Below are 55023 nucleotides of genomic sequence, written 5' to 3'. Positions count from 1 at the left end.
ACCTGCCCGGCTTCCTCGACCTCGCCCGCCGCCGCGGCGACATGGTCTATGCCCATCCCGGCATCGGCTATATCGGCCACTTGGCGCAGGAGCTGCTGCTCCGCCGCACCGGCCTGACCATGACGCCGGTGCCCTACCGCAGCGGCGCCGAGGTCGCCCGCAGCCTGCTCGCGGGCGAGACCAGCAGCAGCATCATCACCGTTTCGACCAGCCTGCCCTTCATCCGCGAGGGCAAGCTGCGGCCGCTCGCGGTCGCGGGGCGCCAGCGCCACCCCTTCCTCCCCGATGTGCCGACCATCGCGGAGGCCGGCGGCCCCGCACTCGCCGGCTTCGAGGCCCAGGGTTGGCACGGCATCATGGCGCCCGCCGGCCTGCCCGAGCCCCTGGTCGAGGCCGCCAACCGCATCTTCAACGCCGCCCTCCGCCAGCCCGAGGTCGCCCGGGTGATCGAGCAGACCCAGGCCTCGCAGATCGTCGGCGGCAGCCCCGCCGATTTCGCCGCGTTCCTCCAGGCCGAGCATGCCCGCTGGGCGCCGCTGATCCAGGCCGCCGGCATCCGCACGGAGTAACCCGCGTGTCAGACCCCGTCCCCCCGCGTCCCGCCGCCACCGTCCTGCTGCTGCGCGACGGCGCCTCCGGCCCCGAACTCTTCATGGTCGTCCGCCACCGCGAGATCGAGTTCGCCGCCGGCGCCCTGGTCTTCCCCGGCGGCCGTGTCGAGGCGGCGGATGCCGAACTCGCCGCCGCCCTCGGCAGCACCGACCCGCTCGCCGCCTACCGCGTCGCCGCCATCCGCGAGGCCTTCGAGGAAAGCGGCCTGCTGCTCGCCCGCACCGAATCAGGCACGGCGCTGGACCCCGCCCAGGGCGCCGCCATCGCCCTCGCCCACCGCGACGCGCTGAACGCCGGCAGCCGCGGCTTCGCCGCCCTGCTCCAGGCCGAGGGCCTCCGCCCCGACATCGAGTGCCTCGTCCCCTTCGCCCACTGGGTGACGCCCGCCGACCTTTCCAAGCGCTTCGACACCCATTTTTTCCTCGCCCCCGCCCCAAGCGGCCATGAGGCGACGCATGACGGTCACGAGGCCGTGGACAGCATCTGGATCTCCCCCGCCCAGGCGCTGGCCGAGGCCGAGGCGGGCGAGCGCACCCTGCTTTTCCCGACCCGGCTCAACCTCCTGCGCCTCGCCGAGGCGGCCAGCCTTGGCGATGCCCTCTCGCGCGCCGCGGCCCGCCCCGTGGTGACGGTGCAGCCGGTGATGGAGGTCGATGCCGAGGGCCGCAAGATGCTCCGCATTCCGGTCGAGGCCGGCTATGGCGGCCCGCTCTTCCCGGCTGGGATACGGGCGATGGTGCCACAGGTGCGCCCGCCCGGATGATCCCGGCGGAACCTTCCTGCTCCGTCCCGGTTACCTCGGCGTGACATGACGGTAAGGAGAGGTCCATGACAGGCAGGTTGGTGGGAATGGTGGCGCTGGCCCTGGCGCTCGGCGCCTGCTCCAATTCCGGTCCCGGCGGCCGCACGCCGGGCGAGCCGATGGCGCCGAGCGCCAGGTCGCCCACCGGCTCGGTGAACAGCACGGCGACCGGCGGCGGCGTGCCCACGCCTTTGCAGCCGGGCGGCGCCGGTGGCGTCGGCAGCGGCAACCAGCCCGGCCGCGCCGGCACCCGCTGACGCCGCTTCCCTCGCGTCATGGCCGGGCTTGACCCGGCCATCCGTCGGCCCCGCGCCGACGGGCTCTGCACCACATCCACGAAGGGCGCCGGCGCCTCCTCCCGGAGCGCGGCGGCGACCGCCCGCAACGCCCACCGCCCTGGGCTTCCGCTGTCCGAATGGCTGCGAAGGGCGTTACCCGCGGAGCATACGGGCAGGGGGGACCGCTAACCCACTCAGCGACCTCCGCCTGGAACCTTGCGCATCGACCTCGGAACGATATAGGATGCGAATCCTATCAACTCCGGAGCCATGCCCATCGCCCACGCCCCTCCGCGCCACCCCCGAACCCCGCCCGGGAGCGCCGCAGGGGAGTTTGTCCGAAACCTGCCGATCCGGTCAGACGCCCAGCCGGTGCGCCAGATCCTGGAAATCCCGCGCCACCACGTCCCAGGCCTCGCTCGGGGCCAAGTCGCCCGTCTGCCCCGGCCCATGCTCGGTTGGCCGCGGCACGAAGGCGGTGGCGAGCCCCGCCGCCCGCGCCGCCTTGAGATCGCCGTTATGCGCCGCGACCAGGCACAGTTCCGCGGGCCGGATGCCGAGCACCTCGGCCGTCCGCAGATAGGCCAGCGGGTCCGGCTTGTAGGCCTGCGCCACCTCCGCCCCGAGGATCGCATCCCAGGGGATGCCCGCCCGCTTCGCCATGTTGGTCATCAGCGCGATGTTGCCGTTCGACAGCGGCGCGATGATGAAGCGCCGCTTCAGCCGCGTGAGCCCCGCCACCGCCTCCGGCCAGGGGTCGAGCCGGTGCCAGGCATGGTTCAGCTCGTCGAGCGCCGCCTCGCCCACCGCCGCCGGGTCGATGTCATGCGCCCGCAGCACCTGCTCCAGGTTCTCCCGGTGCAGCACGTCGAGCCGGGTGAAGCCCCGCCGCCCGCTGCGGATTTCCTCCATCGCCGGCTGGTAGCGCGCCCGCCAGGCATCGGCGAAGCCATGCGCGTCGATGTCCTGGCGCCCGAGCCGTGCGAGGAAGGGCCCCGCCTCCCGCGCGATGCCCTCGCGCCAATCGACCACCGTGCCGAAGACGTCGAAGACGAGGGCCTTCACATGCTCGAACATCACTTCGCCTCCAGTTGGGCCCATTTGCGGTCGAACTCCCACACCTCGGGGAAGCCCATCAGCTCGCAGATGCGGCCGAAGCCGTAGCTCTCGGAAGCGGGGAGGGCATTGCTGTCGCCCTGCTCCTTCAGGTGGCCATAGACCCGCTCCAGCGCCGCCGCGACGGCGAGGAAGCCGACCGCCGGATAGATCGCCATCGCATAGCCGATCTCGGCGAGGCGCTTCGCCGGCAGGATCGGCGTCCGTCCGCCCTCGACCATGTTGGCGAGCAGCGGCTTCTTGATCGCCCGACCGATCGCCTGCATCTCCGCCTCGGTCTCCGGGCTCTCGATGAAGATCACATCGGCCCCGGCCTCGGCATAGACCTGCCCGCGCCGGATCGCCTCATCGAGGCCAAGGGTCGTCCGCGCATCCGTCCGCGCGACGATCAGCATGTTCGGGTCCCGCCGCGCCTCGGCCGCGACCTTGATCTTGAGCGCCATCTCCTCGGCGGGGATGACGCGGCGGCCAGGGGTGTGGCCGCATTTCTTCGGCATCTCCTGGTCTTCCAGCTGGATGCCGGTGACGCCCGCCGCCTCGTAGCCCATCACCGTGTGGCGGACATTGAGCAAGCCGCCATACCCCGTGTCGGCATCGGCCACGACCGGCGTGCGGCAGCCGCGGGCGAAGGCGCCGACGCGCCCGACCATGTCGGTATAGGTGGCGATGCCCGCATCGGCGACGCCGAGATGGCTGGCAACGGTGCCGAAGCCGGTGGCGTAGAGGCTGGTGAAGCCCATGCCATCCGCGACCCTGGCCGAGATCATGTCGAAGATGCCGGGCGCGACGACGAAGCGCCCCGCCTCGAAGGCGGCTTTCAGGCTTGGATGGGCCATGGCGGTGGATGCTCCTCCTCGGTTAGGCTTCCCGGATCGAGGAGGAGCATCCCATGCCGGACGCAGGCGGAAAACCCATGGCGGCCAGTGCCGTCGCCGAAATCGAGGCGGTGATCCAGACCTATTTCGACGGCCTCTACGAGGGCAGCGTCGAGAAGCTCGCCGCCGCCTTCCACCCCGTCTCGCACCTTTATTGGGCCAAGGATGGCGGCGTGGAGGACATGCCGCGCGAGGCCTGGTTCGAGATGGTGCGCAGCCGCCCCTCGGCCGCGAGCCGCGGCCTGGCGCGCGACGACCGGATCCTGATGATGGACATCAGTGGCCCGGAGACCGCCATGGTGAAGGTCGCCTGCCAGCTCCCGCCGCGCTACTTCACCGACTACCTCGTGCTGAACCGGACCAGCGAGGGCTGGCGCATCGTCAGCAAGGTCTACCGCTTCGAAACGCGGGAAGGCTGACGGCACCGGTTGAAACTGGCGCCTGCCGGTGTCCTTTCACGGCTTGGCCGTGGAAGGCTCTGCGGGGCTTCGGACGCTGGGCGACCATCCGGGGCCCCCGCAACGCCGCGCAGCGGTTTCGTGGGGATGCCTAAGGCTCCAGCCACAGGCCGAGCGATGCCGCCGCCACCTGGTTCCATACCTGGGCGCAATCGGCGCCGCAGCGGGCGACCCAGCGCGGCAGCAGCACATCGCGCAGCAGGCGGCGGCGTTCGGCCTCGTCCCAGCGCTCGTCGAGGACGGTCATCCGCGCCCGCTGGCCGCCGGCGCAGCGCGGCAGGCCGGCATTGCAGGCGAAGCCGTCCTCGATGGCCGCCTCGGCACCGTCGATCACCCGCTGCTCGAGCCGGGCGCCGCCGGAGTGCAGGGCCTGCCGCTCCGCCTCCGGCAAGCTGCGCCAAGCCGCGCCGTTCACCACCAGGGCGGAGACGAACCAGCTCAGCGGCAGGCGCGAGACATGGGTGGCGACCTCGCCGAGGCCGATGCGGTTGCCCGGCATCGGCCCGGTGACGGCGCAGTCGAGCGTCCGGCTCCGCATCGCCGCGGGCACGGCGTTGAGCGGCATGGCCAGGGCGATGCCGCCCAACGCCTCGATCAGCTCGCCCTGGCTGACCGAGCCCACCCGAACCCGCCGCCCGGCGACGTCGCCGAGCCGGGCGAAGGCCTCGCGGCAGAAGACCACCTGCGTGGTCGGCACCAGCAGGCCGAGCAGATGGATGTCGTAGCGCTCCTCCAGCACCGCGGTCAGATGGGGGCGCCACTGCGCCAGGCTCCGCCGCAGCGCCGGCAGGTCAGCGTTCAGGCCGGGCAGGTCGACGACGCTGAGTTCCGGATCGTCGCCTGCGGCAAGGGCCAGCGGCACCGTCGCCCCCTGCACCACGCCGAGTCGTAGAAAGGAGAGCAGCTCCGACTCGCGGATGCCGGCGCGGTCCAACGGCGTGGTGCTCGGCAGCAGCCGGCCTCCGGTCAGGGCCGGCACCTCGCGGATCCAGAAGGGCTCCTCGAAATCGGCGAAGAGGCCGGTATGGGTGTAGAAGCCGAGGACTTTCAGCCGGTGCGGCACCTCTTGCGCCCGGGCCAGGCAGAGGGGCAGCAGCAGGGCCAGTCCAATCAGTCCTCGGCGCAGCATCGTCCGCCATCCACCTGTCGGTTATTCATCGGTAGGTATAGCAGAGGTGGGGCTCCGACGGGTTGCGCGCCGGTGGCGGGCGGCGGAGGCTCCCCCCATGCGAATCCTTGTCATCGGCGCCGGCATCGTCGGCCTCTGCACTGCCTGGCACCTGGCCCGCGACGGCGCCGCCGTGACGGTGCTGGATGGCGGCCCGCCGGGCGGCGGCGCCTCCTCCGGCAACGCGGGGGCGATCAGTGCCGGCTCGGTCGCGCCGCTTGCCATGCCGGGCGTGCTTCGCCAGGTGCCCGGTATGCTGCTCGATCGGGAAGGCGCGCTGCACATCCCCGCCCGCTATGCGCTGCGGGCGGCGCCCTGGCTCGCGCGCTTCGTCGCCAGCGCCCGGCCGGCCCGCGTCGCCGGCATCGCCGAGGCGCTGTCGGGCCTGCTCTTCAATGCGATGGAGCAGCACCGGCGCATCCTCGCGGAGGAAGGCGCGCTCGACCTGATCCAGGAGACCGGGCAGCTCTACCTCTACCGGGACCGCGGCCACTACGCGAAGGACGCGGCCGGCTGGGCGCTGCGGCAGCAGCACGGGATGCGGCTGGAATTCCTCGACGGCGCCGAGGCGATCCGCGAACTGGAGCCCGACATGCAGGGTGACTACGCGCTCGGCGTCCTCATCCCGGAGCAGGGCAGCAGCATCAACCCGCGCCGCCAGGCGGAGGTGGTGGCGCGCGGCGTGGAGCGGCTGGGCGGCACCATCCGCCAGGAGGCGGTGCAGGCCGTCACGACGGGAGAGGGGCGGGTGACCGGCGTCGCCACCGCCTCCGGCCCCATCGAGGCCGATGCGGTGGTGCTGGCCGCCGGCGCCTGGTCGGCGCGGCTACTGGCGCCGCTCGGCATCCGCGTGCCCTTGGAGAGCCAGCGCGGCTACCACGTCATGCTGCAGGATGCGGGGATCAGCCTGCGGCGGCCGGTGGTGCCGGCCGACCGCAAGGCCTTCATTTCGCCGATGGAGGAGGGGCTGCGCATCGCAGGCACGGTGGAGTTCGGCGGCCTCGACCACCCGCCGACGCCGCGCCGGGCGGAGCTGCTGCTGCGCGACCTGCGCATGGCCTTCCCCCAGGCCCGCACCGAGGGCGCCGAGGGCTTCTGGATGGGCCACCGCCCCTGCCTGCCGGACAGCCTGCCGGTGCTCGGCCCGGTGCGGCGCTGGCCGGGGCTGTGGTGCGCCTTCGGCCATGGGCATCTCGGGCTCACCGGCTCGGCGCCGACCGGTGCGGTGCTTGCCCAGGCGATGCTGGGGCCAGCGCCCAACCTCGACCTCGCGCCCTTCGCGGTAGAGCGCTTCGGCTAGAAAGGCCTCAGTAGCGCAGCCTCTCCGCGGGCGTCGTCATGTAGCCCTGGCGGCGGACATAGACGCTGCCCTCGCTGGTGACGGCGCCGGTCGCCATGTTCCGCTCGGTGTTGCCGATCACCGTGTCGGGCTGGCCGGAATACTCGCCGCCCGCCTGGAGCCCGCCAGGGCCGCAGGCGGCGAGGGGAAGGAGCAGGGCAGCGAGCAGGAGCGGTTTCATGACCTGCAAATGGCCCGCCGCCCGTGCCGCCGCAAGCTACTGCGCCGCCGCCAGCGCGGGCGCCGGGGCCGCTGGAGTGAGATGGGCGACGCGCGGCAGCACCTCCTCCTGCAGCAGCCGCAGCGAGTTGCGCCAGGCGGCCGGGTTTTCCATGTAGTCGAAGCCGAAGACCAGGAGCTGGCCGAAGCCGCCGACCTCCTCGTAGATCTGCTCCAGCCGCTCGGCGACCGTCTTCGGCGAGCCGACCAGCCAGTTGCGCCGCGCGCAGTATTCCACGGTGACGTCGCTGTCCGGCACCTCGGGGCTGTGCTTCAGGTATTCCTTGAAGCCGAAATTCGAGAGCAGCGGCAGGAAGTACTCGCCCATCATCCGCCCCATCATGGAGCCGACCGAGAGCCGCCAAGCTTCCTCGTCCGTGTCGGCGACGAAGACCTCGCGCACCAGCCGCCAGTCGCGCCGGTTCGCGGTGCGGCCGGACTTGCGGGCGCCGGCCTCCACGCTGTCCCAATGGCTCGTCACATAGCCCGGGTTGAGGTTGAGGCTCATCGGCAGGAAGCCGTGCTCGCCCGCCATCTTCAACGTGTCGGAATTCTTCGACAGGCCGGCGACGCCGATCGGCGGGTGCGGCGCCTGCAACGGCTTGATGTGCGGCTTGAGGAAGCCGAACATCGTGTCGGGCTTGTCGACCTTCCAGTACTTGCCCTCGTAGTGGAAGGGCTCCTCCGCGCTCCAAAGCTTCAGGATGATGTCGAGCCCCTCGCGCGTCATCTCGCGGTTGGTGCCGGACATGCCGTCGACGTTGAACATCGCCCAGTCGCTCGGCAGGCCGCTCGCCGCGATGCCGAAATTCAGCCGCCCCTCCGAAAGGTGGTCCAGCATGGCAACGCGGTTCGCCAGCTCCGCCGGGTGGTGGTAGGGCAGCAGGAAGCCGCCCGGCCCCATGCGCAGCCGCGTCGTCTCCCGGAGCGCCTGGGCGATCAACAGGTCCGGCGACGGATGCGGCTCCCAGGGCGCGGTGTGGTGCTCGCCGACCCAGGCCTCGGAGAAGCCCAGTTCGTCGAGCCAGCGCAGTACCTGGAGATCGAAGTCATGCCCTTCCTTCAGCCCGCGCTCCGGCGGGTGAGACGGCATCATGAAATAGCCGAATTCCATGGCGTCCTCCTGTCCGGCTTGGCGCCGGTTGCGGAGGATGCTGGCGCCGCCCGCGGGCGCGGCGCAAGCCCGAAGCACACAACGAAACGTGAGCGGCTACACCATGAGGCGCAGAATCGCCTCCACATCGGCCGCGCCTTCCACCTTGCGCGGGTTGGTGGCAATGGGCGGCCCGCCATCCCATTTCGCCGCGAGCGCCGGAATCTCCTCGGGCCCGATGCCGACCTCGGCCAGCGTCGTCGGCAGGCCGAGCCCGCGGATGAAGCGGCGAAGCGCCTCATGCCCCTCGCCGCCGCCGAGGATGTCGGCCACGACCCGCTGCTGCGCCGCGTTCACCGGGGCGTTCCACTGCATCACCGCCGGCAGGCCGAGGCAGGAAGTGATGCCGTGCGGCACGCCCTTGGCGCCGCCGAGGATGTAGCCGATGCCATGGCTCGCCCCGACCGGCACGCCGGCCCAACCGCCCATGACCGAGAGCCACATCGCCTGCTGCGCCACGCCGCGCGCCTCGATGTCGTCGCCCTGGCGGTGGATGGCCGGCAGCGCCACCGCCAGCATCTCGAGCGCCTGGCGCGAGACGGCATCGGAGAAGGGCGCGCGCGTCGTCGCGCAGAGCCTTTCCGCCGCATGGTCCACGGCGCGGATGCCGGAGGAGAGCAGCAGTTCGCCCGGCGTCTCCAGCGTCGCCTCCGGGTCGAGCACCACGGCGATCGGCACCTGCATCGCGTGCTGGGCGCGGTGCTTGCGCCCGGCGGCGAGGTCGGTGAAGCCGGCATTGGGCGCGAATTCCGCGGCCGAGAGCGTGGTCGGCACGGCGACGATGCGCGGCGTGAGCGCCGGCTCGACCCAATAGGCCGCATCGGTCCCGCGCGAGACGGCGCTGCCGAGCAGCGCCGCGGCATCCGTATAGCCGCGCCAGACCGCGTGGCAGGCGGCCTTCGAGCCATCGATCACGCTGCCGCCGCCGAGGGCGACGACGCGGTCGGCCCGCGCCTCGCGCAGCAGTGCCGCCAGCGCCAAGACGTCCTCGACCGGCGAATGTGCGCGCATCGCCGAGAACTCGCCGGCGAGCCGCGCCCCGATGGCGCCGCGCGTCGCCTCGGCGATGCGGCTGCGGGCAAGCGAGCGGGTGGTGACGAGCACCACACGCCCGCAATCCTCGATCTCCGGCGGCAGGGCCCGGGCAACGGGTTCGCCATGGCGGACGCGCTGTTGGGCAGGCCAGGCATGCAGGCTCATCTCGGTCATCCCCCTTTGGGCCTTGCCGGCCGCGTTGCGGGCGGCGATGCACTCCCGCGCCGCGGCCCATTCGGCATCACCATAGGCGAAGAGGTCACGGAAGCCGCCCCCGTTAAGCACCCGAGCTCCCGCATTTCCTGCGCGCCGTTGCCCTGCCGGCCACATTCGTCCCCAGCCTGGCCGGCCGATGACTTGAGCTGAAGGCCTGTGGGCGGCAGGCTGGGGAGATGAGCACATCCCTCCCTTCCACCCGTCCCGTCCTCCTGGTCACCGGCGGCGGGCGCGGCATCGGCGCTGCCGTGGCGCGGCTCGGCGCCGCGCAGGGCTACGACATCCTCCTCACCTACCGCAGCGACGCCGGCAGGGCCGAGGCAACGGCCGCGGCGGCGCGGGCCGCGGGCGCCACCGTGCTGGCGCTCCAGGCCGATGTGGCCGAGGCCGAGGGCCGGGCCCGCTGCTTCGCGGAGCTCGATGCCCGCTTCGGCCGGCTGGACGCGCTGGTGAACAATGCCGGCATCACCGGCCCGACCGGGCGGCTCGACGAGACCTCCGACGCGGTCTGGGAGGAGGTGCTGCGCACCAATGTCCTCGGCCTCGTCGCCTGCAGCCGCGAGGCGATCCGGCGCATGTCGACGCGCCATGGGGGCAGGGGAGGGGCGATGGTCAACATCTCCTCCCGCGCCTCCGGCCTCGGCGGCGGCGGGGAGTGGGTGCATTACGCCGCCAGCAAGGGCGCGGTGGACACGCTGACCCTCGGCCTCGCCAAGGAGCTGGCCGGCGAGGGCATCCGGGTGAATGCCGTAAATCCCGGCCTGATCGACACCGAGATCCACGCCGCCGCCGGCATGCCGGACCGGGTCACCCGCATGGCCGGGGGCGTGCCCATGGGCCGCGGCGGCAGCGCGGAGGAGGTGGCGGAGGCGGTGCTCTGGCTGCTCTCCCCCGCCTCCGGCTATGTCACGGGCGCATTGCTGCCGGTCAGCGGCGGCCGCTGAGGACCGATTGCCGCTATGCCCCGGCCGCACTAGCGTCCGCGGCCGATGAGCTTCGTCCTTTCCGATGCCCGCCTCCTTGCCATGCTCGAGGAGGACGTGCCCTATGGCGACATCACCACCGCCGGCCTTGGCATCGGCGAGGCGCGCGGCCGCGCCACCTTCCGTGCCCGCGCCACCATGACCCTCGCCTGCATCGAGGAGGCGGAACGGCTGATGCAGCTCGCCGGCTGCCCGGCGACGCATCGCCTCGCCTCCTCCGGCGCTCAGGTGGAGGCGGGGGCGGAGCTGTTGCGGGCCGAAGGCGAGGCAGCGGCGCTGCATCGCAGCTTCAAGCTGGCGCAGAGCCTGATGGAGATCGCCTCCGGCATTGCGACGCGGGCTCGGGTGGTGCTCTGCGCCGCGCGCAGCGGCAGGCCCGGCATCGCCGTCGCCTGCACCCGCAAGCACCTGCCCGGCGCGAAGGATGTGATGCTGCGCGCCATCACCGCCGGAGGCTGCCTGCCGCACCGGCTCGGGCTTTCGGACAGCGTGCTGGTCTTCCCGCAGCACCGGGGCTTCCTCGGGCGGCAGCCGCCGCACCTCTGGGTGGCCCGCCTCCGCATGGCGCAGCCGGAGCGGAAGATCGCCGTGGAGGCGGACAGCGTCGATGCCGCGCTGCAATTCGCCCATGCCGGCGTCGACACGCTGCAACTCGACAAGCTGCCGCCGGAGGATGTGGCGGCCGTGATGCGGGCGCTGGCCAACATGCCGCGCCGCCCGCTCGTCGCCGCGACCGGCGGCATCACCGAAGCGAATGCCGGACGCTATGCCGCGGCCGGTGCCGACCTGCTGGTCACCTCCGCACCTTATGCGGCGCTGCCGGCCGACATCGGCGTAGCCCTGTCGCCCCTGGGCGGATAGCGCCGCCCCGGCCTGTCACTCGCCCAGGTCGTCGTGGTATCCCGAGAAGGAAGCCCACCGAAACCGGCCTTGCCCAACCCCCCACGGCTCTGCCGTGGGGGGTTGGGCAAGGTTTCAGGTGATGAGCAACCAATCGGGGCCTCAGCAGGGCCGTGAAGCGGCTCCCGCGGGGGCCTAGACCGCAGGCCGCAGGTCGTTCGGGAAAGCCTGCTCCGCCGGCGCCAGCGCCGCGGCCGCCACCTGTGGCTCGCCGGCGACATGGCGGACGCCGGCGATGGTGCAGGGCGCATCTGCTGCCTCGATCGGCGGGTTGAAGGACAAGCCCGCCATCAGCCCGCGCAGCACGATGCGCGCCTTGGCGAATTCCTGCTCCTGGCAAAGCCGCAGCGCCAGCGTCACCTGGCGGCGCATCAGCCGTGCCACCGAACGGGAGCCCTCGAAACGACGCTTCATGTAGACGTCGTTGCGGATGCGGTGGAAGTGGTAGCCGATGCGCGCCGGGTTGCGCTCCGTCCGGATGTCGAGCACGCCGGCAAGCTGGCGCACATGCAGCGCCCGGCTGGCGCCCACAATGTAGCCCGGCCGTTCCCGCGTGACACGCAGGGTAAACTCCGAGTCCTCGCCCCAGATGAACATCCCGGCGATGGGCAGGCCGTGCTGCGTCAGCGTCGCGCGCGGGATGAGGTTGGAGACGAGCGCCGCCCGCGTCACCGGCACCAGCCCGTGGTTCAGCAGATCCGGCCAGTTCTCATAGGCGAGGGCGTTGAGGCGACGGTCCATCTCCGGCACGTTGGTCACCGCGCCGCCCGGTGCGCGAGCCACGGAGGTGAGGAAGGCGGGGGTGATGCCGCGCCCGTCCAGCGTCTCCGCCGCGGCGAGCAGTGCGGCCAGCGCATCCGGCTCCGGCATGACGTCATCGTCCATCACCCAGACATGGTCGGCGCCGGTCTGGTAGGCGAGGCGCATGCCGAGATTGTAGCCGCCAGCCGCGCCGATATTCTTGGTCAGCACATGCAGGTCGGTGCGGCCGGCCCAGCGCTCCTTCACCATCTCCGCCGTGCCGTCGGTGCTGGCATTGTCGATGACAACGATGTGGTCGCAGGGGTAGGTCTGCGCCGTTATGGCCTGCAGGCATTCATCCAGCAACTCTCGCCGGTTGTAGGTGATGACGACGGCACAAACCTTGGACATTGGGAGCGGCCTCCGCCTGCTTTTCAAAAGATAACGACCCGCGGGATGGGGACGGCAAAACGACCGCCCCACTCGCGGATGATGGACATCTGCTCGGCAACCTCCTCGCGGAGGTTCCAGGCCAGGATCAGCACGTAATCCGGTCGTGCCTCGATGATCGCTTCCGGCGCGCGGATCGGGATGCGCGTGCCGGGCAGCAGCAGGCCCTGCTTATGAGGGCTGCGGTCAACGGTGAAGGGCAGCAACTCCGGCCCGACGCCGCAATAGTTCAGCAGCGTGTTGCCCTTGGCCGGCGCGCCATAGCCGACGACGCGCTTGCCGGCGCGGCGGGCCTGCAACAGGAAATCCAGCAGCGCGGCCTTGGTTTCGACCACCTGCTCGGCGAAGCCGCGATAGGCGTCCGGCCCGTCCAGCCCAGCTTGCCGCTCCAGCACCCGCATCGCCTCGACCGCCGGCGTCACCGCCTTCGCCGCATCCTCGGCATGGCGGACGAAGAGGCGGAGCGAGCCGCCATGCGTCGGCAGCTCCTCCAGGTCGAAGATGGTGAGCCCATGCTGGGCGAAGATGCGCTCCGCCACGAACAACGAGATGTAGGAGAAGTGCTCATGGTAGATCGTGTCGAATTCCGCGTGCTGCATCAGCCGCAGCAGATGCGGGAACTCGAAGGTGGCGACGCCGCCCGGGGCGAGCAGGATGCGGAAGCCCTCGACGAAGCCGTGCAGGTCCGGCACATGGGCGAGCACGTTGTTGGCCACCATCAGCATCGGCTGCGGATGCGCCGCCCGCAGGCGTATCGCCGTCGCCGCATTGAAGAAGGCGACCTCGGTCGGAATGCCCCGGGCCATGGCGAATCGGGCCACATTCGCCGCCGGGTCGATGCCGAGCACGGGGATGCCACGCCGGGCGAAATATTGCAGCAGGTAGCCGTCATTGCTGGCGACCTCGACCACCGGCGTCCCGCCGTCGAGGCCGAAGCGCGCCACCATGCGTTCCACATAGGTCTCGGCATGGCGCAGCCAGGCTTCGGAGACGGAGGAGAAGTAGCGGTATTCCGAGAAAATCGCCTGTGGGCTTTCGAATTCCGCGAGCTGCACCAACCGGCAATCGGAGCAGACCAGGGCATGCAGCGGATAGAAGGGCTCCATCCGCGCCGCATCGGCCGGGGCGACGTAGGAATTCGCTAGCGGCGTCAGGCCGAGTTCTGCAAAGGTCTCGCGCAGCGGCGCGCCGCAGCAGCGGCAGGCAGGGGCGGTGGAGCTGGTTCGAAGCGCGATATCCATCGGCGCTGTGATGGTGCCATCCATATGTATCAAGCCTCCATCCAGCCAAATTGCCTGGCGCTTGTCGTTTGTGCGCTCACGAGCCTCTGCCTCCCCGACCGGCCGATGATCCCGCAGCGGCCAACCTGATCTGCATTTAACATTACAGACACGGGCAGGAACATGTTCTCCCAACGCCGTGCGCTCACTTCACCTTGAAAAAAGTTGCTCTTGCGAACGTACTTTACGGAAAGTTCACTCCTTGCAGTGCCGCCATGATGCGAAAGAGGCCTGGGCGCAACGAAGTGGGCGGAAGGCACCATGGCGATGGGGAGAGAAGCAGCCGAGGTCATGATGGCCAGGGGCGAAGTGCTGCATGCGCATTGCGCGGCACTTTTTCCCATCTGCCGCAGCATCACCGGACCTGGCCTGCGCGAGACGCTTCGCTATATCGGGGCGAGTATCCCGCTTGAGATTCACGAAGTGCCGAGCGGCACGCCGGTGCTCGACTGGACCGTGCCTCGCGAATGGGTGCCGCGCAGTGCCTGGATCCGCCGCCTCGATGGCACGACCGTGGTCGACTTCGCCGAGCACAATTTGCACCTCCTGCAATACAGCCACGCCGTGGATGCCGTGGTGCCGCTCAGCGAGCTGCAACGCCATCTCCATAGCATCCCGGAGCAGCCCGAGCTGGTTCCCTACCGTACCGCCTATTACAGCGACGGCTGGGGCTTCTGCCTGCCGCACAGGTTGCGCGAAAGCCTGAGCGATGACGCCTATCGCGTGCATATCGACGCGGAGCTGAAGCACGGCTCGCTTTCCTATGGCGAATGCCTGCTGCCGGGCGAGAGCGAGGCGGAGGTCCTGGTTTCCATCCACAGCTGCCACCCCTCGCTCGCCAACGACAACCTCTCCGGCATCGCGCTCGGGCTGGAACTCGCACGCGCCCTTTCGGGCCGGCGGCGGCGGCTGAGCTGGCGCTTCCTCTTCCTTCCAGGGACCATCGGCTCGCTTGCCTGGCTGGCGCGGAACCGTGGCGGCGTTGGCCGGATCGCGCATGGTCTGGTGCTGACCTGCCTCGGCGATGGGGGGCCGATCACCTACAAGGCCTCGCGCCGCGGCGATGCGATGATCGACCGCATCGCCGCGCATGTGCTGCGCCACGAATCGCCGGAGAACCGGCTGCTGCCTTTCTCGCCCTATGGCTATGACGAGCGGCAATACTGCTCGCCCGGCTTCGACCTGCCGGTTGGCTGCCTGATGCGCTCGCCGAACGGCACCTTCCCCGAATACCACAGCTCGGCCGACAATCTCGATTTCGTCCGGCCCGAGCATCTCGCACGCTCCTTCGCCGCGTTGGCCGCCATCGCCGAAGTGATCGAGGAAGACCGCCTGCTGGCATCGACCTCGCCCCATGGCGAGCCGCAACTCGGCCGGCGCGGCCTCTACGCGCCGATCGGCGGCACCGGGCCCGCGGCGGCGGGGCGCGGCTACGGCCAGATGGCGCTGCTCTGGGTGCTGAACCTCGCCGATGGACGGCACAGCCTGCTCGACATGGCGGAACGCGCCGGCCTGCCCTTCGCCGAGATTCGTGCCGCCGCCGCGGCCGCGGAGGCGGCGGGGCTGCTTGTCACGGCAAGTCCAATTGCCGAGGGCGCCACGGTTCAGGATAGTTCTGCAACATCAGGGAAGGCACGGCCATGAGCACCGTTCACTACGACGCCCGTTGCAGCGACGAGGCGCGCCGCGAGGCGCTGTATCACGGTGACATCTTCATCTACTCGCCGATGCCGGCGACGCGGGCGCTGGCCGAACTGGCGCGCGGCATGATCGCCGAAGCCTTCGCGCCGCACGACCCGCGCCGCATCGACCAGGTGCTGTCGATGGAGGAATGCGCCGCGGTGCTGGCCAGGCTGAAGCCGGCCTTCATTCACCACCCCGAATGCAAGCGCCTGCTGCCCGAGATCATCAAGGATGTCGGCGGCGACCTCGACGACACCTATTTCGACGTGCCGCGGATGCGCTCGGCCTATCCGGCGCATTACCTCACCTCCGGCATCGCCTATGCTTTCCACGCGCATCGCGACACCTGGTACTCTGCGCCGCCCTGCCAGATCAATTGGTGGCTGCCGGTCTTCGAGATCGAGGCGCGCAACTGCCTCGCCTTCTATCCGGAGTATTTCGGCAGGCCGGTTGGCAACACCTCCGAGATCTACAACTACTACGAATGGAACACCAAGAACCGGGCCAGCGCCGCGCAGCACGTCAAGCAGGACACGCGCGAGCAGCCGAAGCTGACCGAGCGGATCTCGGAGCGCGACCTGCGCCTGCTGGTGCCCCCGGGCGGCGTCGTCCTCTTCTCCGCCGCGCAGCTGCATGAGACGGTGCCGAACACCAGCGGCCTGGCGCGCTACAGCATCGATTTCCGCACGGTGAGCCGCGACGACGCGGCGGCGCGGCGTGGCGCGGCCAATGTGGATTCCCGCTGCACCGGCACGACGATGCGCGACTACCTGCGCGCCTCCGACCTTTCCCACCTGCCGGAGGAGGTGGTGACGCTCTACGACGACGGCACGGCCATCGAAGGCCGGACCTTGGTCTTCACACCCGACCTGGCGATGGCCCGGTGAAAAGCCAAGTCGCCGCCAGGGTCCTGGCGGCGACCTGAAACCGCCGCGGCGCGGCAGGCGCACCCCGTGCCAGAATTGAGGCCGGGTTCCGCTGGCCTCGGCCTGCGGAACCCGCCCTGGCTGATGGTCGAAGCGATCCGCCATCCCCGGCCGGGTGGACCACCCGGCCGGTGCTTGGCTCAGTCCCAGACCTTCCAGGGTGCGTCGGTTGCCCAGCGGGCTTCCAGCGTCTGCTTGTCGCGGAGCGAGTCCATGCTCTGCCAGTAGCCGTCATGCTGGTAGCTGCCGAGCTTGCCGAGCTCGGTCAGGCGCCGCATCGGGCCTTCCTCGAAGACGGTGCTGTCGCCCTCGATGAGGTCGAGCATCTGCGGCTCGCAAACGAAGAAGCCGCCATTGATGAGGCCGCCGTCCCGCGCATCCTTCTCGCGGAAGCCGGTGACATGCCCGTCCTCCGAAAGCCGCAGCGCGCCGTAGCGGCCGGGCTGGGAGACGGCGGTGAGGGTGCACCAGGCCCCGGTCGCCTCATGAGCCGCGATGACGCGGCGGATGTTCACGTCGCTGACGCCGTCGCCATAGGTGAGGCAGAAGCGCTCGTCGCCGATATGCTTCCGCGCACGGAGGATACGGCCGCCGGTCATCGTCTCGGCGCCGGTATCCAGCACGGTGACGCGCCAGTTCTCGCTCACCGCCTCGAGCCACTGCACCTTGCCGTTGCCGAGCTCGATGGAGAAGTCGCAGTTCTCGTCGCGGTAGCGGAGGAAGTAGTCGCGGATGTAGCGCACCTTGTAGCCGCCGAGGACGACGAAGTCCCGCAGGCCGTAATGCGCGTAGATCTTCATGATGTGCCACATGATCGGCCGCCCGCCGATCTCGACCATGGGCTTCGGGCGGATGGAGGTTTCCTCCCCGAGGCGGGTGCCCAACCCGCCAGCCAGCAGCACGACCTTCATGGTACGGTCTCCTCGGCGCCCTGGCGCCAGACAAGGTCATCGGTGAGGCGGCCCGCCTCGCGGTGCTGCTGCAGCACCTGCAGGCGGATGAAGGGGGAGTGGCGGAACTCCGCGTCGGCGAAGCGCATCCCCCGCATGCCCTCGACCAGCCGGTTGATGGAGCCCTCCAGGGTCACCTGCGGCTGGTGCTCCGGCGCCAACTCGGCGAAGCGGCTGAAGTCGACGCGGTAGGAGCGGCTGTCGACCGGCGCCGAGGTGTTGATCGAGACCTTCGTCCCCGGCAGCGCCGCGGCGACGGCATGGGCGAGGTCGCGGACCTGATGGTTGCGCTCGTCGGAGCCGGCATTGACGGTGAGGAAGCGCCCGCCGCGCTCCGCCGGCCGCGTCGCCGCCCATTCGATGGCCCGCGCCATGTCGGCGACATCGATCAGCGGCCGCCAGGGGGTGCCGTCGCTGAGCACGGTGATCTCGCCGCGGCTGAGCGCGCCGGCGACGAAGTCGTTCAGCACCAGGTCCAGCCGCAGCCGGTCGGACATGCCGCAGGCGGTGGCGAAGCGGAGGCAGGTGACGGTCATGTCGCCATTGAGGCCGGCCAGGGCCCGCTCCGTGCCGATCTTCGAGGCGGCATAGGCGGTGACCGGGTTCAGCTCATCATCCTCGCGCCGCGGCGGGCCGGCAGCGACACCATAGACGCTGCAGCTCGACAGGAAGACGAAGTTGCGGACGCCGGCAGCCTGCGCCTGCTGGGCGATTTGTACCGAGGCTTCCTGGTTGATCTCAGCGGTGACGCGGGCGAAGCGGTCGCCCATCGGGTCGTTGGAGATCGCTGCCATATGCACCACGGCATCGACGCCATGGAACAGGCCGGGATCGATGCTGCGCACATCGCCGAACACCTGCCGCGTAAGCGACGCTTCGGGCAGCGTCGGGGCGCCGGTGAGGCAGTGGGCGAAATAGGCGTTGTCGAAGCCGATCAGCTCCGCATCCGGAAAGCGCCGGCGCAGGTGGCGGACCAGCACGGGGCCAACATAGCCCATATTACCGGTGATGAGGACCTTCATGCTTTCGCTCGCATCAGTGACGGGCGGCCAGGGGCCGGCGCGAGCAGATAATCAGAGAGTTATGCGCCGCTCATGTAACAAGGACGCCAGACTTCAACCTGAGACTTCATAATATTTTGCCCTCAGGGCACCGCCGATGTCGCATTTGTGCCCTTGCAACGATCGAAAACATCCTCCGGTTGATGATGTGGTCATCGTCCCCACGATGCCGCCTGCGCTGCCGTCGCGCGCATGTCGCCGCCCTGGGCTGGCGTGACGCCAATGCACGATGCTCACGCCGAGGGCGGCGATTGGATGGCCGTTGCGCCGTCGTGGTGCTGCCCATGTGCCGAAGCCCAGCCCCCTCCCTCATCGGCATGCGCCCCGCCTGTCGAACCATCCGTTTCTTTGCCGGTGCTGCGCCAGGGTCGGCGATGCTCCCGGGCGCCGGCGGGGGTGTTCCAGCGCTTCCCGCTCTGGGCTAAGCCTTGCGGATGCAGCCCGTCCGCCAGGCGTTCCCCTCATGATGGATCACCACCGCCCATGACCGCGCCCGGCGCCCCCGGCATCCGCCCGAGCTGGACCAGCAGCGCGAAGGACATCGCAGGCACCGCCATCGGCGCCTCGCGCCTCTGGTTCACCCTCGGCTACGGCATCGTGAACGAGGTCTACCACCCGCGCGTCGACCTGCCGCAGATCCGCGACCTCGGCTTCATCGTCGCCGATGGCGAGGGTTTCTGGACCGAGGTGAAGCGCAACGCCGACTACACCCTCGCCACCGCCGGCCCCGGCATCCCGGCGGTGCAGGTGGTCCACCGGCATCCGCGCTTCGAGCTGGCGCTGCGCATCGCGCCCGAGCGCGACCGCGACGTGCTGCTGATCGAGGCGGTGCTGACCGGCGATCCCGGCCTCCGCCTCTATGTCCTGCTCGCCCCGCACCTGGGCGGCACGGGGGAGGGGAACCGCGCCTCCGTCTGCCGCGACCGCGACCGCCTGCTGCTCTGCGCCGAGCAGGGCGGCCATGCCCTCGCCCTCGCCGCGGCGGAGCCGGCGACGCAGGGCGAGGCCTGGGCGCGCGCCAGCGCCGGCTTCGTCGGCGCCAGCGACGGCTGGCAGGACTTCGCCGCGCATGGCGCCATGCGCTGGGAGTATGCCGAGGCCGGCCCAGGCAACGTCGCCCTGCTCGGCGAGCTGCGCGGCACCTCCGCCGTGCTCGCCCTCAGCTTCGCCAGCGAGCGGGACTCGGCGGCGACCCTCGCCTTCTCCGCCCTGCTGCAGCCCTTCGACGCCGCCTGGCACCGCCATGTGGAGGCCTGGGAGGTCTGGCAGGCGAAGAATGTCGATCCCGGCGCCTGCCAGGACGAATTCCGTGAGGCCGCGCATGTCTCGGCGATGGTGCTGCGGGTGCACCAGGACAAGACCTTCCTCGGCGCCATGGTGGCGAGCCTCAGCATCCCCTGGGGCAGCAGCACGGACGATCCCGGCGGCTATCACCTCGTCTGGCCGCGCGACCTGGTCGAGAGCGCCGGCGCACTGCTCGCCCTCGGCGGCTGGGAGGAGGCGCGGAACATCCTCCGCTATCTTATCGCCACCCAGCTTGGCGACGGTCGCTGGGCACAGAACCAGTGGCTGGGCGGCAAGGCGCACTGGACCGGCATCCAGCTCGACGAGGCGGCCTTCCCCGTCCTGCTCGCCTCGGCCCTCGCCGAGGCGGATGCGCTGGGCGGCATCCAGGCCGGCGACATGGTGGCGAAGGCGCTGCGCTTCATCGCCTTGCACGGCCCGGCGACCGACCAGGACCGCTGGGAGGAGACGCCCGGCGTCAACACCTTCACCCTCGCCGCCGCCATCGCCGCGCTGGTCTGCGGCGCGGAGCTGCTCGCGCCGAGCGAGCGGCGCGACCTGCTTCTGCTGGCCGATGACTGGAACAGCCGCATCGAGGACTGGTGCCTCGGCGCCGATCCTGCCCTCGTCGCGGAGCACGGCGCATCGGCCTATTACGTCCGCGCCGCCTCGCCCGCGGTCTTCGCCGGCCGCGACGGCATCCGCGACCGCGTCCCCGTGCGCAACCATGACGGCGAATGCCTGGTGCCGGCCGACACGCTCATCAGCACCGACCCGCTGCAGCTCGTCCGCTTCGGCCTGCGCCGCGCCGACGATCCGGCCATCCTCGGCACCATCCGCCTGATCGACGCCTTGCTCCGCGTCGAGACCCCCTCCGGCCCGAGCTGGTACCGCTACAACGGAGACGGCTATGGCGAGCACGAGGACGGCCGCCCCTTCGACGGCACCGGCCGCGGCCGCCCCTGGCCGCTGCTGACCGGCGAGCGCGGCCAGTACGAGCTTGCGGCGGGGCGAGGGGAGGAGGCGCGCACCCTGCTCCGGGCAATGACGCGGATGGGCAGCCGCCTCGGCCTGCTGCCCGAGCAGGTCTGGGAGGCGGAAGCGATCCCGGAGCACTTCCTCCACCCCGGCCGCCCCTCCGGCTCCGCCATGCCGCTGGTCTGGGCCCATGCCGAGTTCATGAAGCTGGCGGCCAGTCTCCGCCTCGGCCGTCCGATCGACCGGCCGGAACCGGTCTGGCTCCGCTATGGCGGCGAACGGCCACGGGTAAAGCGGGCGCATTGGACCCGGCGGATGCCCATCGGCTGGATTCGCGCCGGCCAGGGTCTCCGCCTGCTGCTGGAGGAGCCCGCGTCGATCCGCTGGCAGGGCGGCGAGGCGCGCACCGCCGCTGGCGCGCTCGGCCTCCACCATGCCGACCTGCCGACCGAGGCGCTGGCCCCGGGCGATCGCTTCACCTTCGCCATCGGCGACGAGGCGGAATGCACGATCCGCATCGAAGCGGGCGAGGGCTGACCGTTACGCTCCTCGACGCATCCTTGCCCGGCCTCCCCGGCCAGTTCCCAATCCGCTGCCGCTTCCCCATCTGGCGCGCGTGACAGAGGGCTCTCGACGCATGGACATGGACCCCCGCCTTTGCCCTGACCCGGCCGTGCTGGCACGCGCCGCGCCGGCCCCGGCCTCCACCCTGGTGATCTTCGGGGCGAATGGCGACCTCACCAAGCGCCTGCTGATGCCCTCGCTCTACAACCTCACCGGTGCCGGGCTGCTGGCGGATGGCGTCCACGTCATCGGCCTCGACCACAACGAGCGTAGCGATGAGGCCTATCGCGAACAGCTGACCGAGGCGATGCAGTCCTTCGCCGCCGACAAGGGCGGCGAGTTCTCGGCCGACGGCATCGACGGGCGCGCCTGGGGCTGGGTGCGCGAGCGCCTTTCCTACCTTACCGGCGAGTTCGAAGAGGCCGCGACCTATGAGCGCCTCGCCGCCCGGCTGGAGGAGATCCGCCGCGAGGCCGGGCACGGCAACTGCGTCTTCTACCTCGCCACCGCACCGCGCTTCTTCGGCACCATCGTCGAGCGCCTGGCCGCGGCCGGGCTGATGCGCCAGGAGGGCGGCGACTTCCGCCGCGTCGTCGTCGAGAAGCCCTTCGGCACCGACCTCGCCTCCGCCCAGGCGCTGAACGCGCAGATCCTCGGCCTCGTCGAAGAGAGCCAGGTCTTCCGCATTGACCACTTCCTCGGCAAGGAGACGGTGCAGAACATCCTGGCGCTGCGCTTCGCCAACGGCATCTTCGAGCCGCTTTGGCACCGCGACCATATCGACCATGTGCAGATCACCGCCGCCGAGACGGTCGGCGTCGAGGGGCGCGGCCGCTTCTACGAGGCGACAGGCGCGTTGCGCGACATGGTGCCGAACCACATGATGCAGCTGCTGGCGATGACGGCGATGGAGCCGCCCAACAGCTTCGACGCCGATGCGGTGCGGGCCGAGAAGGCGAAGGTCGTGCAGGCCATCCGCCCGCTTGGGCGCACGGAGCTCGCCCGCGACGTGGTGCGCGGCCAGTACGCTGCCGGCACGCTGAAGGGCCAGCCGGTGGTCGGCTACCGCGACGAGCCCAACGTCGCCCCCGACAGCGCCACCGAGACCTATGTTGCCATGAAGCTGGCGATCGACAATTGGCGCTGGGCCGGCGTGCCCTTCTACATCCGCACCGGCAAGCGGATGGCGCTGCGCCGCACGGAGATCGCCATCCAGTTCAAGCAGGCGCCCTTCGCCATGTTCCGCGACACGCCGGTCGAGCGGCTGACGCCGAATTTCATGGTGATCCACATCCAGCCGAGCGAGGGCATCTCGCTCCATCTCAGCGCCAAGGAGCCAGGGCCGACGCTCAAGCTCTCCGGCGTGCAGATGGATTTCCGCTACAGCGACTGGTTCAGGACGGCGCCAAGCACGGGCTACGAGACGCTGCTCTACGACGTGCTCGTCGGCGACGCCACGCTGTTCCAGCGCGCCGACAATGTCGAGGCCGGTTGGTCCGCCGTGCAGCCCATCCTCGACGCCGCGTTGACGGTCGAGCCCTACGCCGCCGGCAGCGGGGGCCCGGCGGCGGCCGATGCGCTGCTCGCCCGCGACGGCCGGCACTGGCTGAAGCTCGCATGACCGCGCCGGTCCGGCTGCTCGTCTCCGATGTGGACGGCACCCTGGTGACGACCGACAAGCGCCTCACCCCCGCTGCCATCGAGGCCGCCGCGCTTTTGCGCCAGGCCGGGGTGATTCTCGCCCTGGTCAGCAGCCGGCCGCCGCGCGGCATCGCCCCGCTCGCCGCGCAGCTCGGCCTCGACACACCCGTCGCCGGCTTCAACGGCGGCGTCATCCTCGACCGCGAGGGCCGCAGCCTCGCCGAGCGGCCGGTGCCGGAGGCGGCGGCCCGCGCCGCCCTCGCTGCCTTCGCTCAGCGCGGCATCGACGCCTGGGTCTTCGCCAATGGCGAATGGCTGCTGCAGAACCCGCATGGCCATTACGTCCCGCTCGAGCAGCGCACCATCGGCTTCGCCCCGCGTCGGGTGGACAGCTTCGAGCCTGTCATCGCCCGTGCCGGCAAGCTGGTCGGCGCCTCGGCCGATGCCGCGCTGCTCGCCGAATGCGAGGCGAGCCTCCAGGCGGAGCTCGGCGCGCAGGCCAGCATCCACCGCTCCCAGGCCTATTACCTCGACGTGACCCATCCGGAGGCTGACAAGGGCCATGCGCTGCTGGCCCTCGCCCGCCTTTGCGGCGTTACCCCCGAGGAGACCGCCTGCATCGGCGACATGGCGAACGACCTGCCCATGTTCGGCGTTGCGGGCCTCGCCATCGCCATGGGCAATGCCCCACCCGCGGTGCAGGCCCGCGCCGCGGCGGTCACGTTGGCCAATGACGCGGATGGCTTCGCCGCCGCGGTGCGCGACATCATCCTCCCCCGTGCGGGAGGCGAAAGGAGGCCGGGATGATGCATCGCATGGAGGTGGCGGCGGATGCCGAGGCCCTGGCCGAGCAGGCCGCCACCTGGGTGCTGGAGCATGTCATGGCGCGGAAGGGTGCCGTCTCCATCGGCCTGTCCGGCGGCTCGACCCCGAAGCGGCTCTACGAGCGCTTGGCCTCACCGGAATGGCGCGACCGGGTGCCCTGGGCGCGCATCCATCTCTTCTGGGGCGATGAGCGCTTCGTCCCGCCCGATCACCCGGATAGCAACCAGGGCATGGTGCGGCAGGCGATGCTCAGCCAGGTACCGATCCCGCCCGGCAACATCCATCCGGTTCCGACCGACGGTACTCCGGAGGCTGCCGCCGCTCACTACGAGGCAATGCTGCGCCGCTTCGCCGAAACCCGGCCGGGTGAGCCGCTCTTCGACATCCAGCTCCTCGGCCTCGGGCCTGATGGGCATACCGCGTCGCTCTTCCCCGGTAACCCGGCCCTGCTGGAGCGCCAGGCCTGGGTGCTGGCCGTCATCGGCGCCAAGCCGGAGGCACGCATCACCCTGACCTATCCGGCACTGAACAGCAGCCGCGCCTCGGCCTTCCTTGTCGCCGGCGCGGAGAAGCGCGAGGTGCTCGCCCGCCTCCGCGCCGGCGACCGGGCGCTGCCCGCGGCCGGGCTCGGCCCCGCCGGCCCGGTCACCATCCTCGCCGACCGGGCGGCGGCCGGGGCGTGACGGGGCAGGACCAGCAGAAGCGCCGGGTGGCCGAAGCCGCCGCCGCGCTGGTGGAGTCGGGCATGCTGCTCGGCCTCGGCTCCGGTTCCACCGCCGAGATGGTGGTGGAGATGCTGGCGGCGCGGCAGGCGGCGGGCCTCCGCATCGCCGGCGGCGTGCCGACCTCGGAGCGTACGGCGGCGCTCGCTCGCCGCCTCGGCCTGCCCCTGGCGGAGCTGGACGAGCGGCCGCTCGACCTCGCCATCGATGGGGCGGATGAGGTGGAGCAGGGGTCCTTCGCCCTGCTGAAGGGCCGCGGCGGCGCCCTGCTGCGGGAGAAGGTGGTCGCCACCGCCAGCCGCCGCCTGCTGATTGTCGTTGACGAGGGCAAGCTGGTCCCGTGCCTCGGTCGCGGCGTGCTGCCGGTGGAGCTGGTCGAGTTCGGCCGGCGCGCAACCCTCGCCCGTCTCGCCGCTCTCGGCCTGACCCCAACGCTGCGCCAGGGGGCGGACGGTACGCCCTTCCGCAGCGATGGCGGACACCTGATCGCCGATTGCGCGACCGGCCCGATCGCCGATGCCATGGCGCTCGACCGCGCGCTGCATGCCATCCCGGGCGTGGTGGAGACCGGCCTCTTCCTTGGCCTCGCGCCGCAGGTGCTGGTCGGCACTGCGGATGGCCAGGTGCTTACCCTCGACAGCTGAAGGCTGGCGGCCCGCGCCGCGCTGCCCCTACACTCCCTGCAACGATAAGGCCAGGGAGGACCGGATATGGCGCGGATCACGCGGCGTGCGGGGTTGGGGCTGGCAGCGGCGGCGCTCGCAGCGCCCGCCCTTGGGCAACAGCAATGGCCGCCGGGGCCGATCCGCTTCATCGGCATCTTCCCCCCGGGCGGGGGGACGGACATCCTTTCCCGCCTCTGGTGCCAGAAGATGTCGGAGATCACCGGCGAGCAGTTCATCGTCGAGAACCGCAGCGGCTCGGCCGGCAATATCGGCACCGAGGCCATCGCCCGCAGCGCGCCGGACGGCCGCACCATCGGCCTCGGCAGCGTCGCGCCCTTGGCCATCGGCCCGACCCTCTACCGGCGGCTGCCCTTCGATCCGACCAGGGACTTCACCTATATCGGCGGCCTCTGGCAGTTGCCGAACCTGCTCGTCGTCAACCCGGAGGTGCCGGCGCGCACGGTGCCGGAGCTGATCGCCCTGGTGAAGGCGAACCCGGGCAAATACACCTACGCTTCCTCCGGCTCCGGCACGACGGTGCATCTCTCGGGCGCGATGTTTGCGGCGCAGGCCGGGCTCGAGCTGATCCACGTCCCCTATCGCGGCGGAGCGCCGGCGCATATCGACCTGATCGCCGGGCGCGTCCACATGATCTTCGACAACATCCCCCAGGCCCTGCAGGAGGCGAAGGAGGGGAAGGTGAGGGCGCTTGCCGTCACCGGCGCGAAGCGCAGCCCGCAGGCGCCTGACATCCCCGCCATGGCGGAATTCCTCCCCGGGTTCGAGATCACTTCCTGGGGCTCCGCCGTCGCCCCTGCCGGGCTGCCCACGCCGATGGTGCTGCGCATGGCCGCGCTGACCCGCCAGGCGCTGGAGAGCCGCGACCTTGCCGCCCGCTTCGCCGAGAACGGCGCGACGCCCTGGATCGCCGGGCCCGAGGAGCTGGCCGCCTTCCGCGCCGCCAACGAGGCCGGCTTCGCCCCCGTCATCCGCGCCGCCGGCGCCCAGGTGGATTGAGCGCCATGATCCTGTCCCGCCGTGCCGTCCTCGGCCTGCTCCCCGCCCTCGCGGCGCCGGCCCTCGCCCAGTCCGGCGACTGGCCGAACCGCACCGTTCGCTACATCAACCCCTATCCGCCGGGCGGGCCGACCGACACGCTCTCGCGCCTCTACTGCGCCCGGATGACGGAGCTCACTGGCCATCAATTCGTCGTCGAGAACCGCAGCGGCTCCGGCGGCAATGTCGGCGCCGATGCCATCGCCAAGTCGGCGCCGGACGGCTACACGATCGGCCTCGGCGGCGTCGCCTCGCACGCCATCGCGCCGACACTCTACCGCAGCCTGCCCTTCGACCCGGAGCGGGACTTCACCCTCGTCTCCGGCCTCTGGCAGCTGCCGAACCTGCTCGCCGTCCATCTCGGCGTCGCGGCCCGCAGCGTGCCCGAGCTGATCGCCCTGCTGAAATCGGCGCCCGGCGAGTACAGCTTCGGCTCGGCGGGCTCCGGCACGACGCTTCATCTGGCCGGGGAGATGTTCAAGCAGCTTGCCGGCGTCGAGATGGTCCACGTCCCCTATCGCGGCAGCGCCCCGGCGCAGCTCGACCTCGTCGCCGGGCGCATCTCGATGATGTTCGACAACATCCCCGGCACGCTTTCCCTTTCGCGCCAGGGCCAGGTGCGGCCGCTCGCCGTCACCTCGCTGAACCGCAGCGCGGTGGCACCGGAGATCCCGGCGATCAGCGAGGTCCTCCCCGGCTTCGACGTCGTCTCCTGGACCTGCGTCTGCGGCCCGGCCGGGCTGCCAGCCGCCGTCATCCAGCGCATGTCCACGCTGACGAAACAGGCGCTGGAGAGCCCAGGCGTGATCCGCGCCTATCAGGAACTGGGCGCCAGCGCCTGGTGGACCGGCATCGAGGAGATCGCCAGCTACCGCACGGCACAGAAAGAGCGGCTGGCCCCGCTGATCCGCGCCTCCGGGGCCAGGGTGGATTAGCCGGGTCGGGCGGTGCATGATCCGCCCCTGACAAGCAAGGACCATTGCATGACCGACCAGAAGCTCGGCACCGGCGCCACCGCCACGGCCGGCCACACCGTCGAGGTGCACTACACCGGCTGGCTCTTCGACCCCTCCGCGCCCGACAACAAGGGCCGCAAATTCGACAGCTCCCGCGACCGGGGCGAGCCCTTCCGCTTCGAGCTCGGCGCCGGCCACGTCATCGCCGGCTGGGACCAGGGCGTCGAGGGCATGAAGGTTGGCGGCCAGCGGACGCTGACCATTCCGCCCGAGCTCGGCTACGGCGCCCGCGGCGCCGGCGGCGTCATTCCGCCAAACGCAACCCTGGTCTTCGACGTCGAGCTGCTCGGGGTGGGCTGACCGCCGCGCCGCCGTCTGGTAAGCAGCGGCGGTGGCCGGGTTAGCACAGGGGTAGTGCAGCTGATTTGTAATCAGAAGGTCGGGGGTTCAAATCCCTCACCCGGCACCAGCCTTTCTGACGGCACGATGAAAGGTTGAGCGAACTTTCGGGTTTGCATCGAATTTTCGGACCCGAAGGCGCCTGCGTGAACCACCGGCCTTTGAGGCTGCGGGTCGAGCGGGAGCCTAGGGAGGTGCTGGCCAGTGCCGCGATGCAGCTAGCTATGCACCAAGCGCAAACGCCCTGTCGCGGACAGCAACAGCTTCCTAGCCGCCTGGCAGTCCAAATGCGCCATTCGCCGCCCCGGGAAAATGTCGCCTTGGCTGCTTATCGTAGCGCGACTTTGGCCATGTTGCTGATCTGCTAGGCCGGGGCGACTGCCCAAAGGATAGTGCCGCGCCTGCCGGCCGCTTGGCTCTGGCGATCCTATGCTCCGCTCTTCCAGCAACGGAGTTGGCGCAATGCCGAAATGCTGCTGGGTCGGGGCACTCCCAGTGCCGGGCCGGCGCTGATGCTGGCAGGCGTCTCGATGATGAGCACCAACCCGCATCTCTACCGCGGCCTGCCATATGCCCGATGCGCGACTTCACCTGTGTCGCGCCGGTGGTCGACACGCCCTTCGTTTTTGGTGGCAAGCCGCCGGAGCGGCATCGCCAGCCTCGGCCAGCTCATGCAGGCCGGCGGGTATCAACCGCCTCGTCGACACGGACGCCGACAGCCAAGCGTCGGCCAGACGCAAGCGCCCTGGAGCAGCCTCCGGGCCAGGTTACCGGCGGACCACTTCTGCGGGGTCAGATCAAGGTGCGGCAGCGGCTACCTCTGCAACTGCCTCCTTGCGAGGTGTCAAGCGATTCCAAGCATCGAGGGCGGCGATTTTGTAGGCTTCGGCAAGCGTTGGGTAGTTGAAGGTGTTCTCGATGAAGTAGTCCAAGGTGCCGCCGAGGTTTAAGACCGCTTGCCCGATATGCACCAGCTCGGTCGCGCCCTCGCCCACAATGTGCACGCCAAGGATTCGGCGTGTCTCGATCGAGACGATCATTTTCAGCAAGCCGCCGTTCAGCCCCATGATGTGGCCGCGGGAAGTTTCCCGAAGGCGCGCGATGCCGCACTCGTAGGGCGTACCCGCCTTGCGTACCTCCTCCTCGCTCAGGCCAACCGTGGAGATCTCGGGTACCGAGTAGATGCCATAGGGGAAGAACGCCGGCGCTGGGGGCAAGGGCTCACCGCAGGCGTGGCAGGCCGCTATGCGCCCCTGCTCCAGCGAGGTGGATGCCAAGCTGGGAAAGCCGATCACGTCGCCAGTGGCGTAGATATGCGGCACCGCCGTTTGAAATGTTTGCGGGTCCACCGTCAGGCGGCCGCGCGCGTCAGCGGTCAAGCCACAAGCCGGGAGGTCCAGTGTGTCAGTCGCGCCGACGCGGCCGGCGGTGAACAGCAGCATCTCGGAACGAACGCGCCGGCCACCCTCAAGCATCGCCACCGGCTGGCCATTCTCGAACTCGATGGAGTTCACCTTCGAGCCCAAACGGAAGCCCAGCCCGCGGTCCCGCAGCTGGTGGACGAAGTCATCCACCAATTCTCGGTCGATAAACTCAAGAAAGCTGTTGCGGGGTTCCACCAGTGTCACGCGCACGTCCAGCGCGGAAAAGATGGTCGCGTATTCCACCCCGATCACACCGGCGCCGACAACGGTCATCGACCGCGGCAGGGTCGTGAGTTCGACAAGCTCGTCGCTGTCTATCACGGTAGTGCCATTGAACGGGATGTGGGGAGGGCGCAGAGGGCGGGTACCAACGGCGATGACAACGCGTGCGGCCTCTACCGTCCGGCTCTCGCCGGCCTCGACCTGGACTTCGATCCGATGCGGGTTAACGAAGCTGGCCAACCCCCGCAGCATGTGGACCCGGTTGCGTGAGAATTGATGCTCCAGGGTCTCGACCTCATGCTCCAGCGTCTTGTGCAGGCGGGTCATCAAGTCGCCGGCCTCGATGTCCTGCTTCACCCGGTACGCCAAGCCATAGAAGCCACGCTCACGCCAGCCTGTCAGGTTCAGCACGGTTTCGCGTAGCGTCTTGGACGGGATGGTACCGGTATGCACCGAGACGCCACCAACGCGGCTGCCCTTCTCGATCACCAGTACCGAACGCCCCAGCTTGGCGGCCTGCACCGCGGCCCTGCGTCCGGACGGCCCGCTGCCAATGACGACCAGATCGTATGACTGCATGCAGCTATTCCTGTCCTGACCGAGCTGCGTGTAGGCAGGCCAGCAGGGTTGGGTTGTCAAGCAGCCAGATGTCTCGCCGCTCGCCTGAGGCCGGAACTCCGGTCAGTAACCCCGCTGTCATGTCGATCTATCGGTCTCGGGCCATAAGAAGACCGGCCCCCACAATCCTTGCTGTCGACGCGAATGATCGGGCATGAGGGGAGGGCACCATAGGCCTTGTTGCCGGCCAGCCGGACAAATCCGACATGCCCGGCATCTCCGGAAGGAGCGACCAACCGCGCCGGGCCGGGAACCAGGGCAAACTCCGCTGGGGTGGAATCACCTCCGGACACGACCCGCTCGGCCTCGGAACCTTGGCGCTACCCTTGCGCGGATTGCTCCTCCTTCTCGTCGATGCTCGCCGCGCCCTCGCCATCGTGCAGGTTTCCGAAACATTCGACGAGCATATCGATGAGGACCCTGACCTTTCGAGCGGGATGCTGGCTGGAAGGCCTCACGACGAAGACGCCGGCTGGCGGGACGGGATGGCGGGTCATGATTGGCACGAGTGCCCGAACAAATATGATCCGCGACGAGCCGTTCTGGTAGATAGGCGACCCCGATCCCATCCAGAGCGGCCGCGACCAGGGATACTCCGTTATCAGCCTTGAAGCGCCCCTGAGGCCGCACCGTGACGATCTTGTCGCCATCCATGAACTGCCACGTCTCGGTGCCCTGCATGATGGCTTGGTGATTCACAATTTCGTCCGGTGTTTCGGGAGCGCCGTGAGCCTCGATATAGGCAGGACTCGCAACCAGCTTGCCGAAGATCGGCCCGACACGTCTTGCGATCAGGGTCGAATCTTGAAGGTGGCCGATCCGGATGGCGCAGTCGTAGCCCTCCTCGACGAGATCCACGAAGCGATCGCTGTAGCAGGTGTGAATCTGGAGATCGGGGTGGCGCCGCGCCATCTGCGCGAGAACCGCGGCGAAATGCGTCGGACCGAAAGAGAGCGGCGCAGAGATACGTAACCGACCGCGAAGATCTCCCGACGGCGAGATGGTTTCACGCGCAGCATCAATCTCGCTGCAGGCTCTTGCCGCGTAATCACGAAACGTCTCACCGGCTTCGGTGAGGGCCGCGCCGTGCGTGGTTCGGGCGAGCAATTGAACGCCCAGATCCTGCTCAAGCCGGGCAAGCCGCCGGCTGACGATCGATTTGGAAACGCCAAGCCGGCGCGCCGCCGGCGTGACGCCGCGGGCGTCAGCCACCTCCACGAAGGTGCGTAGTTCTTCGATGTCCATCCGCTGTTCCCGATTCTGCGACACGGTGTGTCATGTGTGAGGCCTACCGCAATAAAGATTGCAATGACACTATTCTCGCAGACATTGGCGCAAACGCGCATGTCTTTCGACAACTCGATCTTTAACAACGCATGAGAGGAAAGCTATGACATTTCGTAACGGTCTTAACTCGCTTCTTCGTCCTGATGATTCAGTCCTTGTTTTAATCGATCATCAAGCGTTTCAACTTGCAAACGTGAACAGCCACGACCCTCAGGCTGTGGTCAACAACGTGACCGCGTTGGCGAAGCTAGCAAAAGCTTTCAAGGTTCCGACTATCCTCACGAGCGTGCTTGCGGCTCGTGGTGGCCTTCTCTTCAAACAGATCACTGACGTCTTCCCGGATCAGGACGTGATCGACCGGACCTGGGTGAACACCTGGGAGGACAAGAAGGTAGTGGACCTGGTCAAGGCGACCGACCGCAAGCAATTGATCATCGCAGGCCTGTGGACCGAAGTCTGCGTCGCCATGCCTGTCATCCAGGCCCTCGGCGAAGGCTGGGACGTGACCGTTATCACCGACGCGTCGGGCGGGGTTTCGACCGAGGCTCACGAGGTCGCCATCCAGCGGATGATCTCGGCTGGCGCGAACGTCATGACCTGGATGGCGCTGGCTGGCGAGTGGCAGCGGGACTGGGCCCGCACCGAGCATGTCGAAGAGCTGATCGATGTGCTGGTTTCGCACCTCGGCGGTACCGGCATCGCCTATCTGTGGGAGCAGCAGCTCCTCAGGACCCCCGTCGACAACAACGCGGGCTGATCAGGGTGGATGGCGAGTATTTCCAAAGGCGTTGCGGCAAACCGATAGCATGTCGGTGCTCGCCATCCTTCTTCATCGCATCAGGAATGCGCCGAGGTTTCTGCCGCTTGGCGACACAACATCCTTCGGCTGGCAAGTGCTGGACCAGATGTCCGTCTTGGGCGGAGGGCGGCCCGCCTCGGACTGTGCGGGAATGACGAGGGTTGTGCCGGATGAACCGGTGTCCTGCCTCGGCATAAGAGACGGCCCTGGGTGGGACTATCACCGTTGTCGAGCCCGACGTGCACCAGGGTGACGACCACCGTTTGTGGTGCGGAGGTCGGTCGGGAGGGCGAGGTCCTCTCTATGCTGAGGCGCCTGGATTTGGTGTCCAGGTTCAGCATTGGCCTTCGGCCAGCCATGTGGCCTCGTCCTGGCAACCCACCGGCCTGCTCCAACCGGCTGGATGAGCCGTCTGGCAGGAGCTTTGACGAAGCCCCTCGAACAGCCGCCGGTAAAGGTAATGGTCTATTTCCGGCACGACCCACGGACCTCGAACCCAGCCTTCCCTGTTGCGCGTCGCGGTTCCGTGTAAGCCACCTGCTGCTTCGGCAGGCCCAACTTGAGCACCACCGGCGGCCCCTGCCTGCGGCCCTTCATGGGAACATCTTTCGGTTGCGCTTGCGAACTAGGCCTGTCAGCCGGTAGGGGGAACCGGATGTGCAGACTTCCTCCCCGCAACTGCGCTGCCGCACTGCTGGCAGCCGTGCACTTCACGTCCGCCGCGCCCGCAATGGCGGCGGTGGAAGAGCCGATTGAGCTTGCCGACGATCCGTTCCAGATCACCGACCCCATCGCGGCCAAACCCGGCGCAGCCGAGGCTGCTTTCGTCGGTGCTTACGAGAGAGCGCGGCAAGGTTCGGTGCGCAACACCGGCGCCGCCGAGACCCAGCTATCAATGGGTGTCGTGCCAGGCTTGGAGCTTCGCATCGGTCAGGTTGGCGCCTATGGCAATCTCGAGACCCGCCGAAAGCTGGGCACTGTCAGCGACGATCTCGGCTCGTCAGACAACGGTGGGCAGGCAGCATGGGGAGGCTCGACCCGCATTGGGGCGCTCTACGAGTTCAGCGATGGACGCGGTGGGTATCCCGCTATTGCGGGCCTGATGCGGATACGGACCCTCTACGGGCGTGGCAAACCCGCTTATGAAACCGAAGCCGTGGCGCTGATAGGCAGGACGTTTCCTTTCGGGCAGCAGGCCATCGGCACCCATCTCAACATTGGCTGGGTGGCTCGCCTGGAGCCACAGTCTGGTGAGCGGCCGAACCGCTACCTGCTGAATGCCTCCGTCGGTCAGGCAATCTCCCCTGCCACCGCACTCGTTCTGACTTATGCCAGGGAGCAGCAGGAGCGGGGCGACCGCGATTACAGCCTCATCCAGGCGGGACTTCGCCACCGGCTCCCCGGGGGCCGGGTCGTGCTGGGCATCGCTGCCGGGTTTGGGACGACCCGTGACACACCGCGGTATCAGCTTGCGGTCGCCCTGCAGTGGCAACTCAGCGGCGGCTGGTAGAATGAAACGAGAAGGTGCTGCGCTGGACGAAACAGATCGGTCGGTGTCATCCGACAAGGTGAAGCCACGCCAGTCTACAGTCGTGCCGGCGATGGCCTGGGTTGGCTCTCCATGGTGATGATCGATAGGCTCTCCGGCCAAGTTTCCTGCGCCGTCATGAGCTTCGGCGGCATCCTGGGAGTGGTGAACGCTATCGCGCCTCGTCCTGGCAGATTTTGACGCACGACGGCTTGGCTTGCCCTGGCATCACTATGCAGGCACAGCCTCCCGGCAGAACCGCAACGGCACTGGATGGTGACATCACTACGAGGTTGCGGTCCAAGCTGGCACGCATCGTGCGCTTGGCAGCATCTGCATGATGCCAGCCGGGACCGATCAGCGCATCATGGCCCATGCTTTGAAAGCCGCGACTATTGCGGCAATTTTGCTGCCGTCGCTGGTCAGGACCTCCTGCAGGCTGTTGAAGTCTCCGCGGACGGCAGCCGCCTGATGACCGTCGACGACAGCAAAGGCCGATCGATCGTGCACGGATGGCAAACCGCCCGTCCGTGCCACCGTGTTGCATGGACTTGTCACCTCGTTCGATGGGCGCGAGCCCTAACCTCACGGCCCCGGATCAGGCGCGAGCGCTGGCAGAACCCTGGACAGCAAGCGTTGCTCGCAGCCCTCTTGCCTGCGAAAGCTCGGACGTGACCTGCCTCCGCCAGCGCTCATCGCATGAGGTCTTTGATAGAACCCTGTGGCCAGCCCTCGGCGAGGCGGGTGGGATCTCCAGCGAGGCGGCGCCGGGGATCGGAGCTGTTGAGCATCCAAGTCTCGATGCTGAGGCGAGGGCGGCCCCGGCCTCAGCGCCACCCGAGTGCCGGGGCGACGTGCTTCAGGATGCCCTCGATGACGTGAGCACAGTATTCGACGCCGAGCTGGTTCGGAACGGTCAGCAGGAGTGTGTCCGCCTCGGCGACCGCCTCATCCGCGCGGAGTTGCGCGACCAGCGCCTCGGGCTCGGCGGCGTAGCCGCGGCCGAAGATGGCGCGGGTTTTCTCGTCGATAAAGCCGACCTGATCGCTTTCCTTGCCGCCCCGGCCGAAATAGGCACGGTCGCGGTCATCCAGCAGCGGGAAGATGCTGCGGCTTACCGAGATACGTGGCGTGCGGGCATGGCCGGCTTCCGCCCAGGCAGCGCGATAGGCCTGGATCTGCTTCGCCTGCTGGATGTGGAAGGGCTCGCCCGTCTCGTCGTCCTTGAGGGTAGAGCTTTGCAGGTTCATCCCCTGCCGCGCCGCCCATATGGCGGTGGCGTTGGAGCCGGAGCCCCACCAGATGCGCTCGCGCAGCCCCTCCGCATATGGCTCGAGGCGCAACAGGCCCGGCGGGTTGGGGAACATCGGCCGCGGGTTGGGGCGGGCGAAGCCCTGGCCACGCAAAACCTCGAGGAAGACCTCTGCATGGCGGCGGCCCAGATCGGCATCGGATTCACCCTCGGATGGGGCATAGCCGAAATGGCGCCAGCCATCGATCACCTGCTCGGGCGAGCCACGGCTGAGGCCAAGCTGGAGGCGGCCACCGCTGATGAGGTCGGCCGCGCCGGCATCCTCGGCCATGTAGAGCGGGTTCTCGTAGCGCATGTCGATGACGGCGGTGCCGAGCTCGATACGGTGGGTCTTCGCCCCCATGGCGGCGAGGAGAGGGAAGGGCGCGGCGAGCTGGCGGGCGAAGTGGTGGACGCGGACATAGGCGCCGTCTGCCCCCAGCTCCTCCGCCGCGACGGCGAGTTCGATGGACTGCAGCAGCGCATCAGCGGCGGAGCGGGTGCCGGACTGGGGCGAGGGTGCCCAGTGACCAAAGGAAAGAAAGCCGATTTTCTTCATGGTAGAGGTCGTCCAAGGATGAAAGATGCGGTCTGCCTGAAAAGCCGGGCGGCCTCGACATGCTCGATGCGGCCCTCGTCATGCGGGAATATGGGGGAGTTGGCCGCATCGTCTCCATCACCAGAGGCAATGATGATCATGTCCGCCTGCGACATCGTCGAATTGTTCGGCCGATGAACGCGTCCGGCCGCACGGCGCCTTCCGCCAGATTCGGAAAGCCGCGATGCGGGCACCGCCGTGCTCGGCAACAGGTACCAGATCCAGCCGCTTCGTTTCGGCCATAGGCCGCGAAGTTTGCAATGCCGCGCGGCGGCCCCAGCCGGTTATCGTTGCCGGCCTGTAGCCGTTGAACGTGTTGCAGGCGAAATACGCCGCGCTTGGCGGCATCTACGAGCTCTGCAGGATGACGGACCGAGCCTTCCTGGCTCGACCGAAAATAGAACGGATCATCAGAAACCGAGAAAGGTGCGATGCCGCGATAGCTGTTCAACCTCAGGCCAACGACCCACCCATGCGCCAATGCTGTTCCTGGCCGCTGGAACGCGGTTCGGGTAACAGCGCCAGACGCATGGAGCGCCAGTGATGTCAGAGCTGCCCGCGCAAGACCACGTCGACCAGCAACAGCTGCGACTCATACTCGCGGCACTGCAGGACGGGGTCATCCTCTTCGAACCCAACCAGCGTATCTCCTGGGCGAACAGGGCCGCGCTCGAGATGCACGGGGTGCGCGAGATCGTCGAGCTGGGCGCAACTGTCTCGGAGTACCGCGAGCGGTTTGAGTTGCGCTACCGCAACCGGCACCACCTGCCGAAGGGCCATTATCCGATGGAGCGAGTGTTGGCGGGCGAGGCCTTTGACGAGGTGATAGTCGAGGTGGCGCCGGCTGGACAAAACAAGGCGCAATGGACCCATCGCATCCGCAGCCTCGTGCTCAACGATGCCGCTGGTGTCCCGGACTGCCTGGTGCTGATCCTGAATGACGAGAGCGAGCGCTTCGATGCGGAGGAGCGCTTCGAGACGACCTTCGCTGCCAACCCCGCACCCGCCGTGATCATGCGCTTGTCGGATCATCGCCACGTCAAAGTCAATCGCGGCTTCCTGGAAATGACCGGCTACTCCGAGGATCAGGTACTTGGACGCTCGGCTTACGAGATCGACGTGCTCGAAGGTGCTGCCCGCCGGGAGCTGGCTATCGAGCGCCTGCAGAATGGGCGCACCATCCCGCAGATGGAAGCGGTGCTGCAGCTGTCCCGCGGTGGCGAGAAGCGGGTCATCGTCGCCGGACAACCGATCGAGATCGGCGACACGCCTTGCATGCTCTTCAGCTTCGTCGATCTGGAGCGTCACAAGCTGACCGAAGATGCGTTGCGCCAGAGCGAAGCCAGCTTCGCCACGGCGTTCCGTCTTACGCCCGTGCCGACCTTCGTTGCTGCGCGAGCCGGCTGCCGCATCATGCTCGTCAATGACGCGTTCACCCGGGAATGCGGCTACGCCGAAGCGGAGCTGGTTGGCAAGAGTGCGGACGAGATCGGGTTGTGGTCCGATAAACGGGCGGGCGAGGCGCTGGAGCAGAAAATTCATTGCGATGGCTCGGTGCGCCGCCTTGGGATGAAACTGCGTACCAAGGAGGGCGGCGTGTTCGACTGCCTCGTGTCCGCCGAGGCGATGACCGTCGGGAACCATCCGTGTGTTCTGGTCATAGCACAGGATGTCGCTGAGCGGCGCCGCACCGATTCGGAGGTCGTTGCGGCGATCGAGGCCGTGATGCAGGACACGACCTGGTTCAGCCAGGTCGTGCTGGAGAAGCTGGCCAAGCTCCGACGATTTGATGCACCTCAAGGCGTCGCCGAACTCGGCGACTTGCCGCAGCGAGCGCGCGAGGTGCTGACCCTGGTGTGCCGTGGCATGGCGGACCCCTCCATCGCCCGCAAGCTTGGGATCGCCCCCAACACCGTGCGTAACCACGTCGCCTCGCTCTATCGGCGAACCGGAGTGAACAGCCGAACCGCATTGGTCATCTGGGCCCGTGAGCGCGGCTTCGATGGGGGGCCTCCGCCCAAGATGCCGAAGTCGCCCAATAGGTCAGATTAAAGTCAGCGAACCGTGGCGCTCCTGGTCGATGGCAAGGCCTGGGGAACAGCCCGGTCACTGGGCACTAGTGCTCTACCCCCACCAGGCTAGTGCAGGCATACCACTCGTCCTGGCCGATTGCTTGGCCGTTTGCCGAACTCCGGGTTGCGACCGCGGTTATGCGGACAGCGCCGTGGCTTACCAATCCTGGTTCCAGCCGAGGCGCCTCAGGGAGGGCCGGATGGACAGCAATCGCGTTGCGGGCGCGGCCAAGCAGGTGAAGGGCTCCATCAAGGAAGCCATTGGGAAGCTTACCGGCAACACCAGGACTGAGGCCGAAGGCGCCGCCGAGAAGGTCAAGGGCAAGGCCCAGAACACCGCGGGCGGTGCGAAGGACGCCGTGCGGGACGCAACCGACAAGTAGCATTTTCACGGCGACACAAAATCAACTTCGCCGGTCCGGTGTTTGCCGAACCGGCAGCATACGCATGCCCTGTCGAGATGCGCATCGCCGGTCTTCAACGACCGCACCACCGTGCTTATTGAAGCAAAGGAACCTCGAATATGCAGACCCGAACCACGACCGGCACTTATGATGGCGCCGCCGCCGCCGCGGCTCTCCCGGAGGGCGCACCGTCGCTGCCCTCACGCATCTCCTGGGGCGCGATCATCGCTGGTGCCATTGTGGCGGTGGCCATCGGCCTGATGCTGAACGCCTTGGGCGCCGGCGTGGGCGCCACCACGGTCGATGCCACGGCGCGTGGAACACCATCCGCATCGTCTTTCGGCATCGGCGCAGCCATCTGGCTGCTGGTGTCCAACCTGATCGGTCTCGCAGTCGGCGGGTACGTCGCCGCGCGCCTGTCCGGCACTGCCGACAACACCGACGGCACGCTGCACGGCTTGGCCGTGTGGGGCACTACCTTCCTCATCTCCGCCGTGTTGCTGGGCAACGTCGTCTCCGGCATTGCCTCCACCGCCACCTCCGGAGCTTCCAGCTTGCTGGGCAGCGTGGCATCGGGTGCCGGCTCCGCAGCGTCGGCGGTGGGTCAGCAGGCTGCTGACCGCACGAGCAACGGGACGCTGCAATCGATGGCCCAGAGCGTCACCGACCGCGTGCAGAGCGCGCTGAGCGGGACCGGTGGCAATCCGGCCGCGATGACGTCCGACCAGCGCAAGGCCGAGATGGGACAGCTTGCCGGCAAGCGGGTGACGGATGGCCAGCTGTCGCAGGCGGACCGCGAACGCCTGAACCAGCTTGTGGCAGCCGAATACAACATCAGCCCGCAGGACGCTCAGGCGCGCGTCGCGCAGGCCGAGCAGCAAGCCGCCCAGGCTGCGCGCCAGGCTGAGGAAACGGCCCGCCGTGCTGCCGACACCGCTGCTTCCGGTACGTCGATCGCTGCCTTTTCGGTCTTCGGCATCATGCTGCTGGGTGCCATTGCCGCAGTGCTCGGCGCCCGCCGCGGCACCCGCGACCTGCTGACGTTCCGGACCACCCGGCGCGTCGCCTGAGAACAACACCGGAGGCTGCCACGGCAATGCCGTGGCGCCTTTGGATGACTTTGCGGTCGGAGTCGTAACCGAACAGGTCGTACCCCTTGGCCGAGGAAGTTCCGCACGTCAGCAGGTGCGCGGTCGAGGACGTGCTGCGGGCGCATGCGGATCGACCGCGCCGTGAGCGAGCCGCTGCAAAACCGCCGGGAGGGCGACGTCCTCGTTGTCCCGATGGTCGAGGAAATCCTGATTGTCGATCGGCGGGTTTGGCGTGCTGCGATCGACCGAATGCCGGCGGCAGGGGCAGCGCCTCCGTCCGCTGGAATGGACAAGTGCACCAACCACTGCAGGAGAGAGATCACCATGTCACGTACTATCACCGCCATGTTTGACGATCGCGCCCATGCGGACGCCGCCGTTCAGCAACTCACGCAGCAACTGGGCATTGCCAGCAGTGACATTCAGATGCATGCGGCTGACGCAACCCCGACAGCCGGTGAAACGGCTGCCGCCTCCACCGATACCGGGTTCTGGGCGTCGCTGAAGGACCTCTTCGTCCCCGACGAGGATCGGACGACTTATGCGGAGGGGATGCGCCGCGGTTCCATCGTGGTGTCGGCGACGGTTGAGGAAGGCAAGCTCGAGCAGGCCATGGATGTCCTTGAGGGCCACGGCGCGGTGGACCTCGACACCCGGGAAGCCGAGTGGCGGCAGGAAGGCTGGACGGGTACCCAGGCTGTCGCCCCGGATGCCACGGTGGCCAGCGTGCCAGCCGCAGCCGGGCTCGGTGTCGCCGCCACGGGCACCGTCGTGGGTTCCACCACGCGCGCTGTCGCGCCGGCGACCGCAGCGGCCACCACGACGGCCCGTGTTGGGGGCGAGGAGGTGATCCCGATCGTCGAGGAAAACCTGCGGGTCGGTAAGCGCGATGTGGAGCGCGGGCGGGTCCGGGTGCGCTCCTATGTGGTCGAGACGCCTGTGAGCGAGCAGGTGATGCTGCACCAGGAGCATGTCGATGTGGAGCGCCGCGTGGTCGACCGTCCGGTCACCGGTGCTGACGCCCTGTTCCAGGACCGCACCATCGAGGCCACCGAGACCGCCGAGGAGGCGGTGATCGCCAAGGAAGCCCGCGTCACCGGCGAGGTCGTCATCCGCAAGGAAGCTACCGAGCGGACTGAGACGGTCAAGGATACCGTCCGCCGGACCGAGGTTGAGATCGACGACACCACCAAGGACGCGGCCCGCGCAACGACCGGTGTCGGCGTTGCCGGTGCTGCTCCCGATGACGCGCCGGGCAACCCGCCTGGTACGATGGCCAGCCGTGCGGTCGACAAGACCCTGGGCACCAACGTCAGCGGCACCAATCCCGCCAAGCGCTGACGACTGCCGGACGGGGTGGGGACTGGAGCAATCCTTCCCTGCCCCGCCTGTCATTGACCAAAGACCGCCCCCGTCGTGGCGACAGGATGAAACCACTGGCCGGGCGCTACGTACCCCTCATACCCATACCACTTGAAGGAACGCTTCCATGTCCATCATTGCTTGGCTTGTCCTGGGTCTTGTTGCTGGTTTCATCGCTAGCAAGCTGTATGCCGGTAGCGGCCAAGGGGTCGTCGTCGACATCGTGCTCGGCATTGTCGGTGCCGTCGTTGGCGGTTTTCTGTTCAACATGCTCGGCGGGGCCGGCGTCACCGGTTTCAACCTGTACAGCATGATCGTCGCCGTGATCGGTGCGGTTGTTGTGCTGTGGATCTACCATACCGTCACCGGCCGGCGGAGTGTCTGAGGCAGCTGGCGGACCGAGGAGACAGCGCCGTCACGCCAAGTGACGGCGGCCGCCAGGGACACCGAGGTCATCATTGCCGTTAATCTGTTGCATGCTTCGTTGATGCCGAACGGGTTGCGGGCACATCAAACCCTTCTGAAAGTTCCTGGCCATGGTGAACAAGCCGACGAACCAGACACCAGCACCGAAGGAACGGCCGGCGCCGGTTCATGGGCCGGTCAGCTCAGCCGGCATGTTCGGGCTGTCCTGGCCCGTACTCGGTGCCGCCGGGGCGGCGCTGATCCTGCTGGTCCTCGGATGGTCCATTGCCGTGTCCCGTGGCAATCGGCTGGAGGCTGCCGAACAGGCCGGGCAAGCCCGCGCCGTACGCGTGGCGGAGCTTGAGAGCAGCTTGACGCAGGAGCGGCAGGCCGCGGGTGATCTCGCCGCCCTGACGCAACGGATCGCGGCGGCCGAAGGGCGAAACCGCGAGCTCACCGCCGGCACTGCGCAAACGGAGGCGCGCCTCGCGGAACTCGGACAACAAAGTGCGGCCGGGGAGAGCCGGGTCGCCGAGCTCAGGGCCGCCGCTAATGCCGCCGAAGCGCAGGTTGCGGCGTTGCGGCAGGCCGGCGAGGCCGCTACGGCCGCCTTGGCCGGAACCCGCACGGAGGCTGCCGCAGCCGACGCCGCGCTGGCCGAGCGCCGAGGCGAGGTGGAGCGGCTGGCTGCTCAACGCGACGCCGCTGCCGCTGCCCTGCGCGAGGCCGAAGGGCGCGCGACGGATTTCGCCGCCCGCGCCGAAGCGGCGCAAGGGCGTGTGGCGGCCCTGGTCGCGGAAGCCGGCCGCGTCCAGGAAACGCTGACGGACCGGGAGGCCACGATCGCCGGTGCCGAAAGCCGGGCCCGGACCTTGCGTGAAGGGATCGCGGCAGCCGAGGCTGACATTGCCGCGCGGCAGGGGGCGCTGGCTGGGGTGGAGGCACGGGTGGCCGAGGCCGGCCGTGGAGCTGACGCCGCAGCCGAGCGGGTCCGGGCCGCCGAGGCCCGCGTGGCCGAGCTGCTCAATGCCGCGACTGCCGCGGAAGGTCGTTTGGCTGAGTTGCGCAACGCAACCGAAGTCGCCACGGCAAACCTGGCCGAGCGCCAGGCTGCGGTCGGAGCGGCGGAGGCCGAGCGCGTCCGCCTGACGGCCGCCGTGGAGGCCAGCCGCGTCGCGCTCGGCGCGGCAGAGGCGCGCCTTGCTGAAGCGAACGCGGCGGTTGGGACGGCGGAGCAGCGTGTCGCCGCGTTGCGGGCACAGGGTGGTGAAGCCGAGGCCGCACTTGCCGGCAAGCAGCAGGTCGTAGGGGAGACTGAGCAGCGGCTGGCCGCGTTGCGCGACGAGATGGGCACGGCGGAGAAGGCCCTGGCCGATCGGCGCGCCGAGGCCGAGGCTGCCGTGCAGCGCGCGGCGGCGGCGGAGCGTGGTGCGGCGGAAACGGCGGCGCGGGTCCAGTCACTCGAAGGTCGGGCGACGGCTCTGGAAACGGACCTCAATGCAGGAACCTCGACGCTTGACCGGTCGCGCGCCGAGGCGGCGGAGCTGGAGCGCCAGGTCGCGCAACGACGCCAGGAGCTGTTGGCCATCGAGGCTGCGCAGAGGGTGGGTACCACGCCCGGCGCGCCGGCGGCTCCCACCCCCTAGGGTGCTTCTTTCGTGACATGATTCCGTCCGGCCGCCCTCGTATTGCGGGCGGGGTGTTCTGACAGATGAAAGGCGGCCTGGGCGTGCCCTGCCGCATGGCAGTCCATGCATGTCTTTGAACTTCTGTTGGCTCTCCTCGCGGCCTGTGTGGCCCTTGCGGTGCTTGCGGACCGGTTGAATCTTCCCGTCGCCGTCACTCTCGTGCTCGGCGGCATGGCGTTGGCTTTCATTCCGGGACTGCCGACCCTCGTGCTCGACCCCGGGCTCGTGCTGGCTCTCTTCCTGCCGCCACTTCTGCAGGTCAGCGCCTACCGGACGGACTGGCCCGCCTTCCGCAACCATCTCCGCCCCATCCTGCTGTTGGCGATCGGGGGCGTGTTCTTCACGGCCGGGCTGGTGGCCATCACTGCCAAGCTGTTCTTGCCGTCGCTGCCCTGGTGGGCTGCGATCGCCCTTGGCGCCATCGTAGCGCCGCCCGACGCCGTCGCCGCTGCTTCGGTGCTGAGCCGCTTCAAGCTGCCCAAGCGGATCGTGACGGTGCTGGAGGGCGAGAGCCTGATCAACGATGCCTCCTCGCTCGTGCTGTACAAGTTTGCTGTCGCGGCGGTCGGCGTCGGCGCGGTCAGTTACAGCGCCGGTGCGCTGCAGTTCTTCGGCGTGGCGATCGGGGGCGCACTGGTGGGCTGGCTCGTTGGCCGGGTCGCGATGTGGATCTTCACCCACCTCGAGGACACCCTGCTCGACCTTATGATTACCATCCTCGCCGGCTTCGTCGCTTACATGGGGGCCGAGGCGATTCATGCATCCGGTGTACTTGCGGCCGTTGCCTGCGGCCTCGTGCTCGGGCGGCAGCAGCATGCCGAGTTCACCGCGCGTACGCGCATCGAGTTGGTGGCAGTCTGGAATTTTCTGGAATTCGCCCTTACCAGCCTCGTCTTCATCCTCATCGGACTGCAGCTTCGCGGCATCGTCGCACGTCTCGCCGATGACGACTTGCGAACGATCGCCCTGCTGGCTGTGGCCATGTCCGTCACCCTGATCGTCAGCCGCTTCGTCTGGGTCTTTACCTCGGCCTGGGTGCCGCGCGTCCTGTCGCGCGAGCTACGGGAACGGGATCCGACGCCGTGGCGCCATGCTGTCGTCGTTTCCTGGACGGGAATGCGCGGCGTGGTCAGCCTGGCTGCGGCTCTCGCACTACCCGAACCTTTCCCGGGCCGCGACATCATCCTGTTCCTCGCCTTCTGCTCGATCTTCGTCACCTTGGTGATCCAGGGGACGACCCTGGGATGGGTCGTCCGGCGGCTCGGCGTCACCGAGGAGGTGGCCACCCTTCCCGAACCTGAGACGGCTCAGGCCCGGGCCGAGATCACGACGGCTGCGCTGGAGGCAGTTCGGGAGCACCTGGATGGCCCAGAGGTTACCGAGCACACCGATGCGGCGGCCGAGGTAGTGCAGGAGTATGAGATTCGTGCCGACCGGGCGAGCATCGAGGGGCAGGACCCCGAGACCAAGAACGCCCAACTGGAAGCTCAGCAGCGTCTGCGCCTCGTGGCTATCGATGCGGCGCGCGAGAAGCTGGCGGAGCGGGCCGAGACGATGGACACCGAAGCCTACCGCGCGCTGGGTGAGGAACTGGACCTCGAAGAACAGCAGATCAGGCGTGCCCTCGAAGGAGGATGAGGCCGGCTGAAGCCGAAGCGCATCCATCCAGCCCGGCAAGAAAACATCGGCCTGGGCGCCATGGCCTGGGGATGGCGAGGCTGCCCGCCGTACCGCCGCAGGGCCAGGCGGCAAAGGCCGGCAGCACGACCTCTGGCGCCGGTGGTCGGAAGCCGAGCGAGGCTTACGGGCGGACGGTGTTGTGGTGCCGACGCCCGCGCTTCGGCTGCCGCGGGGGTACCTTCGGCCACTTCCGCCGCAGATGCGCTCGACCCGCCTGGCGTTCACCAGCTAGCCCGCATCCCGCAACAGAGGCATGACCTTGCGGCAGCCGTACCGGCCATACTGCCGGGTCAACCAACGGCGTCAGCGGTCAGCCCGACTTCTCCCTGTCGCTGAAGCCAGCGAAGCCGTCGCACACCATCCGCAACGGGCTGGCCAGGCCATGTGGTAGGTCGAAGCAGGGGCATCGAAGCCAGAAGGGCCAGCATCGGCCCGCAGCGGCTCCGAAGCCGTTTCCGAAACCAGGTTCTGCGAAGGCGGCGCGGTGCGCCAAGAGGCGCCACCCATGCCGGATCTCGCGCGAAAGTCCGCAGGAACGCGCTGTCGGGCCTACTCCGGTTGCGCGCCGCTGACCTTCACCATCTCCGCCCAGATCGGCCTCTCGCGCGCCAACCGTTCTGCCAATCCCTCGGGCGTGGAGCCGGTCAACCGCGCGCCCATCGTCAATGCGCGCTGTTGCAGCGCCGGGTCCGTCCAGGCGGCACGCACCTCGGCGGAAATGCGGTCGATCACCGCCTGCGGGGTGCCGCGCGGCGCCGCCCACAGATGCCAGGGCGATACCTCGAAGCCAGGTATGCCCGCCTCCGTCATGGTCGGCACATGCGGCAGGGTTGGCCAGCGCTGCGGCAGCGCCACCGCGAGTGCCCGCATCCGGCCTTCCTGGATCACGCCCACATAGGAAGCGAGGTTGTCCACCGCGTACTGAATGTCACCTGATAGCAGCGCGGGGATGGTCTGGGCGCCACCACGGAAACTCACATGTTGAGCCTCGAATCCGGCCCGGCCAGCCAGGTAGGCGCCAGAGAGATGGATGGTGGTGCCGACGCCGGAGGAGCCGAAGCTGATCTTGCCCGGCCGTGCCTTCGCCCAGGCAGCGAATTCCTGCAGCGTCTGTGCCGGAACGTGCTGCGCCGCAACGACCGCGACATTGGGCAGGTCCCACATCGCGCTGATCCAGGCGAAGTCTCGCTCCGGATCATAGGGCAGGCTCCTGAAAAGATGCGGGTTGATCAGCAGGTTGTGCATGCTGACGGTGCCGATGGTGTATCCGTCCGGCGCGGCGCGGGCGAGCGCTTCCGCGCCGATATTGCCGGAAGCGCCTGTGCGCGTTTCCACCACGAAGGCTTGGCCAAGGCGCTGCGTCATCTGCTCGGCGGCGAGCCGCGTCATGACATCGAGCGAGCCGCCTGGTGGAAACCCAACGATGACGCGCACCGGCCGGCTTGGCCAGCTGTCCTGGGCCCAACCTTTCGCGGGCAAGGCGGCGAGCATGGGCGCCCCAAGCAGCGCGCGGCGATGCAGCATTGGATGTTCCTCCCCTTGCTTCCTTGGCATCAGGCTAGCACCAGCCCGCAAGGCTGCGGTAGCGCGACGATCCGCGTTGACAGCGCCGTCCGCGGCACAGCAGCCTTTCCCGGTCCAGGAAGCAAGCCGTCCCGCAGAGGCAGGCCAGCCAACATAACGATCAAGGAGGCTGCGGCGGCGTGTCTGACTTCCTGACGCATCACAGGGACGGAAAGCTTCGGATCGTCGTCACCTCGGGCTCCCGGCGCGGCATCACCACGCCCGAGGTCCCGACCATCGCCGATCTCGGGCACCCGGACCAGGCAAGCTTCGGCTTCTACGCCTTCTACGCGCCGGCCGGCACGCCAGCGCCCGTCATCGCGGCGCTGAATGCCGAGTTGTCGGCGGCGACGATGGAGCCGGAGGTAAAGTCCCAACTTCTGGCGATCGGGCTGGAGCCGGAAGTCTCGACCTCCAACGAGCTGGGAAAGCTGCTGGCGGAGGATATCGAGCGCTGGCGCCCGGTGGTGGAGAAAAGCGGCTTCAGGGTGGATTAGCCCTGCTCGGGCGCTCGGCGCAAAGGCAGCGCCTCGGTTTGCCCGAGCCTAGTGGAGGCCGAGAAGGCCGTAGATGCGCCGGACATACTGGCCGAATGCCTCGCTCGTCTTGATGTCGAGGCCGCGCTCCGGTGGCAGATCGATGGCGAAGTAGTCGGACATCCGCGCCGGCCCGGCCGTGAGCACGGCGCAGCGCTCGCCGAGGAATACCGCCTCCTGGATGGAATGGGTGACGAACAGGATGGTCTTGCCACTTTCCTGCCAGATGCGGCGCATCTCGAGATTCATCTTCTCCCGCGTCAGCGCGTCCAGCGCCCCGAAGGGCTCGTCCATCAGGATGAGCTTCGGGTCGTGGACCAGCGCGCGGGCGATGGCGGCCCGCTGCTGCATGCCGCCCGAAAGCTCATAAGGGTAGCGGTCCTCGAAGCCCCGGAGGCCGACCATGGCCAGCAGCTCGCGCGCCCGCGCCTCCGCCGCCCGGCGTGGCAGGCCGAGGATCTCGGCCGGCAGCATGACGTTGCGCAGCACGGTGCGCCACTTCAGCAGCAGCGCCTGCTGGAACACCATTCCCACGTCGCGGCCCGGGGTGAAGGCGCCGGCCGCGCCGCCGATCCGCACCTCGCCACCATCGGCGTCGTGCAGCCCGGCCAGGATCTTCAGCACGGTGGTCTTGCCGCAGCCGGAAGGCCCGACCAACGCCACCATGTCGCCCTCGGCCACCTCCATGGTGACGTTGGACACGGCGGTGAAGGCCCGGCCGTCGCGGCGGTAGGTCTTGCTGACATCGCGCAGCCGGATCAGCGGCTCGGCGCTCATGCGAGCCAGCGGTCCCGGTTGGCGGCGACGAACTCGTCATCCGAGAGATCGGCATGCTCGCGGCAGACGCGGTCGATCAGCGCCGCCTGGCCGGGGCTCAGCCCCTCCTTCGGGTCGAGGCACCAGATGCCCTCCAGCAGGCCCTGGCGGCGCAGCACCTCGTGGCAGCCGGCGATGCAGCCGTGGAAGTCGTGCGCCACGTCGAAGAAGGCGGCATTGCAGTCGGTGACGCGGGCGTCGAGCGCGAGCAGCTCGGCAGGGACCGCCGCGCCTGCCGCCGCCGCCTGCAAGCGTGCCAGCAGCTGCACCGCCCGCCGCGTCCAGACCGACCAATGGCCGAGCAGCCCGCCGCGGAAGCGCACCGTCACCGGCTGGCCCTCCCGCATCGCCACGAAGGGCGTCAGCAGGTCGAGCACGATATGGTCGTCGTTACCGGTGTAGAGGGTGATGCGCTCCTCGGCCCCGGCTGCCACCAGCCCGCGCACCACGTCCAGCGTGCGGTAGCGGTTGAAGGGCGCGGCCTTGATGGCGACGACATTGTCGATGCCGCAGAAGCCGGTCCAGAATTCCGCGTCCAGCGGCAGGCCGCCGACCGCGGGCTGGAGGTAGAAGCCGACCAGCGGGATCTCCTCGGCGACGCGGCGGCAATGGGCGAGCACCGCCTCCGGCGCCGCACCGCGCAGGGCGGCGAGGCTGAGCAGCCCTGCATGGTAGCCGAGCGAGACGGCCAGCCGCGCCTCCCGCACCGCCTGGTCCGTGCCGCCGCAGAGCCCGGCGATCATCACCAGCGGCCGGTCGGTCCAGCCGCGCGCGTCCTCGATCGCCGCCGCCAGCACCGGCTCGTAGAGGCCGACATCGCGGATCTCGAATTGCGTGGTGTGGACGCCGACGGCGAGGCCGCCCGAGCCGGCATCGACATAGTAGCGGGTCAGCGCCCGCTGCCGCCGGCGGTCGAAGCGGCGCCCGGCATCCAGCGCCAGCGGATGGGCGGGGATGACCGTCCCCGCGGCCAGCTGCCGGCGGACGGGATCCGGAAGGTCGGAACGGTGCAGTCCCATCGAGCCCTACTCCTTGTTGCTACCCCAATTCCGGCCCAGCGATGAGGAAGAGCCGGGCCGGGTCGCCGAAGGCGGCCTCGCGGCCGAGCGCCATGCGCAGGTAGGGCCGCTCCTCGCGGAAGCCGGCCTCGGCCAGCAGCGCGGCGAGGCCGGACCAACGCCGCGGCAGGTCTAGCAGCACCGGCCCACGCGCCCGGCCGAGCGCGGCCCGCAGCAGCCGCGCGGCGGCGGCCTCGTCCGGGGCGACCAGCGGGCCGAGCTGCAAGGCCTGCCGGCCGGGCCGGGCGAGGAGGAAGCCCTCGCCGCCCTCCAGTACCAGCGCCGCCTCCGGCGCACGGCGCCAGAGATCCTCGATGATCGCGGGCCGCGGCACGCCGAAGGCTTCGGCATCGGCGGCAGTGATGGCGGGCAGGTCGGCGGCGGTGGCGGAGCGCAGCCCGGGCTCCGGCGCCCCGCCACCGCTCGCCTCGCCCCGCCAGCGCAGCAGCGGGAAGACCGGCCGGAAGCCGAGCGGGTGGTAGATGCGCTCCCCGGCCGGCGTGGCGTCCAGCAGGGCGGCCTGGCCTCGCGCCGCGAGCTCCGCCATCGCCTCGCGCAGCACGGCGGTGCCGAGGCCGCGGCCACGCGCCGACGCCGTCACCAGCACCATGCTGATCCAGCCGAAGGGACCATAGGGCAACACCGCGCCGGTCGCCCGCAGCGCGCCATCCGCGCCACGCTGGCCATGCACCGTGCCGTGCCGCAGGAAGAGGCGCCAATCCGCCTCGACCTGGTTCCAGCCGGCCTCGGCCGAGAGCGCCAGGGCACCCGGCAGGTCGGCCTCGCCCAGGGGTGCGAGACCGGTGCCGCTAATAGGCGCCATCCCGCACCTCGAAATGCGTCGGCTTGCCGAAGCTCGGCTGGTCCCGCGCCACCCAGTCCGCCACCCAGTCGGTCATCCGCCCGAGCGGCACCACCGGGTAGCCGAACAGCGCCGCGGCCTGGGCGGCGTTGTTCAGCCAGGCGGTCGGCGCCTCCTCTCCCGTCAGCACCGGGGCACGGCCGAGGCGCTCTCCGAAGGCGCGTGCCAGCCAGCGGACGGAGATGGTTTCCGGCCCCGTGACGTTGAGCGGCGAGACCGGGACGGTGGCATGGCGGAGGCAGCGCAGCGCCTGGCTGTTGGCATCGCCCTGCCAGATGACGTTCACATGCCCCATGGTGACGTCGATCGTCGCGCCGTCCCGCACCGCGCGGGCGATGTCGAAGAGCACGCCGTAGCGCAGGTCGATTGCGTAGTTCAGCCGGAAGATCCGGCCCGGCGTGCGGTGGCGGGCGGAGAAGTGGCTCACCAGCCGCTCCCGGCCGATGCAGGAATTGGCGTATTCGCCCGGCGGGGTCAGCGGGCTGTCCTCGGTGGAGCCGCCGCTGCGGACGGGGACGAAGGGATAGACGCAGCCGGTGGAGAAGGTGACGATGCGGGACTCGCGGAAGGCTTCCGCCACCAGGCTCGGCGCATGGACGTTCATCGCCCAGGTCAGCGGCTGGTCGCCCTCGGCGCCGAATTTCCGCCCTGCCATGAAGACGATATTGGCCACGCGCGGCAGCCGCCCCACCGCCTCGCGGTCCATCAGGTCGCAGGCGATGGTCTCGACGCCGTGGCGGCCGAGCGCCTCGCGCAGCCCGGGCTCGCTGAAGCGGGCGACGCCGATGACGCGCTTGCCGGGCGCGGCGTTGCGGGCGAGGCGCGCGAGGCTCGGCCCCATCTTGCCGCCGACGCCGAGCACCATGATGTCGCCCTCGACCGCGGCGAGGTCGGCGGCGAGGGCGCGGCTGGGCCGGGCGAGGAAGTCGTCGAGTGCCTCGGCATCGGCGAAGCCGGTGGGCAGGGTGGCGGCATCGAGCCAGTCGGTCATCCGCTTGTCCTCGCATCGCGGGGGAGGGCGATCCGCTCCAGCAGCAGCACCGCGCCATAGAGGACGATGCCGAGCAGGGTGATCAGCAGCACGGCCATGAACATGGCCGGGGTGTCGAGCGAGGCCTGCACCTGGATCATCAGGTAGGCGAGGCCCCGGTCGGAGGCGATGAACTCGCCCACCACCGCGCCGGCGACGGCGAGGATGGCGGCGACCTTCATGCCGGAGAAGATGTAGGGCAGCGAGCCCGGCAGCTGGATGGTGCGGAACATCGCCCAGCGCGAGCCGCGCAGGGAGCGGACAAGGTCGAGTAGGTCCGGCTCCACCTCGCGCAGCCCGCGCAGCGTGGTCAGCAGCACGGGGAATACGCAGAGCGAGAAGACGATCAGCATGTTGGTGCCGAGGCCGTAGCTGAACCAGGTGATGACCAGCGGCCCGAGCGCCACCTTCGGGATCATGTTCAGCGTGACCAGCAGCGGGAAGACGGCAAGCGTCAGCAGCCGCGACCAGGAGAAGGCGAGCGCCAGCGCGACGCCGACGACGACGGAGAGCGCATAGCCGCCGAGGATCTCGAGCGCCGTGACCCAGGTATTGGGGCCCCAGGCGTAGTTCGCGCCGCCAAGCGTGGCGAGGATGTCGCTCGGCGCCGGTAGGATCACCGGCGGAAGCCCCGATGCGCGGACGCCGAACTGCCAGGCGAGGATCAGCGCCGCATGCACGGCGACGGTTGCCAGCGCGTGCAGCAGCGTGGCGCGCAGGGCGAGGTCGCGCGGCGCCGGGTCCTGCTGCTGCGCTGCGGCCTCCATGCCCGACCTCATCCCCTGGCGAGGTGGGGAGGCTAGGCGGCCGGGCTGCCCTTCGTCAACCAACCAGTTGACTGAAATGAGTTCACGGGCGAAGGGCGCGCAGGGTGAAGTCGATGACGTGCCGCCGGCGTGCCGACACCGCTCGCGCCGCCCCCAGCTCCCGCCCGAAGATCGCGGAAAGGCTGCTGTTGTTCGAGAAGTAGAAATAGGAGAGGGCGGCGATGGAGATATAGACCTGCACCGGGTCGAGATCGGCGCGGAAGATGCCGGCCTCGCCGCCCCGCCGCAGCGTTTCCCGCAGCAGGTCGACCAGCGGCGAGTGCATGGCCTGCAGCCCGTCGGCTTCGCGGAGATGCGGCGCGCCCAGGCGGTTCTCGTCGTTCAGCAGGGCGACGAATTCGGGGTGCTCCAGCAGGTAGTCGAAGGAGAAGCCGACCAGCCGCTCCAGCGCCGCCTCGGGCGGCAGGTCGGCCAGGTGCAGCGCCCGCTCGGCCGCCCGGATGCCGGCATAGACCTGCTCCAGCGCGGCCCGGTACAGCGCCTCCTTGTTGCCAAAATGGTGGTAGACGAGTTGCTTGTTCACCCCGGCGCGGCGGGCGATCTCGTCGACGCGGGCGCCGGCCAGGCCCTTCTCGGCGAACTCCGCCGTGGCGGCGGCGAGCAGGGCGCGCTGCGTCGCTTCCGGGTCGCGCTGGCCGCGGGGGCGCTCGGGGGCGGCGGGCAAGCTCGCTCGGGACATGATTCACTCTATCAACCAACCGATTGGTTGGATAGCATCGCCGCCCGGAGCTGACGCAAGAAGGGGGTTTGAGCCAATGGCAAAGGCCGAAGCCGCGGCAGGCCGCCGCGCCGTCCTGGGTGGCCTCGCCGCCGCCGCGATCCTCGGCCGCGCCCGGGCCGCCGAGCCGGTGAACCTCGTGCTGAACTGGACGCCGACGGCCGACCACGCGCCCTATTACTACGCCAAGGCCCAGGGCTGGTACGAGCAGGCAGGCATCGACCTGACGATCGAGACCGGCCGTGGCTCCGGCGCCGCCGCGCAGCGGGTGGCCGCCGGCGGCGCGCAACTCGGCATCGCCGACATGGCGACCGCGATGCTGGCGCGCAGCCGGGGCTCGAAGCTCGTCGCCGTCATGGTGGTCTATGCCAATTCGCCGCAGGGCTTCTACTGGCTGAAGAGCAGCGGCATCGGCGGGCCACGCGACTTCGCCGGCCGCTCCATCGGCAATCCGCCGGGCGATGCCTCCCGCGTCATGTGGCCGGCCTTCGCCAAGACCGTCGGCATCGACCCGGCCAGCGTCCGCTTCGTCAATGTCAGCCCGCAGGCCAAGATGCAGGCGCTGCGCAGCCGCAGCATCGACATCACCAGCGACTTCTACAACGAGCACGACCTCAAGCTGCGCCTGTTCGGCGATGACCTCGGCTTCCTCGCCTGGCGCGAGATCGGCCTGAACCCCTACGGCAATTCCATCCTCGCGAACGAGGAGGTCTTGCGCGCGAAGCCGGGGATGGTGGAGGCCTTCGTCCGCGTCTCGCAGCGCGCCTTCGCCGCCGCCGTGCAGGATGTCGGCCCGCCGCTGCGCGCCCTGCTGGCCGCCGTCTCGGGGCTCGACGAGGCCAACCAGCGCGACCAATGGCGCCGCATCCTCGAGCTGATGCGCGACCCGACGACGGAAAGCGTCGCCCTCGGCGCGTTCAAGCCGGAGCGGGTAGGCGCGGATTACGAGCTGCTGCGAACCTACTTCGAGAATGTCCCGGCGATGCAGCCGGAGGCGGCTTTCACCAACCGCTTCCTCGATACGGCCATCCGGATGCCCGCTGCCTAGCCCTTGGCCCTCGCCGTCATGTGGGCGAGGCCGCCGGTCAGTCGCGCGCCATCCCGAGGTCCCGCAGGACCTGGCGGTTGCTGTCGCTTTCAGTGGCGAAGCGCGCCCGGAACTCGGCCCCCTCGGCATAGCTGGGCACGGCGTTGAGGCGGCTTGCGGCGGTGCGGAAACCCTCGCTCGCCACCGCCTCGGCGCAGCCGCGCTGGAGGACGGCGGCAATGGCGTCCGGCAGGCCGGCCGGGGCGACGAGCCCGCCGGCGGAGCTGCCGATGATGGGGTAGCCGGCCTCGGTCACGGTGGGGACCTCCGGCAGGGCAGGGAGGCGCTCCCGGCTGAAGGTCCCGCCGACCGGCAGGCCGGTGGAGGCGGGGATCGAGGGGCTTTCGACGAAGGCCATGATCTGGCCGCCGAGCGCCGCCTGGGCCATGGGCCCTGCACCGGTGAAGGGCGCATGGAGGGCGTCCACCCCGGCGAGGCGCAGGAGGCGCGCGATGAGGATGTGCTGGGTGCTGCCCTGGCCGGGCGAGCCGTAGACCAGGGCCTCAGGCCTGGTGCGGCCGAAGGCGACCATGCCGGCGATGTCGCGGAACGGCGCGTCGCGGCCCAGGACCAGGACCTGCGGGTTGTCGTAGACGAGGCAGAGGAAGCGGAAGCTGTCGAGCGAGTAGCTGAGCGGGACGAGATGCGTCTGCGCCGTCAGCGGGGTATTGGGCGAAAGGCCGATCGTGTAGCCGTCCGGCCGGGCCCGGGCGATCTCGGCATCGCCGATGGTGCCGGAGGCGCCGCCGCGGTTGACGACCACGATGCTCTGGCCGAGCGCGCGCGACAGCGATTGCTGCAGGGCGCGGGCCATCAGGTCCGTGTTGCCGCCCGGCGGGTAGGGCACGATGAGCTGGATCGGGCGTGCGGGATAGGCTTCCTCGGCCATGGCGCCGGCGCCGAGCGCCAGCAGCGGCACCAGCAAGCCGAGGCAGCGGCGGCCCAGCCGGCTCCACCATCCATGGCGCATCACATCCTCCTCACGTCCCGACGGGGGCATGGAAGCCGCACGGAGCGGTTCGAACAAGCCCCGTCACGGCGCGGCCACCGCCGTTGCGCGGCATGCCGGCGGTCCATAAGCTCCGCGGCCAGGAGGAACCCCGCCATCATGCCACGCCCGCGTGTCGGGACCTGACGCGCCGTGCCCGGCACCCCGCCCATCCTGATCGCCGGCGGCGGCATCGGGGGACTCGCCGCGGCGCTCGGCCTCGCCCGCCGCGGCATCGCCAGCCTGGTGCTGGAGAAGGCGCCGGCGCTCGGCGAAATCGGCGCCGGCATCCAGCTCGGCCCCAACGCCTTCCATGCCTTCGACGAGCTCGGCATCGGCGACACCGCACGCGCCATGGCCGTCCATATCGACCGGCTCCGGCTGATAGATGCGGTGGATGGCCGGGAGATCACCCATATCGATCTCGGCGAGGGCTTCCGCCACCGCTTCGGCAACCCCTATGCGGTGATCCATCGCGGCGACCTGCATGGCGTCTTCCTCGAGGCCTGCCGCGGGAGCCCGCATGTCACGCTGCGCACCGCGAGCGCCGTGCGGGGCTACGAGCAGGAGGGCAGCAGCGTCACCGCGTTGCTGGCCGATGGCGGCCGCGTCGCCGGCGCGGCACTGGTCGGCGCGGACGGGCTGTGGTCCAGCATCCGGCGCCAGCTGGTCGGCGACGGCCCGCCTCGGGTTTCCGGCCACACCACCTACCGCTCCGTCATCCCGACCGAGCGGATGCCGGAGGAGCTGCGCTGGAACGCGGCGACGCTCTGGGCCGGGCCGAGATGCCACATCGTCCACTACCCCTTGCAGGGCTGGAAGCTCTTCAACCTGGTCGTCACCTACCACAACGACGCGCCGGAGCCCGTCGCCGGCAAGCCCGCCGCCTTCGAGGAGGTGATGCGCGGCTTCGAGCACATCCACCCGCGGGCGCAGAGCATCATCCGCCACGGCACCGACTGGAAGCTCTGGGTGCTCTGCGACCGCGAGCCGGTGGAGCGCTGGGTCGATGGCCGCGTCGCCCTGCTCGGCGACGCCGCGCATCCGATGATGCAGTACATGGCCCAGGGCGCCTGCATGGCGATGGAGGATGCCGTCTGCCTGGCGCGGATGGTGGAGGCGCATCCCGGCCGCATCGAGGCGGCGCTCGAGGCCTATCGCCAGCGCCGCCTGCTGCGCACCGCCCGCGTCCAATTGCAGTCGCGCGCCGTCGGCGAGCATGTCTACCATCCCGCCGGGCCGCATGCGCTGCTGCGCAACGCCATCATGTCGGCCAGGAGCTCGGAGGAGTGGTACGAGGTGATGGCCTGGCTCTATGGCGGCCCCGACCCGGACGCTGGCTGAGGAGGACGCATGGACCAGCCCCCGACGCCCAGCCGCCTGCACGGCTACTACCGCTCCACCGCCGCCTGGCGCGTGCGCATCGCGCTGAACCTGAAGGGCCTCGCCGTCGGGCACGCCTTCCACCACCTGCGGCGCGGCGAGCAGCGCGCGCCGGCCTTCCTGCAGCTGAACCCGCAGGGCCTGCTGCCCGCGCTGGAGCTGGGCGATGGCGCGACGGTGCTCACCCAGTCGCTCGCCATCTGCGAATGGCTGGAGGAGACGCACCCCGCCCCGCCGCTGCTACCGGGCGACGCGGCGCAACGCGCCCGCATCCGTGCCTTCGCCCAGGCCATCGCCTGCGACATCCACCCGGTGCAGAACCTGAAGGTGCTCGACCGCCTGCGCGGCCTC

51 protein-coding genes, 1 tRNA gene and 1 pseudogene (2 of these 53 cut by a window edge) are annotated in these 55023 nt (G+C 69.4%); 31 read left to right on the top strand and 22 right to left on the bottom strand.

The genetic code is table 11. The features are described from left to right. The 3 genes from LH62_RS03540 to LH62_RS03530 all read left to right on the top strand — a co-directional run. Positions 1–569, top strand: partial view of a tripartite tricarboxylate transporter substrate binding protein gene (locus tag LH62_RS03540; RefSeq protein WP_043359291.1) — the 3' portion only. The gene continues 433 nt to the left of window position 1, outside the view; the window shows 569 of its 1002 coding nt (coding positions 434–1002); its start codon lies off the left edge, out of view; it ends in the stop codon at positions 567–569. A 5-nt stretch (positions 570–574) separates the two neighbouring features. Next, the gene (locus LH62_RS03535; protein WP_052213667.1) at positions 575–1375 is read left to right on the top strand and encodes an NUDIX domain-containing protein; all 801 of its coding nucleotides are present in this window, start codon (positions 575–577) and stop codon (positions 1373–1375) included. Between the two features lie 65 nt (positions 1376–1440). Beyond that, positions 1441–1671 (top strand): hypothetical protein, encoded by a 231-nt coding sequence (locus LH62_RS03530; protein WP_144404362.1) that lies wholly within the window; start codon positions 1441–1443, stop codon positions 1669–1671. Positions 1672–2049: 378 nt separating this feature from the next. Here the strand turns inward: LH62_RS03530 and LH62_RS03525 are convergent, their stop codons facing one another. After that, positions 2050–2769 (bottom strand): haloacid dehalogenase type II, encoded by a 720-nt coding sequence (locus LH62_RS03525; protein ID WP_043359287.1) that lies wholly within the window; start codon positions 2767–2769, stop codon positions 2050–2052. Then, entirely contained in the window at positions 2769–3644 is an 876-nt protein-coding gene (locus LH62_RS03520; RefSeq protein WP_043359284.1) for an oxaloacetate decarboxylase, read from the bottom strand. Before LH62_RS03520 ends, LH62_RS03525 begins: the two co-directional genes overlap by 1 nt. Before the next feature lie 77 nt (positions 3645–3721). Here LH62_RS03520 and LH62_RS03515 point away from each other — a divergent pair, with 77 nt between their 5' ends. Then, entirely contained in the window at positions 3722–4102 is a 381-nt protein-coding gene (locus tag LH62_RS03515) for a nuclear transport factor 2 family protein (RefSeq protein WP_043359282.1), read from the top strand. Positions 4103–4232: 130 nt separating this feature from the next. On the opposite strand, the gene dctP is transcribed toward LH62_RS03515, so the two are convergent. Continuing rightward, positions 4233–5270: a TRAP transporter substrate-binding protein DctP gene (gene dctP, locus LH62_RS03510; protein ID WP_052213666.1), complete on the bottom strand. Its 1038-nt coding sequence runs from the start codon at positions 5268–5270 to the stop codon at positions 4233–4235. 97 nt (positions 5271–5367) lie between these two features. On the opposite strand from dctP, the gene LH62_RS03505 reads away from it, so the two are divergent. Next, positions 5368–6609, top strand: coding sequence for an FAD-binding oxidoreductase (locus tag LH62_RS03505; RefSeq protein ID WP_043359281.1), 1242 nt, complete (start codon positions 5368–5370; stop codon positions 6607–6609). Between the two features lie 7 nt (positions 6610–6616). Here LH62_RS03505 and LH62_RS03500 read toward each other — a convergent pair whose 3' ends face one another. The 3 genes from LH62_RS03500 to LH62_RS03490 form a co-directional block, all read right to left on the bottom strand. Beyond that, a complete protein-coding gene (locus LH62_RS03500; protein ID WP_043359280.1) occupies positions 6617–6829 on the bottom strand; it encodes a hypothetical protein in 213 nt (70 codons plus the stop codon). 36 nt (positions 6830–6865) lie between these two features. After that, positions 6866–7981: an LLM class flavin-dependent oxidoreductase gene (locus LH62_RS03495; RefSeq protein WP_052213665.1), complete on the bottom strand. Its 1116-nt coding sequence runs from the start codon at positions 7979–7981 to the stop codon at positions 6866–6868. 96 nt (positions 7982–8077) lie between these two features. Continuing rightward, the gene (locus LH62_RS03490; protein WP_052213664.1) at positions 8078–9340 is read right to left on the bottom strand and encodes an iron-containing alcohol dehydrogenase; all 1263 of its coding nucleotides are present in this window, start codon (positions 9338–9340) and stop codon (positions 8078–8080) included. A 107-nt stretch (positions 9341–9447) separates the two neighbouring features. On the opposite strand from LH62_RS03490, the gene LH62_RS03485 reads away from it, so the two are divergent. Beyond that, positions 9448–10215: an SDR family oxidoreductase gene (locus tag LH62_RS03485; RefSeq protein WP_043359277.1), complete on the top strand. Its 768-nt coding sequence runs from the start codon at positions 9448–9450 to the stop codon at positions 10213–10215. A 45-nt stretch (positions 10216–10260) separates the two neighbouring features. After that, on the top strand, positions 10261–11115 hold the full coding sequence (gene modD / locus LH62_RS03480) for a ModD protein (protein ID WP_043359275.1): 855 nt from the start codon (positions 10261–10263) through the stop codon (positions 11113–11115). Positions 11116–11289: 174 nt separating this feature from the next. Here the strand turns inward: modD and LH62_RS03475 are convergent, their stop codons facing one another. Both LH62_RS03475 and LH62_RS03470 read right to left on the bottom strand, forming a co-directional pair. Beyond that, entirely contained in the window at positions 11290–12306 is a 1017-nt protein-coding gene (locus LH62_RS03475; RefSeq protein ID WP_082012325.1) for a glycosyltransferase family 2 protein, read from the bottom strand. Positions 12307–12329: 23 nt separating this feature from the next. After that, entirely contained in the window at positions 12330–13610 is a 1281-nt protein-coding gene (locus LH62_RS03470) for a class I SAM-dependent methyltransferase (protein ID WP_082012324.1), read from the bottom strand. A gap of 306 nt (positions 13611–13916) precedes the next feature. Between LH62_RS03470 and LH62_RS03465 the strand changes: the two genes are divergently transcribed. Then, positions 13917–15269, top strand: coding sequence for a DUF4910 domain-containing protein (locus LH62_RS03465; RefSeq protein WP_052213663.1), 1353 nt, complete (start codon positions 13917–13919; stop codon positions 15267–15269). Next, positions 15266–16195: a hypothetical protein gene (locus tag LH62_RS03460; RefSeq protein ID WP_043359274.1), complete on the top strand. Its 930-nt coding sequence runs from the start codon at positions 15266–15268 to the stop codon at positions 16193–16195. The genes LH62_RS03465 and LH62_RS03460 overlap by 4 nt, the downstream gene beginning before the upstream one ends. Before the next feature lie 179 nt (positions 16196–16374). Here LH62_RS03460 and rfbF read toward each other — a convergent pair whose 3' ends face one another. Further along, positions 16375–17145 carry a glucose-1-phosphate cytidylyltransferase gene (gene rfbF / locus LH62_RS03455; RefSeq protein WP_043359273.1) on the bottom strand — a complete coding sequence of 257 codons (771 nt, stop codon included), beginning with the start codon at positions 17143–17145 and terminating at the stop codon, positions 16375–16377. Then, positions 17142–18206, bottom strand: coding sequence for an NAD(P)-dependent oxidoreductase (locus LH62_RS03450; RefSeq protein ID WP_043359272.1), 1065 nt, complete (start codon positions 18204–18206; stop codon positions 17142–17144). The genes rfbF and LH62_RS03450 overlap by 4 nt, the downstream gene beginning before the upstream one ends. Before the next feature lie 522 nt (positions 18207–18728). Between LH62_RS03450 and LH62_RS03445 the strand changes: the two genes are divergently transcribed. From LH62_RS03445 to LH62_RS03405, 9 genes are all read left to right on the top strand, one after another. Next, on the top strand, positions 18729–21044 hold the full coding sequence (locus LH62_RS03445) for a glycoside hydrolase family 15 protein (RefSeq protein ID WP_052213662.1): 2316 nt from the start codon (positions 18729–18731) through the stop codon (positions 21042–21044). Positions 21045–21144: 100 nt separating this feature from the next. Continuing rightward, positions 21145–22692 (top strand): glucose-6-phosphate dehydrogenase, encoded by a 1548-nt coding sequence (gene zwf / locus LH62_RS03440; protein ID WP_236552463.1) that lies wholly within the window; start codon positions 21145–21147, stop codon positions 22690–22692. Continuing rightward, complete coding sequence (locus LH62_RS03435; protein WP_052213661.1) at positions 22689–23519, top strand: Cof-type HAD-IIB family hydrolase; 831 nt, start codon at positions 22689–22691, stop codon at positions 23517–23519. The genes zwf and LH62_RS03435 overlap by 4 nt, the downstream gene beginning before the upstream one ends. Then, on the top strand, positions 23516–24220 hold the full coding sequence (gene pgl, locus LH62_RS03430) for a 6-phosphogluconolactonase (RefSeq protein ID WP_043359270.1): 705 nt from the start codon (positions 23516–23518) through the stop codon (positions 24218–24220). Before LH62_RS03435 ends, pgl begins: the two co-directional genes overlap by 4 nt. Then, the gene (gene rpiA / locus LH62_RS03425) at positions 24217–24903 is read left to right on the top strand and encodes a ribose-5-phosphate isomerase RpiA (RefSeq protein WP_043359269.1); all 687 of its coding nucleotides are present in this window, start codon (positions 24217–24219) and stop codon (positions 24901–24903) included. Before pgl ends, rpiA begins: the two co-directional genes overlap by 4 nt. 66 nt (positions 24904–24969) lie before the next feature. Next, the gene (locus LH62_RS03420; protein WP_043359267.1) at positions 24970–25941 is read left to right on the top strand and encodes a tripartite tricarboxylate transporter substrate binding protein; all 972 of its coding nucleotides are present in this window, start codon (positions 24970–24972) and stop codon (positions 25939–25941) included. 5 nt (positions 25942–25946) lie between these two features. Beyond that, the gene (locus LH62_RS03415; RefSeq protein WP_043359266.1) at positions 25947–26915 is read left to right on the top strand and encodes a tripartite tricarboxylate transporter substrate binding protein; all 969 of its coding nucleotides are present in this window, start codon (positions 25947–25949) and stop codon (positions 26913–26915) included. 48 nt (positions 26916–26963) lie between these two features. After that, complete coding sequence (locus tag LH62_RS03410; RefSeq protein WP_043359265.1) at positions 26964–27296, top strand: FKBP-type peptidyl-prolyl cis-trans isomerase; 333 nt, start codon at positions 26964–26966, stop codon at positions 27294–27296. Positions 27297–27330: 34 nt separating this feature from the next. Then, positions 27331–27405, top strand: a tRNA-Thr gene (locus LH62_RS03405). A 727-nt stretch (positions 27406–28132) separates the two neighbouring features. Here LH62_RS03405 and sthA read toward each other — a convergent pair. Next, entirely contained in the window at positions 28133–29560 is a 1428-nt protein-coding gene (gene sthA, locus LH62_RS03400) for a Si-specific NAD(P)(+) transhydrogenase (RefSeq protein ID WP_043359262.1), read from the bottom strand. A gap of 318 nt (positions 29561–29878) precedes the next feature. Beyond that, positions 29879–30844 (bottom strand): LysR family transcriptional regulator, encoded by a 966-nt coding sequence (locus tag LH62_RS03395; protein WP_236552462.1) that lies wholly within the window; start codon positions 30842–30844, stop codon positions 29879–29881. A 145-nt stretch (positions 30845–30989) separates the two neighbouring features. On the opposite strand from LH62_RS03395, the gene LH62_RS03390 reads away from it, so the two are divergent. Beyond that, positions 30990–31643 carry a hydrolase gene (locus LH62_RS03390; protein ID WP_043359261.1) on the top strand — a complete coding sequence of 218 codons (654 nt, stop codon included), beginning with the start codon at positions 30990–30992 and terminating at the stop codon, positions 31641–31643. Between the two features lie 772 nt (positions 31644–32415). Beyond that, a complete protein-coding gene (locus tag LH62_RS03385; RefSeq protein WP_201445414.1) occupies positions 32416–33195 on the top strand; it encodes a hypothetical protein in 780 nt (259 codons plus the stop codon). 845 nt (positions 33196–34040) lie between these two features. Here LH62_RS03385 and LH62_RS03380 read toward each other — a convergent pair. Next, positions 34041–35063: an LLM class flavin-dependent oxidoreductase gene (locus tag LH62_RS03380; protein WP_043359258.1), complete on the bottom strand. Its 1023-nt coding sequence runs from the start codon at positions 35061–35063 to the stop codon at positions 34041–34043. 582 nt (positions 35064–35645) lie between these two features. Between LH62_RS03380 and LH62_RS03375 the strand changes: the two genes are divergently transcribed. The 7 genes from LH62_RS03375 (at position 35646) to LH62_RS03345 (ending at position 43762) form a co-directional block, all read left to right on the top strand. Next, entirely contained in the window at positions 35646–37154 is a 1509-nt protein-coding gene (locus LH62_RS03375) for a helix-turn-helix transcriptional regulator (protein WP_052213660.1), read from the top strand. A gap of 220 nt (positions 37155–37374) precedes the next feature. Further along, a complete protein-coding gene (locus LH62_RS03370) occupies positions 37375–37557 on the top strand; it encodes a CsbD family protein (RefSeq protein ID WP_043359256.1) in 183 nt (60 codons plus the stop codon). 140 nt (positions 37558–37697) lie between these two features. Next, entirely contained in the window at positions 37698–38648 is a 951-nt protein-coding gene (locus tag LH62_RS03365) for a hypothetical protein (protein ID WP_236552461.1), read from the top strand. A 144-nt stretch (positions 38649–38792) separates the two neighbouring features. Continuing rightward, positions 38793–40010: a YsnF/AvaK domain-containing protein gene (locus LH62_RS03360; RefSeq protein WP_236552460.1), complete on the top strand. Its 1218-nt coding sequence runs from the start codon at positions 38793–38795 to the stop codon at positions 40008–40010. Between the two features lie 148 nt (positions 40011–40158). Beyond that, complete coding sequence (locus LH62_RS03355) at positions 40159–40416, top strand: GlsB/YeaQ/YmgE family stress response membrane protein (protein WP_043359253.1); 258 nt, start codon at positions 40159–40161, stop codon at positions 40414–40416. 151 nt (positions 40417–40567) lie between these two features. Next, complete coding sequence (locus tag LH62_RS03350; RefSeq protein WP_043359252.1) at positions 40568–42082, top strand: hypothetical protein; 1515 nt, start codon at positions 40568–40570, stop codon at positions 42080–42082. 105 nt (positions 42083–42187) lie between these two features. Then, on the top strand, positions 42188–43762 hold the full coding sequence (locus tag LH62_RS03345; protein WP_043359251.1) for a Na+/H+ antiporter: 1575 nt from the start codon (positions 42188–42190) through the stop codon (positions 43760–43762). 190 nt (positions 43763–43952) lie between these two features. On the opposite strand, the pseudogene LH62_RS31795 reads toward LH62_RS03345, so the two are convergent. Further along, positions 43953–44098, bottom strand: a pseudogene (locus LH62_RS31795) (IS3 family transposase); the annotation flags it as partial. Between the two features lie 255 nt (positions 44099–44353). Further along, complete coding sequence (locus LH62_RS03340; RefSeq protein ID WP_043359250.1) at positions 44354–45328, bottom strand: tripartite tricarboxylate transporter substrate binding protein; 975 nt, start codon at positions 45326–45328, stop codon at positions 44354–44356. A 179-nt stretch (positions 45329–45507) separates the two neighbouring features. On the opposite strand from LH62_RS03340, the gene LH62_RS03335 reads away from it, so the two are divergent. Next, a complete protein-coding gene (locus LH62_RS03335; protein WP_052213659.1) occupies positions 45508–45864 on the top strand; it encodes a tripartite tricarboxylate transporter substrate binding protein in 357 nt (118 codons plus the stop codon). 48 nt (positions 45865–45912) lie between these two features. On the opposite strand, the gene LH62_RS03330 is transcribed toward LH62_RS03335, so the two are convergent. The 6 genes from LH62_RS03330 to LH62_RS03305 all read right to left on the bottom strand — a co-directional run bounded on the left by LH62_RS03330 (position 45913) and on the right by LH62_RS03305 (position 51175). Then, positions 45913–46680 (bottom strand): ABC transporter ATP-binding protein, encoded by a 768-nt coding sequence (locus tag LH62_RS03330; RefSeq protein ID WP_144404361.1) that lies wholly within the window; start codon positions 46678–46680, stop codon positions 45913–45915. After that, complete coding sequence (locus tag LH62_RS03325; RefSeq protein ID WP_144404360.1) at positions 46677–47738, bottom strand: dihydrodipicolinate synthase family protein; 1062 nt, start codon at positions 47736–47738, stop codon at positions 46677–46679. The genes LH62_RS03330 and LH62_RS03325 overlap by 4 nt, the downstream gene beginning before the upstream one ends. Before the next feature lie 19 nt (positions 47739–47757). Continuing rightward, complete coding sequence (locus LH62_RS03320; protein WP_052213658.1) at positions 47758–48600, bottom strand: GNAT family N-acetyltransferase; 843 nt, start codon at positions 48598–48600, stop codon at positions 47758–47760. Next, positions 48587–49630: an NAD(P)-dependent oxidoreductase gene (locus LH62_RS03315; protein WP_043359248.1), complete on the bottom strand. Its 1044-nt coding sequence runs from the start codon at positions 49628–49630 to the stop codon at positions 48587–48589. The genes LH62_RS03320 and LH62_RS03315 overlap by 14 nt, the downstream gene beginning before the upstream one ends. Further along, the gene (locus tag LH62_RS03310) at positions 49627–50436 is read right to left on the bottom strand and encodes an ABC transporter permease (RefSeq protein WP_052213657.1); all 810 of its coding nucleotides are present in this window, start codon (positions 50434–50436) and stop codon (positions 49627–49629) included. Before LH62_RS03310 ends, LH62_RS03315 begins: the two co-directional genes overlap by 4 nt. 82 nt (positions 50437–50518) lie before the next feature. Continuing rightward, positions 50519–51175: a TetR/AcrR family transcriptional regulator gene (locus tag LH62_RS03305; protein ID WP_144404359.1), complete on the bottom strand. Its 657-nt coding sequence runs from the start codon at positions 51173–51175 to the stop codon at positions 50519–50521. 76 nt (positions 51176–51251) lie between these two features. Here LH62_RS03305 and LH62_RS03300 point away from each other — a divergent pair, with 76 nt between their 5' ends. Then, on the top strand, positions 51252–52262 hold the full coding sequence (locus tag LH62_RS03300; RefSeq protein ID WP_043359244.1) for an ABC transporter substrate-binding protein: 1011 nt from the start codon (positions 51252–51254) through the stop codon (positions 52260–52262). Positions 52263–52299: 37 nt separating this feature from the next. On the opposite strand, the gene LH62_RS03295 is transcribed toward LH62_RS03300, so the two are convergent. After that, positions 52300–53271, bottom strand: a complete 972-nt coding sequence (locus LH62_RS03295; protein WP_052213656.1) for a tripartite tricarboxylate transporter substrate binding protein — start codon at positions 53269–53271, stop codon at positions 52300–52302. A gap of 171 nt (positions 53272–53442) precedes the next feature. Between LH62_RS03295 and LH62_RS03290 the strand changes: the two genes are divergently transcribed. Next, entirely contained in the window at positions 53443–54633 is a 1191-nt protein-coding gene (locus LH62_RS03290; RefSeq protein ID WP_043359242.1) for a 3-hydroxybenzoate 6-monooxygenase, read from the top strand. A 9-nt stretch (positions 54634–54642) separates the two neighbouring features. Then, positions 54643–55023, top strand: partial view of a maleylacetoacetate isomerase gene (gene maiA / locus LH62_RS03285; protein ID WP_043359240.1) — the 5' portion only. It continues 276 nt past the right edge of the window; the window shows 381 of its 657 coding nt (coding positions 1–381); the start codon lies at positions 54643–54645; the stop codon falls past the right edge of the window.

It is taken from the genome of Belnapia sp. F-4-1 (assembly GCF_000802185.1).
In the GTDB taxonomy this organism is placed as follows: domain Bacteria; phylum Pseudomonadota; class Alphaproteobacteria; order Acetobacterales; family Acetobacteraceae; genus Belnapia.
Note: the sequence above shows the minus strand (reverse complement) of the source record. Positions and strands in the feature narration are given on the sequence as shown.

What these genes read in the sequence shown, in the direction of transcription:
- LH62_RS03530 (WP_144404362.1), top strand. Translation starts at nt 1,441, where the DNA reads ATGACAGGCAGGTTGGTGGGAATGGTGGCGCTGGCCCTGGCGCTCGGC.
- LH62_RS03525 (WP_043359287.1), bottom strand. Translation starts at nt 2,769, where the DNA reads ATGTTCGAGCATGTGAAGGCCCTCGTCTTCGACGTCTTCGGCACGGTG.
- LH62_RS03520 (WP_043359284.1), bottom strand. Translation starts at nt 3,644, where the DNA reads ATGGCCCATCCAAGCCTGAAAGCCGCCTTCGAGGCGGGGCGCTTCGTC.
- LH62_RS03515 (WP_043359282.1), top strand. Translation starts at nt 3,722, where the DNA reads ATGGCGGCCAGTGCCGTCGCCGAAATCGAGGCGGTGATCCAGACCTAT.
- dctP (WP_052213666.1), bottom strand. Translation starts at nt 5,270, where the DNA reads ATGCTGCGCCGAGGACTGATTGGACTGGCCCTGCTGCTGCCCCTCTGC.
- LH62_RS03505 (WP_043359281.1), top strand. Translation starts at nt 5,368, where the DNA reads ATGCGAATCCTTGTCATCGGCGCCGGCATCGTCGGCCTCTGCACTGCC.
- LH62_RS03500 (WP_043359280.1), bottom strand. Translation starts at nt 6,829, where the DNA reads ATGAAACCGCTCCTGCTCGCTGCCCTGCTCCTTCCCCTCGCCGCCTGC.
- LH62_RS03495 (WP_052213665.1), bottom strand. Translation starts at nt 7,981, where the DNA reads ATGGAATTCGGCTATTTCATGATGCCGTCTCACCCGCCGGAGCGCGGG.
- LH62_RS03485 (WP_043359277.1), top strand. Translation starts at nt 9,448, where the DNA reads ATGAGCACATCCCTCCCTTCCACCCGTCCCGTCCTCCTGGTCACCGGC.
- modD (WP_043359275.1), top strand. Translation starts at nt 10,261, where the DNA reads ATGAGCTTCGTCCTTTCCGATGCCCGCCTCCTTGCCATGCTCGAGGAG.
- LH62_RS03475 (WP_082012325.1), bottom strand. Translation starts at nt 12,306, where the DNA reads ATGTCCAAGGTTTGTGCCGTCGTCATCACCTACAACCGGCGAGAGTTG.
- LH62_RS03470 (WP_082012324.1), bottom strand. Translation starts at nt 13,610, where the DNA reads ATGGATGGCACCATCACAGCGCCGATGGATATCGCGCTTCGAACCAGC.
- LH62_RS03465 (WP_052213663.1), top strand. Translation starts at nt 13,917, where the DNA reads ATGATGGCCAGGGGCGAAGTGCTGCATGCGCATTGCGCGGCACTTTTT.
- LH62_RS03460 (WP_043359274.1), top strand. Translation starts at nt 15,266, where the DNA reads ATGAGCACCGTTCACTACGACGCCCGTTGCAGCGACGAGGCGCGCCGC.
- rfbF (WP_043359273.1), bottom strand. Translation starts at nt 17,145, where the DNA reads ATGAAGGTCGTGCTGCTGGCTGGCGGGTTGGGCACCCGCCTCGGGGAG.
- LH62_RS03450 (WP_043359272.1), bottom strand. Translation starts at nt 18,206, where the DNA reads ATGAAGGTCCTCATCACCGGTAATATGGGCTATGTTGGCCCCGTGCTG.
- LH62_RS03445 (WP_052213662.1), top strand. Translation starts at nt 18,729, where the DNA reads ATGACCGCGCCCGGCGCCCCCGGCATCCGCCCGAGCTGGACCAGCAGC.
- zwf (WP_236552463.1), top strand. Translation starts at nt 21,145, where the DNA reads ATGGACATGGACCCCCGCCTTTGCCCTGACCCGGCCGTGCTGGCACGC.
- LH62_RS03435 (WP_052213661.1), top strand. Translation starts at nt 22,689, where the DNA reads ATGACCGCGCCGGTCCGGCTGCTCGTCTCCGATGTGGACGGCACCCTG.
- pgl (WP_043359270.1), top strand. Translation starts at nt 23,516, where the DNA reads ATGATGCATCGCATGGAGGTGGCGGCGGATGCCGAGGCCCTGGCCGAG.
- LH62_RS03420 (WP_043359267.1), top strand. Translation starts at nt 24,970, where the DNA reads ATGGCGCGGATCACGCGGCGTGCGGGGTTGGGGCTGGCAGCGGCGGCG.
- LH62_RS03415 (WP_043359266.1), top strand. Translation starts at nt 25,947, where the DNA reads ATGATCCTGTCCCGCCGTGCCGTCCTCGGCCTGCTCCCCGCCCTCGCG.
- LH62_RS03410 (WP_043359265.1), top strand. Translation starts at nt 26,964, where the DNA reads ATGACCGACCAGAAGCTCGGCACCGGCGCCACCGCCACGGCCGGCCAC.
- sthA (WP_043359262.1), bottom strand. Translation starts at nt 29,560, where the DNA reads ATGCAGTCATACGATCTGGTCGTCATTGGCAGCGGGCCGTCCGGACGC.
- LH62_RS03395 (WP_236552462.1), bottom strand. Translation starts at nt 30,844, where the DNA reads ATGGACATCGAAGAACTACGCACCTTCGTGGAGGTGGCTGACGCCCGC.
- LH62_RS03390 (WP_043359261.1), top strand. Translation starts at nt 30,990, where the DNA reads ATGACATTTCGTAACGGTCTTAACTCGCTTCTTCGTCCTGATGATTCA.
- LH62_RS03385 (WP_201445414.1), top strand. Translation starts at nt 32,416, where the DNA reads ATGGCGGCGGTGGAAGAGCCGATTGAGCTTGCCGACGATCCGTTCCAG.
- LH62_RS03380 (WP_043359258.1), bottom strand. Translation starts at nt 35,063, where the DNA reads ATGAAGAAAATCGGCTTTCTTTCCTTTGGTCACTGGGCACCCTCGCCC.
- LH62_RS03375 (WP_052213660.1), top strand. Translation starts at nt 35,646, where the DNA reads ATGTCAGAGCTGCCCGCGCAAGACCACGTCGACCAGCAACAGCTGCGA.
- LH62_RS03370 (WP_043359256.1), top strand. Translation starts at nt 37,375, where the DNA reads ATGGACAGCAATCGCGTTGCGGGCGCGGCCAAGCAGGTGAAGGGCTCC.
- LH62_RS03365 (WP_236552461.1), top strand. Translation starts at nt 37,698, where the DNA reads ATGCAGACCCGAACCACGACCGGCACTTATGATGGCGCCGCCGCCGCC.
- LH62_RS03360 (WP_236552460.1), top strand. Translation starts at nt 38,793, where the DNA reads ATGCGGATCGACCGCGCCGTGAGCGAGCCGCTGCAAAACCGCCGGGAG.
- LH62_RS03355 (WP_043359253.1), top strand. Translation starts at nt 40,159, where the DNA reads ATGTCCATCATTGCTTGGCTTGTCCTGGGTCTTGTTGCTGGTTTCATC.
- LH62_RS03350 (WP_043359252.1), top strand. Translation starts at nt 40,568, where the DNA reads ATGGTGAACAAGCCGACGAACCAGACACCAGCACCGAAGGAACGGCCG.
- LH62_RS03345 (WP_043359251.1), top strand. Translation starts at nt 42,188, where the DNA reads ATGCATGTCTTTGAACTTCTGTTGGCTCTCCTCGCGGCCTGTGTGGCC.
- LH62_RS03340 (WP_043359250.1), bottom strand. Translation starts at nt 45,328, where the DNA reads ATGCTGCATCGCCGCGCGCTGCTTGGGGCGCCCATGCTCGCCGCCTTG.
- LH62_RS03330 (WP_144404361.1), bottom strand. Translation starts at nt 46,680, where the DNA reads ATGAGCGCCGAGCCGCTGATCCGGCTGCGCGATGTCAGCAAGACCTAC.
- LH62_RS03325 (WP_144404360.1), bottom strand. Translation starts at nt 47,738, where the DNA reads ATGGGACTGCACCGTTCCGACCTTCCGGATCCCGTCCGCCGGCAGCTG.
- LH62_RS03320 (WP_052213658.1), bottom strand. Translation starts at nt 48,600, where the DNA reads ATGGCGCCTATTAGCGGCACCGGTCTCGCACCCCTGGGCGAGGCCGAC.
- LH62_RS03315 (WP_043359248.1), bottom strand. Translation starts at nt 49,630, where the DNA reads ATGACCGACTGGCTCGATGCCGCCACCCTGCCCACCGGCTTCGCCGAT.
- LH62_RS03310 (WP_052213657.1), bottom strand. Translation starts at nt 50,436, where the DNA reads ATGGAGGCCGCAGCGCAGCAGCAGGACCCGGCGCCGCGCGACCTCGCC.
- LH62_RS03305 (WP_144404359.1), bottom strand. Translation starts at nt 51,175, where the DNA reads ATGTCCCGAGCGAGCTTGCCCGCCGCCCCCGAGCGCCCCCGCGGCCAG.
- LH62_RS03300 (WP_043359244.1), top strand. Translation starts at nt 51,252, where the DNA reads ATGGCAAAGGCCGAAGCCGCGGCAGGCCGCCGCGCCGTCCTGGGTGGC.
- LH62_RS03295 (WP_052213656.1), bottom strand. Translation starts at nt 53,271, where the DNA reads ATGCGCCATGGATGGTGGAGCCGGCTGGGCCGCCGCTGCCTCGGCTTG.